The organism is Sphingobium sp. (assembly GCF_003248505.1).
Classification (GTDB): Bacteria; Pseudomonadota; Alphaproteobacteria; order Sphingomonadales; family Sphingomonadaceae; genus Sphingobium.
The window spans coordinates 1-45,591 of sequence record NZ_QFOA01000021.1 but is presented as its reverse complement, the minus strand read 5'-3'; the positions used below and the strand labels follow the sequence as shown (position 1 = coordinate 45,591).

The window sequence follows — 45,591 nt, the reverse complement described above, 5'->3', positions numbered from 1 at the left end:
GAAGCTCATTCGGTATGGCAGGTTCTTTGCGTCGTGACATAGTGGGACTCCTTGTTGCCCATTATGCCCGGCCACACACGGAAATCCTGACAGTCCCCAAGGGAAGGCCTTCCTCGAACGGATCATGCAGGCCGCCCACATTCCGGGCCTTGGCGATGCCATCGCATCCTTGCTGTCCGTGCGCACGGAATTGGTCCAACAGATCAAGGAAATGGACCGCCGCCTGCGGCTCATCGCTAGCCAGTCACAGGCCTGCGAAATCCTGATGACCATACCGGGCGTGGGCGTGCAGACATCTGCTGCCTTCGCCGCTGCAGTCGATGAAGCCGGACGCTTCCGACAATCACGCAATGCCGGGGCCTACTTCGGCCTTGTACCCCGACGCCATCAGTCGGGCGAGCTCGACTGGACAGGCAGGATCACCAAACAGGGTGACGGCGCCGTACGTAAACTGCTGTACGAAGCTGCCAACTCGATCCTCACCCGGAGCCGTGAGACCTTCGCCCTGAAAACATGGGCCATGAAGATCGCCAAGCGTCGCGGCCTGAAGAAGGCTCGCGTCGCCCTTGCCCGTCGCCTCGCAGTCATCATGCATGCCATGCTGCGCGATGGCACTTTGTTCCAGGCGCGAGGTAGGATAGAACCTGTTTGCCAGCGGTGAAGCGTCAAAGCTGATCCGAGGGCGGTGTCCCGCGAGGGAACGCAGGGACGAACGATCTGCGAAGGTAGTCAGATGGGCCGACAAGCCCGCGTCGAGTCAATGCAACGTTCGCCTCTGTGAGACCCGATACAGCACGATCAGCTCCGGCTCGGCCAGTGCGGACAGATCCATGAAACCCTCAAGGGATCAACACCGCCTAGCTCTGCAATTACAGATCCTGAGCCTAGCAAGGACTTACTGCTACAGGCTTCTATCGAACGCGGGAATCTCACTCTGCGATGACCACCAAGGCTGCGCGCTGCTGCACCAGATTTGCACTTCTGGGTCGATACCACCCTTGTCATCCAGTGTGCCGACCTTGACGTAGGCGATTTCAGGCTTGTCCGAAGGTACCGATATGATGGGCGATCCGCAGTCAGGACAGAATTGCCTGTAGATGACCGTTCCGCTCTCTCCGTGGTCCTTGTAAGAGGCCAGGTCTCCAGAAACGGCCAAGCCTGATCGTTGCACTACAAGATTGAGCGAAAAGGCGCTCCCGCTTTGCTTCTGGCAATGCGTGCAGTGACAGATCGCAGTCAACTGCGGCGCCGCAGTGAGTTCGTAGCGTATCTGTCCACAAAGGCAGCCTCCGGCCAATAGCTGTACGGTATCCATTAAAGCCCCCCTCCTTGATCACGGCATAATGCATTCGGATGCTAATCTTCAGGTGCGATCCGCACGACGACGCCATCATGCGAATCCGCGACAATCAACTGACAGGAGAGACGCGAGCAACCGCTACGATGACCGGAGGAATCAAGTAGGTCATTTTCATCCTCGCCCATCGGCGGAAAAGCGTCAGCTGCACTTTCGATCATCACGTGGCACGTTGCGCATGAGCAACAGCCTCCGCAAAGGGCCAGCATTTCATCAATACCAGCATCGCGAATAGCTTCCATGACCGATATGCCGACGGCCCCATCGACATCTTGTCGGTCTCCATCGCGCAAGATGACAGTGATCTTGGGCATTTTCAAATTCTCCCCGACGCCTTAAAGTGCTTCGATGATCATAGCGTTGGCGATGCCACCTGCCTCACACATCGTTTGCAGGCCATAGCGCTTACCGTGGCGTCGAAGGGCGTGGACAAGCGTCGCCATCAGCTTGGTGCCCGAGGAGCCAAGCGGATGACCAAGTGCTATTGAGCCGCCGTGAATGTTCAAGCGGGCAGGATCGGCTTTGATCACGTCCAGCCAGGCGAGCGGAACCGACGCGAAAGCCTCGTTCACCTCGTAGAGATCGATCTCATCGATCGACATACCGGAGCGCTCGAGTAGCTTTTGCGTCGCGGCAAGCGGCTCTTCCAGCATGATGACCGGATCTCCGGCGGTGACTGCCATCGCATGGATGCGCGCGATGGGTGTAAGACCGTGCGCCTTGAGCGCGCGCTCGCTCACCACGAGCAAGGCGGAAGCGCCATCACAAATTTGGCTGGCATTACCCGCGGTAATGACCCCGCCCTCAACCAGTGTCTTCAAAGCTCCGATCTTCTCAAGCGTCGAATCCGCCCTCACGCCCTCGTCGACCAGATGGGCGGAAAAGCCATCGGGAGTCTTGATCGTGACCGGAACGATCTCCTTCTCGAAAGCGCCGGCCTCAATCGCGGCAGCGGCGAGTTGATGGCTGCGCAGCGCAAAGCGATCCAGCGTATCGCGGGAATAGCCATATTTGCGCGCCATCATTTCCGCGCCCTCGAACTGGCTAAACCCGTTGACACCAAACCGCTGACGAATCCTGTCACTGACCGGGCCTGCTCCTCCTGCCTGATTCGAGAACATTGGAACACGGGACATGCTTTCAGCGCCTGCAGCGATCACAATGTCCTGAGTGCCTGACATGACAGCCTGAGCAGCGAACTGGACAGCCTGCTGCGAACTGCCACACTGCCGATCGACCGTTACCGCGGGTACCGACGTAGGCAACGTCGAGGCTAAAACAGCATTGCGTGCGAAGGCGAAGGATTGCTCGCCTACCTGGGTCACGCAACCCAGCACAACATCCTCGATCGCCGCCGGATCTATCCCAGTACGTGCGACAAGGGCGGACAGGACATCGCCAGCAAGATCGGCGGGATGGGTGCCGGAAAGGCGGCCGTTGCGACGCCCGCCGGCGGTACGCACTGCATCAACGATATAGGCTTGTGCCATGTTCATTATCCTTTTGGAATTTGGGCAACTGCGAGAGCTGCCAGTTCTGGGAATGCTGCAGCCCGCTCATGGGCCTGCGCCGACGAAGCCGTCCCCCTGATTGCGCGCCCCTTGATGCCGTGAAAAATAGCCGCGAGGCGGAAGAAGTTGAATGCGAGCGCGAAGCGATAGCCGGGTATGGATTCTCGGCCAGTGCGACGACAGTAAGCGGCCACATAATCGGCTTCGCTCGGAATATTCAGCGCCTCGAGGTCGGCACCCGCCAGCCCTGCCACAATATGCGACGGCATGTGGTACATCATCGCATGATAGGCAAAATCGGCGACCGGATGTCCGAGGGTCGAGAGCTCCCAGTCGAGCACCGCGAGCACCCGAGGCTCTGTTGGGTGAAAGATCATGTTGTCGATGCGGAAATCGCCATGGACGACGCTGCTTTCGTCGCCCTCATCTATGGGAATGTTGGCCGGCAGCCAGTCCACCAGGCGATCCATGTTTGGATCCCGGCCCGCGTCTGTATCGTCGAGATATTGTTGCGACCAGCGCGCAATCTGCCGGGCAAAATAGTTCCCAGGCCGCCCATAGTCACCAAGCCCGATAGCTACGGGGTCAATGCCGTGAAGTTGCGCGATGGTCGCATTCATCGCATCAAAATAAAGTGGGCGTTCTGACGCGCTCACCTCGGGGATCGTCGCGTCCCAGAATATCCGCCCTTCGACCATGGCCATCACATAGAACCAGGTTCCGATGACGCTATCATCCGTGCACAGGCCATGAACCCGCGCTACAGGAAAGCCCGCGTCACCGAGCGCCTGGAGCACCTTTGCTTCCCGCTCGATGGCGTGTGCGCCCTTCAGAAGCTGGCCAGGGGGCTTGCGACGCAGGACATAGGTTCCCGAACTCGACCGGATCTTGTAAGTCGGGTTGGATTGTCCACCCTTGAACTGCTCTATGCTGATCGGTCCGAAGAAGCCCGCAATATTGGCTTCCATCCAATTGGCGAGCGCCTGTTCATCGAAGGCATAGCCCGCGCGCACCGGCGTCGTCCCGATATTGGCATCCTGCCCGGCCGCGCTCATGACTGACCCTTGCTCCATTCGCGCTTGATCGTCTTGGCCAACGACCATTTATGGACTTCAGTTGGGCCGTCATAGATCCGGAAAGCGCGGATTTCACGAAACACCTGCTCGACGATGGTGTCGCTGCTGACCCCGCTGCCGCCCATTATCTGGACGCTCCGGTCCGCTACGCGCATGAGCGCCTCGGAAACTGCCACCTTCGCCATCGAGCTTTCGACCGTACCAAGCGAACCGCCATCGAGAATGTCGGCGCACCACAGGATCATGAGTTCAGCCTGTTGGAGGTCGATCCTGTTTTCAGCGAGCATGAAGCCGACGCCCTCATGATCGATCAACGTTTTGCCGAAGGCCTGGCGGCGACACGCATATTCAGTCGCGATCTCGTGCACGCGGATACACGACCCGAGCCAACGCATGCAGTGCGACAGGCGGGCCGGAGACAGCCGAATTTGCGCATATTTGAAACCCTCGCCTGACTGTCCCAGCATCTGCTCGGACGGAACGCGCAGGTCGTCGATCGCGATTTCGGCATGACCGCCTGGCATGGAGGTATCGATGGTGTTCGGCACACGCTCGATCCGGATCGCAGGATCCGGCAAGTCGACGAGGAACATGCAGGCACCGTCCTCGGATTTCGCCATCACGATCCCGACCGATGCCCCCTGCGCACCCGTGATGAAGCGCTTGCGTCCCCTGATGACCCAGTGATTGCCATCGAGGCGACATGACGTCTTCATCATCGAAGGGTCGGAGCCGGCACCACCGTCCTCCCACGGCTCGGTCATCAGGAATGCCGACCGGGCATTTCCAGCGATCATCGGCGCAAGGAAATGTGCCTTCTGCTCAACCGTTCCAACCCGGCCGATCAGGTACATATTGCCCTCGTCGGGCGCCATCGTGTTGACCGCGAGCGGGCCGAGCGGGGAGAGACCAGACTTGATCAGAACCAACGCGGTCTCGCGTTGCGAAAGATGAGTGCCATCGGGAAGGATATGAGGCGTGAGCACGCCCGCAGCCTTGGCTTTAGCCCGCATTTCGACGACAAGATCGTCGGTCGGCGCCCCATGATGGTCGCGCCGCTGGTCTTTCTCGTAGGGGATGATCTCGGCGCGTACAAACGCCTCTACACGTGCGGCGATCTCGCGCGCCTTATCGATGCCGACGCCGGTCACTTCGGAGCCATCCGGATAGCGCCGTCCAGGCGGATTGTCTCACCGTTCAGCATTGGGTTGGAGAGGATGCTTTCAACCAGCTGGGCATATTCGTCGGGCTGACCGAGCCTGCTGGGGAATGGAACCTGCCCACCTAGAGAGTCCAATGCCTCCTGCGGCAGCGCGGCGAGCAGAGGCGTCCAGAAGATGCCAGGAGCGATCGTCATCACGCGGATACCGTATCGCGCAAACTCACGGGCGACCGGCAGAGTCATACCGACAATGCCGCCCTTCGACGCTGAATAGGCCGCCTGCGCAATCTGGCCGTCAAATGCCGCGACACTTGCAGTGTTAATGATGACGCCGCGCTCTTCGCCGATCGGCTCGACAGCATGTAGACGTTCGGCGAATTTGGAAAGGACGTTGAACGTCCCGATGAGGTTGACGGACACGGTACGTGTGAAGTCGGCCAGCGCCAGCGCCTTGCCCTCGCGGTCGATCACCTTGGCCGGAGTGCCGATGCCAGCGCAGTTCACCAGCACGCGTGCGGTGCCATGGCTCGCTTCCGCTTTAGCCACAGCGTCGCGCACCTGGTCTTCGTCCGCAACATTGACCGGCAGAAACAAGCCACCAATTTTGTTCGCATGCGCTGCGCCAAGTTCGGCATTGAGATCGAAGATTGTGACCTTCGCCCCGGCTTTTGCCAGCCTTGCCGCTGTCGCGCCACCCAGACCCGATGCCCCGCCCGTAACAATTGCAGCTACGCCTGCTAAATCCATAATTATGTGTCCTTTCTTGAGAGGCAGATCAAAGCGTCTGGCCGTCGTCGATAGTGAAAAGGCCGCCGGTGACCGGCGCGCTGGCATCTGAACAGAGGTAAAGGAGCATTGGATCGAGCGCATCGACGCCCATGAGGCGCTGGCGGGCAAATCCCTCGAGAAGCTTGCGCCCCTTCTCGATTTCCCAAAGCGAATTGGTCATGTCGGTCGCCATATAGCCCGGAGCGATCGTGTTGACGTTGATACCCTTACCGGCCCAATCCTTTGCCAGCAGCCGACCCATTTGCGATACTGCGGCCTTGGATGCGCCATAAGCGACGATTCCTGGAAAGCCGTGCTGGCCGGTCACAGAACCGATAAGTACGATCCGCCCCCGACCCGTATCGGTGGTGCCACCAGCTACCATTCGTCGAGCGCCCTCGCGCGCGCTCAAGAATGCACCGCGCAGATTGATCGCCATGGTTGCATCGAAATCGTCGACCGACAGCCCGAGGGCACTTCCCGCCGGACTGACCCCGGCATTTACGACAACCGTATCAACGAGGCCGAATTTCGCCTCAGCCATATCGAAAGCGGCGATCGTCGACTCCTCGTCCCCCACATCCATGACGACGCCTAGAGCCTGACCACCATCTGCATGAATTTCGGCACAAAGTTCGTCCAAGAGAGATACGCGGCGGGCGCCGACAACGACATTCGCGCCTGAGGCGGCGAGAATTCGGGCGAACCGTCGCCCGATACCGGACGACGCTCCAGTCACAAGGGCTGTCCGCCCGGTCAGATTAAATGAAAATTGCTGCATATTAGATCAACCACTTGAGTTCGGCTCAATGTACCGCACTTGCCTTTGCCTGACGGAGCCCCGGATAATTGGCGTTCACCCTGAACGCCCCATCCATAAGGCGGGGGTGCTAACCAGCAGGCGCATTGCGATAGGAAGTGAAAGGCAAAACTCCGCTATTGAATGACCAAGCCACCATCCACGGCGAGAATGGCCCCGTTGATGAAACTCGCGTCATCACTGGCAAGAAAAGTGATCGCACTGGCGACCTCTTCATTCCGGCCATAGCGCTGCATAGGGTTGAGGCCCGAGAATATAGCTTTCGCCTGCCCCTCCTCTACACCAGGCGCCGCCTGACGCTCGATCGACCGCATCATGTCATTGTCAATGGGCGCAGGTGCGACTGCATTAACCCGGATGTTCGAAGCAGCGAGCTCTATCGCAGCAACCTTAACCAGACCCGCTATGCCATGCTTGCTGGCCGTGTAGGCGGCCAACCCCGCGACACCCACCAGCGCGGCGACGGAAGCTGTAGCCACGATGGCCCCGCCTTGCCTCTGCATTGCCAAAGCCGCGAATTTGATGCTGTTGAAAGTACCTGTCAGATTGACGGCTTGCACATCCCCGAACTCCTCCCCCGTCAGGGCGAGCAGCGGCTTCACGACCCCTTCAGTCCCAGCATTGGCTACCAGAATGTCGAGGCCCCCGAAAGCGGTCAGGGTGGTTGCAACAGCCGTCTCCATCTCGGAGGCAATGGCCACATCTGCCTGTATGGGTAGAAGCCGGTCGCCCGCATTGAGGGATCCCGCGACATGCTCCAACCGTTCGCGGCTCCGTCCTATAATTGCAACGCGCGCGCCACGCGCCAGCAAAAGAGCCGCCGTCGCCGTCCCAATGCCGCCCGTACCGCCGGTGACGATCGCAATCTTTCCTTCCATCAGCTCTCTCCAGCAGATTATATTTTGAATGTGACATTGATATCATATTTCTAAATTCGCGCAATCCAGCTTGACGATAAAACTGACGATGATATCACTTTTTCATAACAAACGAATCACGCAGGACAGGAGAGGCTGTCGATGACCGACGAAACCCGCCAGACCAAAGCGCTTGCCCCGACTCGCAAGGGAGCGATGACCCGCGTCAAGCTAATTGATGCCGGGCGGAAGGCCTTTTCAGCTTACGGCTATGAGGCTGCCCGGGTGGCAGATGTCGCTCGAATCGCAGGCGTCAGCCATGGTAATTTCTATCGGCATTTCACCGACAAGGACGATCTGCTCCACGCCGTTCTGGAGGAGCTTCACGAGGGTCTGAGGCGCCCCTCCCCTATAAAACGAGCGGGCTATAATCCCGGACTGTTCGAAGAGATGGTAGAGCGCAACACCGGATTCTTCCACATCTACGCGGCTCACAGGGACATGCTGCGCGTCGCTCGCGAGGCAGCCGCGAAGCCCAGTCCCAATCCTTTCCTCAAGACATGGCTCGAAATGCGCGTGCCTTTCATCGAGAGGAACCGGCGCTGGATGGAACGCCTGCAAAAGGCAGGGTCAATCGATGCAGCGGTTAACGTGTCGCTGATGGCCGAAGCGCTCGGCTCCATGATCGAGCAACTCGCCTATGTCCACATCGGCCTCCCGGAAAAGGTACCCACGAAGGACGAGCTTGACGAATTGGGGCGTACCTGTGGCCTGATCTGGTTTCGCAGCATTTTCGGGGCACAAACCGCAGAGCCCGTCTTGAGCAACGCAGACAGGCAGGGTGCATAATCATGTCGGCCATCGATCTGCTCGACCTCCATCACTATACGTCCAAATCGGACCACCAGATATTCCGGCAGTTGCGTGATCTCGAGCCGGTTCACCGTAATCCCACGCCCGATGGGGACAGCTTCTATGCGCTGACCCGCTATGAGCATGTGACGGAAATCGCGCGCGACAATCTCCGCTTTATCAACAGCAAGGGCACGCAGATACGTGACAAGCGGGCCGAAGGCCATGGCGCGCCGTCCGTCCACAATGCGGACCAGCCACTTCATTCCCGTCTTCGCGGTCCCGGCGTCGAGGCGTTTCGCAAATCGGTGCTGGAACAGAGGGAAGACCGCATCCGTCAGGTCGTTCGCGATCTGATCGACGCAGCCCCGCAAAATCAGCCCTTCGACTTTGTCTCCGCGATCGCCGTCCAGTTGCCGATGATCATTTTCGCGGAGGTTCTGGGCGTCCCGGAATCCCGACAGCATCAACTCGTCGACTGGGCCAACACAATGAGCGACGTTACCTTGACGGACGCCGTCCAAGCCGATGCGCGGCATCATCTTTTCGACTATTTCCGGGACCTTTCGGCGGAAAAGCGCCTGCATCCGGGAAATGACATCGCATCGGCGCTGGTGTCGTCTACGCCGGGGGGAAAGCTCTTTTCAGACGAGGAACTGGACGCCTATTTCATGGTCCTGACCGTCGCGGGCAATGAGACGACGCGCTTCCTGCTGACCGGGGGGCTCGAAGCCCTGATTGAACGGCCCGATCAGCTTGCCCGGCTGCGCGACGACCCTTCGCTCATTCCGTCCGCCATTGAAGAAATGGCGCGCTGGGTGTCGCCCGTCCTTCAGATGCGGCGCACGGCGACCGAGGATTATGATCTGTTCGGAACCCCCATCGCCGCCGGAACCAAGGTGGTGCTGTATTTCGCTTCCGCCAACCGCGATGAAAGAGCCTTCGACGCGGCGAGCGAATTTCACATCGATCGCAAGCCCAACCGGCATGTCGGTTTCGGCGTGGGCGCCCATTTCTGCATGGGCGCCCACCTAGGCAGGCTGGAAACCCGCATCTTTCTGGAAGAGTTCCTACGCGAGATCCGCAAGGTCGACATCGTCGAACCCTCCCGCCGTGCGCCGTCCAACTGGTTCACCGGCTTCACCGACCTCAAACTGAGCTGGTCGCGATGACCGGGCGTCGCCAGCGCCTGCTCGTCACCGGAGCCGCCAGCGGCATCGGGGCGGCCCTGCGCACCCAATTGCTGGAGCAGGGGCATGAAGTCATCGGCTTCGACATCCATCCCGCGGACGGCATCCTGCGATGCGATCTGGCGGATGATGTGAGCATCGTGGCAGCAACCGGACGGGTGCAGGCGCCCCTCGACGGGATCGCGCATGTTGCCGGGCTTCCGGGCACTGCGCCTCCGCGCCGGATCGCGGCGGTCAACCTTCTGGCCGTGCGCCGGCTGACCGGCCTTCTGCTGCCCCTGTGCACGCAAGCGGCCAGCATCTCCATCGTGTCCAGCGTCACGGCCCATCGCTGCCATTGGTCCGACGAGCGATCGGACGCCATTCTGGCCGGCTCCGACCAATCAATCCTCGACCTGTTCGCCGATCTGGAAGGGCCTGAAGCCTATGCCGCTTCGAAGAGGCTGGTCAATCGCTGGGCATCCCTCGCGGCGGCACAGCTTTTGCCCAAGGCCATCCGCGTCAATGCCGTCAGTCCCGGCCCAGTCGAAACGCCCATCCTCAAGGATTTCGAGGAATCCATGGGCGCCAGTCGCATCCAGGCGGCGGCCGGGATCGTCGGGCGACATGGATATCCGGAGGAAATCGCCGCAACGCTCGCCTTCCTGCTGTCGCCGGCGTCATCCTGGGTCAATGGCGTCAATATCGCCTGCGACGGTGGATTTTCCAATGCCCGCGCGATGGCACCGGCGCCGCACGCCCCCTCAGTCCTTACCATTTCTTCGGAGGGCGGCTCATGCAATTGATCCTTGTCCGCCACGGCATTCCCGACAATGCCCATAGCCGCTCCGTCTCCAATCCGGCCCTGTCGGAACAGGGGATGAGCGAGGCGCGTCAGACCTGCGCCCGGCTCGCGTTGGAGCCGATCGACGCCATCTATTCCAGTCCGCTGCTGCGCGCTGTCCAGACCGGGCAACCGCTGGCCGACCATTTGCAGATGCCGATCCATGAACTGGCCGAAATCGGCGAGGTCGACAATGGCGTCGACGTCTATGTTTCGCCCGAGGCGATCAGGGCGGCCGGAGAGTGGGATCAGTTCCTGCGCGACCCCATTCGCTATTATGGCCATGACGAAGGCGAGTTCAAAAGCCGCGTCATGGCAGGGTTCGAGCGGATTCTCAGCGAGGCGTCCGGGCGTCGGATCGCAGTCTTCACCCACGGCTTTCCGATCAACATCCTGCTGTCCCATGTGCTGAAACTGCCCCGCATCACGCACTTCACCCCGCGCAACGGCAGCATCTCGCGCCTCGCGGGCAAGAGCCTGAATGCGTTGCAGATCCTCAGCGTCAACGAAACAAGCCATTTCGAACTGGAGAAGGCCCGATGACCGGACATCCAGGAGCCATAGCCCAACTTACCCCCGATCGCGATGCCATCATCGCACAGGACGGAAGCCGCCTGTCGTACGGGCAGCTCCACCAACGATCGCTCGCGCTTGCACAGCAGCTTCATGCCCATGGGCTGAAGCGGGGCGATGCGGTGGCGCTGCTGATCGGCAACAGGCTGGAATTCTTCATCGCGGCATGGGCGGCGCAGCGGTCGGGTCTCTATTATATTCCCATCGCCACCCGCCTGACCCCGGCTGAACTCAGCTATATCTTCGACGATAGCGGCGCACGGGCGATCATCCTCGATCCCGCGCTTCTGGATCAATGCGTCGCAGCCCTCGCGCGGATGGAACGGGCTGTGCCGCTGGTACTCGCCCTCGACCCCGGTACGGAGTTCGAGGTCGTGGCATCCTCCGTCGATCCCGAACATCCCCTGCCCGAAGCGGTGGAGGGCGGGGACATGCTCTATACCTCCGGCACCACCGGGCGTCCGAAGGCCGTGCGCAGAACACTCGATTTCCAGCCGCTGGGATCGGACATGCGCCGGGCCGCCCGCGCCGCCGATCTTTTCGCGATGGATGGCGACAGCATCTTTCTGTCGCCCGCGCCGCTTTATCATGCCGCGCCGCTCCGCTTCGCGATGGGACAGCTGCGGACCGGTGGCGCGGTGGTGATGATGTTCAAGTTCAACGCCGAAAAGGCCCTTGCCCTGATCGAGCGCGAACGCGTCACCCACAGCCAATGGGTGCCGACGATGTTTTCCCGCCTGCTCGACCTTCCCGAAGATGTGAAGGCAAAGGTCGATCTGTCGAGCCACAAGGTCGCCATACATGCGGGCGCGCCCTGCCCCGTCGATACCAAGGGCCGGATGATCGACTGGTGGGGACCGATCCTGCACGAATATTATTCGGGCACGGAAGGCGTCGGCTTCACCCACAGCAGCAGCGCGGACTGGCTGGCCAGACCGGGCACCGTCGGCAAGCCCTATGGTTGCGCGATCCATATCGTCAGCGAGGATGGGTGGGAATTGCCACCGGGCGAAACCGGCACCGTCTATTTCGAAGGACGCGCGGGTCTCGTCTATCATAACGATCCCGACAAGACCCGCGATGCGCACCATGTGCAGGGCTGGGCCACGTTCGGCGATGTCGGCCATGTCGATGAGGACGGCTTCCTGTTCCTCTCCGACCGGCGATCCTTCACCATCGTCTCGGGCGGCGTGAACATCTATCCGGCTGAAATCGAAAATGCGCTGGCGGCGCATCCCGCCGTACTGGATGCAGCGGTGTTCGGCGTGCCCGATCCCGATTTCGGCGAAGCGGTGCAGGCCGTCATCCAACTCAAGGGCGGCGAACCAAGCCAGTCGCTCGCTGAGGACATCCGTCACTATCTGCGGGAAAGGCTGGCCTCCTTCAAACTCCCCAAATTCATCGCCTTCCGCGACGATCTGCCCCGAACCGAAACCGGCAAACTCCAGAAGCACCGGATTCGCGCCGATTATCAGGATGTCGCCCATCGCGGCCATGACTTCCGGAAACATGCGGGAGCGAGCGAATGACGCGCTTTCGGGTCGATACCCATCTGGTGGCGGGCACGATGCGCGCCAGCACGGCAGAGCCGGTGGTCATGCCCAGTCCGGTCGACCTGTCCGCGCTGACGGCGGTTCGGCTGGCCGATGATGCGATGGCTGACGCCGCGATCGAGGCCGCGCTCGCCGCCCTCGGCCCGGCTGAGGAAACGTCGCGGGACGTTCGTGCGGCGGCATTGCGCGCGCTGGCGGACAAGCTGGACGCGCGGGGGGACGAACTGGCCGAACTCGCCGCCTGGGAAATCGGCTGTCCGATCAGCCAGGCCAGGGCGTTGCAGGTCCAGAGCGCCAGCGGCCTTCTGCGGGCCACCGCAGACCTCGTCCAACGCCATGTGTTCGAGGAAGAGCGCATCGCCGCGCGCGGCGGCCGGGTGCTGGTGCGCAAGACGCCGGTCGGTGTGGCTGTCGGCATCGTCGCTTGGAATGTTCCCTTGTTTCTCGCCTGCGAGAAATTGGGCGCAGCCCTCGCGGCGGGATGTCCGATCATCCTTAAGCCCTCGCCGGAAAATGCCCGGACGATGCAGATATTTGCCGAGTTGATCTCAGAACTCGATCTGCCCAAGGGGATGATATCGCTCCTGATCGGCGGGCGGGAACTTGGCCGCCAGCTAGTATCCGACACCCGCGTGGCCAAAGTCAGCTTCACCGGCAGCACCGACGCAGGCCGGTCGGTGGCCGCCGTCGTCGCCCAGCGCTTTGCCCGCTGCACATTGGAACTGGGTGGAAAGTCAGCGGCCATCCTGCTCGATGACTTCCAGATTGCAAGCCGGCGTCGCGAACTGTTCCTTGCCACGGTCCAGAATAATGGACAGGTCTGTGGCGCACAGTCGCGGGTGCTGGCGCCTCGCTCCGCTCCCGCCCTCGTTGAGGGACTGAAATCGCTTTTCGATAATCTGAAGATCGGTGATCCCCTCGATCCCGAGACCGATATCGGCCCATTAGCGACGGCTGCGCAGGCCGAAAAGGTGCGTCGGATGCACGCCGAAGCCTTGGCTGCAGGCGCTGTGCCCATCGCTGGCTCAATTGCGTCCAAGGAGGGATGTTATGTCGACGCTGCACTGCTGAGGGTAACGCCTTCCGCGCTGCTCGCACATGAGGAAGTTTTCGGCCCGATCATCGCGCTAATCCCCTATGGCGAGGTGGAGGAGGCGATCGCTATCGCCAATGACAGCGCCTTCGGGCTTTCGGGATCGGTTTGGTCGCCCGATATCGCTCGGGCGCTCGACATAGCCCGCCGACTGCGGACTGGAACCGTTGGCCTGAACTCCAAACGCATTCTCGATTTCGCCGCACCCTTCGGCGGACACAAGGCGTCCGGCATCGGGCGGGAACTCGGGCCGGAGGGGATCGACGGCTATCTCGAAACAACGGCAATCCTACTACCCTAGAATTAATAAATTTCGTTCCAACGAATGGACAGGAGAGGGAAAATGAAAAAAGCTGATACGTTCAGCCACGGCTTGGTGCGGGCTGCGCTGTTGGTTACGGTCTCCATGCTGACCGTCACGGCAGCCCATGCGCAAACCTCGACTGCGGATGGCAAACAGGCTCAGGCAGAGCCGATCGGGATCGGCGACATTATCGTCACCGCCCAGCGCCGCGAACAAAATCTGCAGAGCGTCCCTGCCTCCATTTCCGCCATCGGTTCAGAGGAGCTTCAGTCCCGCGGCATCCTGCAAACGCGGGATCTCATGGGATCGATGCCCAATCTTCAGGTCACATCGGCTTATGGCGATACCCAGCCCAATTTCTCCCTGCGCGGCATTTCTGTCGCTAATGAATTCTCCGCTTCAACCGCCTCGCCCATCGGCGTCTATGTGGACGAAGTTTATCAGAGCTTCCGCGCTACCCACGGGCAGCAGCTTTATGACCTGGAGCGCGTCGAAGTGCTGCGCGGGCCGCAGGGCACCCTTTACGGCCGCAATACTACGGGCGGCGCTATCAACTTCATCACCCGCAAGCCCGATCTCCATTCCAACGGCAACGGCTATTTCACCGTCAGCGCGGGGAATTACCAGACCTACAAGGTCGATTTCGCGGGTGAGACGACGTTGGTGAACGATGTATTGGGCATCCGCTTCGCCGGGACCGCAGCACAAGGCCGAGGCTATACCTTTAATCCGACCGATGGCCGCCACTATGCCTCCACAGACAGCATTGCGGGGCGCGTTTCCCTGCGCTGGAAGCCGAGCGCCGATCTCGACGTCAATCTGAAAGCCTATGTCGCGCGCAACAATCCCCGCGGTGACCTCGCCTATGGCATCGGCTATCTGCAGGACAGGACGGACGCGCTGGGATATTCGCGTTTCGTGCCACGCCCCGAACTGGGCGGCCGCACGCTCAAGGAAAATGAAGTCGAAGCGGATACGGGCGGCCATTTCTACACCGCCGACAAGGGTTTCTCGCTCAACGTGAAGGTCAATCTGAACGATGCGCTGACGCTGACCTCCGTCACAGGCTATGATTATGGCCAATATCGTCTGGCACCCTTCGATTGCGACGGATCGCCCAACAATATCTGCGCCATCCGCTATTATTCCGCGAGCAAGAATTTCAATCAGGACGTCCGCCTGAACCTGGAGACGGACCGTTTCCACGGCATCCTCGGCGCTTATTATGGCGTCGACTCCATCAAGACGCACAACCAACCCGATTTCTTCGGCGCACTCCGTCCCCTGCTTCAGGGTGCCGGCCTGCCCGGCGATTACAGCAACATCGCGATTGCAACCGCTTCGTCGCTTCACACCCTGCCCGCCTTCGCGTTAAATCCGTCGCTGACCCCTTCCTCACCCGGCTTCTGTTCGCCGGTGGTGGTCAACCCAAATGGCTTCTTCGACGCCCGTTCGCTGGCCGCTTTCCAATATGATGTGGCGACGACCAACTCGCCGGGCGGCACCGCAGCACAGGCCGCCTGCGCAGCGGCGGGAGCGGCGCCCTTCGCTCCGATCGCGGCCGACCAGAAATTCACGCTGCGCCGTCCGTCCTTCGCCCTCTATGGCGAATTGACGTTCGACGTCACGGACAAGCTGAGCATCACCGGTGGCCTGCGCTATACCTATGACAAGGTGCAATATAAGAACGCCCAGACCGTTCTTTATGGATTGGACGGCACCACCCCCATCGCGACGACGGTTCCCTACAGTTTCCCCTATGATCCCGCCATCGGGACGATGAACCAGCATGACAATAAGGGTGCCGTCTCGGGCCGCGTCGTGGTCAATTACAAGTTCGACCCGGATGTCATGGCCTATGCCAGCTATAGCCGCGGCTATCGTTCCGGCACCTATAACGGCCTTGCCTATCAGGACACCTCGCAGGTCTACTTCCTGAAGCCCGAAACCGTGAACGCCTATGAAGGCGGCATCAAGTCGCGCTTCCTCGACCGGCGCGTCCAATTGAATGTCTCCGGCTTCTACTATGACTATTCGAACCAGCAGATCGCACAAATCATCGGCGCCACATCCTTCCTGCGCAGCGCCAATGGCCGGGTCTGGGGTTTTGAAGGCGAACTGAACGTCCGGCCCACCGAAAATCTGAAACTCAACGCATCGGCCGGCTATCTCAACAGCAAATATACCGGCAATTCGACCGACCCGTTGAACCCGGCCAACACCACCATCAACATCAACGGCAATCCCTTCCCTAATGCGCCCAAGCTGACCTTCAACGCAGGGTTTGAATGGACGGCGGTACGGACCGAGAGCAATGATGGTCGCATCGTGCTGCGCGGGGACGCCAATTATATGGGCAAATATTATTTCGACCCGTTCAAAAACTATGGCCAGCAGCCCTGCGACCAACCTGCCGCCGGTTCCAGTGTCCTTTCCGCCACGCCCGAAATCGCGTGCGGCAATCCTGGCTATTGGCTGTTCAACGGTCGCATTTCCTATGAGACGCCGAGTTACACCATCGCACTGTGGGGCAAGAACCTGACCAACAAATTCTACTATGCCTACGGCCTCAACCTCAATGCCTTCTATCTTGATTATTTCAACCGAGGCGCGCCCCGCACCTATGGGGTCGAGGCTTCATTCAAATTCTAACTGTAACGAGGGGGCCGCAGTGCCCCCTCAACGGAGGTATCATGACTGGGCGGCTTGAAGGGAAAATCGGCTTGATAACCGGAGCTGGATCAGGCCTTGGTGCCGCGATCGCCTCCCGGTTCGTTGCAGAGGGCGCACATGTCCTTGTCACCGACGTGAATGTCGTATCCGCAAATGGCGTTGCCTCATCCCTCGGCTCACAAACCACCGCATTGAAGCTGGATGTCACAGATTTGGAGGACTGGGCTGATGCTATATCCTTTACTGAACGGGAATTTGGAGGACTCCACCTGCTCGTCAACAATGCAGGGATTTGCCTGACGGGGTCGGTGGAGGACGTTTCCATCGAAGATTGGAAGCGGACCCATGCGATTGACCTTGATGGTGTCTTCTACGGCATCCGCTCTTGCCTGCCGCTCATGCGCGCAAGCACGATCGATGCAGGCGGCGCTATCATCAACATATCCTCCATTTCCGGGGTCGTGGCGGCCGCGAACATGGCGGCCTATAACTCGGCCAAGGCCGCAGTCCGCCACCTCACCAAGTCGGTGGCGCTACATTGCGCCAAGTCGGGCGGCACGATCACCTGCAATTCGCTGCATCCCACCTTCATTGACACGCCGCTGCTCGATGGTTTCGCCGCAGGCCGCCCGCGCGAGGAAATGGTCGCCAAGCTGGCCCGGCAAATTCCCCTGGGACGGGTGGGCACAACGGACGATGTGGCGGGAGCCGCCGTCTATTTCTGTTCGGACGAAGCCCGATTCATCACCGGCGCAGAATTAGTCATCGATGGAGGCCTATCGGCCATGTGACCTTCGCCATCATAACAAGATCGGAGAGGAAAAGTGATAGATACGGAACCGCAACTCGCTGCCATGCTGGAGGCGAGGAAAGCGCGCAGAAACCTGCCACCTTACATCCCACAGGAAGACGGTGCCATCCAGGGCTTGCTCGATAGTTTCTTCGCGCGGCATCGCCCCGACGCGGTCGTGAGCGGCATCGCCCGCATGGGCGGCGGCGCGTCGAAAGAGCAGTTCATCTTTACACTGGCCGCCCCTGGAGAGGCAGCCCGGCGCTATGTGCTGCGCATGGACCCACTCGAAGCGATTACGGAAACCAGCCGCGCGCGCGAATATGAAATTCTGAATGCTTTCGAGGGCGTAGTTCCGGTGCCCAAACCTGTCTGGATCGACGCGGAGGGTGAGATATTTCCCCGCCCCGCTATGATCATGGAGTTGGTATCGGGTGTCACCAAGCCGAGCACCATCGACTTGTCTGTGACGGGCCTGGGCACCGTGCTCGGCGACAGGCTTCGCCGGATCATTCGACCGCAATATCTCGACATGCTGGCAAAAGTGCACAATTTCGACTGGCAGTCCGCAAATCTCCGGTCTTTTACCGCACCCACCGCCGATCCGAAACAGCCGACCCGCTGGCTCATCAACTTCTGGAAAGAACTCTTGGAACAGGATGTCGTCGCGCATGAACCCGTGGTTCGTGTCGCTACGCAATGGCTGGAGGAAAATATTCCCGATTGCGACCGCGTCAGCGTCGTGCACGGCGACTTCCGCACCGGAAATTATCTGTTTGACGAAGAAACCGGTCATGTGACCGCTCTCCTAGATTGGGAAATGTGCTATCTGGGCGATTATCACGCCGATTTTGCTTGGCTGCTCCAGCCGGTGTTCGGAACCCATATCGAAGGTGTCTTCCGCGCGAGCGACATCTTCGAAGGCGAAGAGGATTTCATCGCCGCCTATGAAGCAGCAAGCGGAAATTTGGTAAATCGCAAGAAACTGCATTATTTCAAGGTCTTCAACTTCTGGAAAAGCTACATCCTGGTATCGGTTCTGGGAATGCGCGCCGCGATCGAGCAGCATAACCATCAAGATGTGCTTCTCACCTTCTTGGCAGCGACCGGGCCCATGCACATTGCGGCACTGGCCCATCAGCTTTCGATCGGAGACATGCAATGAATCCCTCCATCCCCGAACGCCTCGACAGCGCGGTTCGCGCTCTGACTTATGTCATCCTGCCCGCCCTGCCCAAAGAAGCCAGCCTGGCGCGCGAGCAGTTGCAGCTCGTCGTCGGGCATCTTCAAATAAGCCTGGCCCAATATGCGGTGGCGCCGGATTTCGAAGCCCAGGAGGCTCAGGAATTCGCAGCATTGGCTCGGACCGTTATCGAAATCGCTCGCGGCGGTGCGGCCACACAGAATGCAATCGCCGCCATGAAAGCTACGCTCGATGGGATCGACGTGCATCCCTTTCACGAACAAACTCGCCTTACTCAAAAAGCGATTGATGAAGCTTTACTGGCACTTGCGCTCGATGGCGATCATACGGTCGTCATTGAACTGCGCACCATAATCCTCTCCCATGGAAAGGAGCGATCTACGAGAGACCGGAAGTGGTTTGCCCTTATGGGGTTTGATCCTGAAGCTGCGGGTTGGGATCAGCCTGTATAGCCTGCAGTGGGCATGGCAGCAGCTTGCCAGCTACGGCCGCGGGAGCATACTCTGAGTTAATACCCAGGTGATCATGAGATTGGCGAGTGCCGTGGTGTCGGGTCTGACTAGAAGTGAGGTGGCCCCCCCTTCTTGGACAGGTTTGCGGCTAAGAGGCTGTGTCGGTACGCTAACGCAACGGTGGACGGCCGAGTTTCGATATGATTCCGAGGGTTTGCGACACCAACCTTGGAATGAGGTGGTGCCGCCTTCTTGGACAGTTTGGCGGCTGAGTTAAGCTAACACCGGTTGTCGTTCATGCCGCCTGTTTGATCATCAGATCATGGGGGGCATGCCCCCCATGATCTGATTGCCCGATCCGCCGATAGGCCTCCATCGGGGTTCTCCCGGCAAGGCCCGAATGCGGACGCTGGGTGTTGTAATAGGTGATCCACCGGCCAAGGCCAGCCCGCAACTCCGAGCCGGTCTCGAAGGCAGGGAGATACACGCATTCGTATTTCAGGGAGCGCCAGAGGCGCTCGATGAAGACATTGTCCATCCATCGGCCGCGACGATCCATGCTGATTCGGGCCTCGGCCTCGCGCAGCACGCAGGTGAACGCAAAGCTGGTGAACTGACTGCCCTGGTCAGTATTGAAGATTTCGGGCTTCCCGTAGCGGGCCAGGGCCTCCTCCACCGCCGCGACGCAGAAGTCGGCATCCATCGTGTTCGACAGCCGCCAAGCCAGCACCTTGCGGGTAGCCCAGTCCATGATCGCCACCAGATAGAGGAAAGCCCGGCGCATGGGGATGTATGTCACATCGGCGCACCACACGTGGTTGGGCCGCTCGATCGCCAGCTTACGCAGCAGATACGGGTAGATCCGGTGCTGCGGGTGCGGATCGCTCGTGCGTGGTCGCTGATAGATCGGCATCAGGCCCACCTTCGCCATCAGCCGCCGTGTCCGCCGTCGCCCGACCTGGTGGCCGGCGCGCCGCAAATGCCGCGCCATCTGGCGACTGCCGTAACACGGGCACTCCATGAACGTCTCGTCGATCACCGTCATCAGCGCCAGAGTCTCATCCGTTTCCGGTACCGGTGCGTAGTAATAGGACGAGCGGCTGATCCGTAGCAGGCGGCATTGGGTCGCTATCGACAGGCGGTGAGAAGGTTCGACCATCACCCGCCTCCGATCCACGCTCATCGACCGAAGGCTTTCGCTAAAAAATCCCGCTCCAAGACCAACTGCCCGATCTTGGCGTGCAGCTTTTCCACCTCGCTCTCGCCGGCAGCCCTGATCGCATCACCGGCCCCGGAGAACGTGCCTGCCATCCCGTCGATGGCTTGCCGCTTCCACGCCGCGATCATCGTGTGATGCACGCCATGCTTGGCGGCCAACTCCGCCAGCGTCAGGTCTCCCCGGATCGCCTCCAGCGCGACCTTCGCTTTGAAATCCGCGCTGTAGCGCTTTCTCGTCGTCTTCATTCCAGTACCAATCCATCAGCGCGGGATTAGCTTAGCATCCTGTCCAGATTTCCGGCACCACCTCACACATCGATGCAGAATTGCATGCAATTTGACGGAAGGGAGCGGACAATGCTATTCTCGAGCGCGTCCTTCAATATATTCCGCAAGTTTAACTGGCTGATGTTATTACCTGCATCATAATCTCGATTATCTTGTTCGCGCAACCAATTAGGCAATTGCCGTTTCATTTGACTAGCAATATCAAAAATAGCGACATCTTCTTCATCAGACCTTGCCTTGGTCGAATGACTTACCGTGTTTATTGCTCCCCAACTTCACCCCAGCCTTGTTCGAACGTGTCTGCCATCGTCGCGATGTCAGCAAAACCAGCGAAGAAGATTGGCGCTTCAAAAAAACACGGTCGGCCGCGAAACTTGGCGGTCCTCCAATAGCTAATTGGATGCCATTGCTGTTCCACCATTGTTGCGGCATACTCGGCGTTAGCGGGCAGACCTTCTTGATGAGGGTACGCCATGAAGTCTGATATATCTCAAAATTCTGTGGGTACAGCGCCCGATACAGACCCAGAATCGACTTATGTAAAGGACCGCCGGACAGACCGGCTACTGCGGAAACCTGATGTCACCGCAAAAACCGGGCTGTCCGTTTCGGCTATCTATCGGCTGGAAACCGCCGGCCGTTTCCCTCGTCGCCGTCGAATCGGATTGCGCTCGATCGCCTGGTACGAAAGCGACATTAACGAGTTCATCGCAGATCCTCTAGGCTACCGTTCAGATACCGGCTGACCACCGCATGCGCGGGGTCGAGACTACTAGTGATGAGGTCGGCCCAAACCTGAACGAGTGCCCCCCGCGGCTTGCGGTAACGGGATCGGTTATAGGACCATTCCGACGCGGACACCCCCGGCGGAACATGAGCCAGGACCATATCGATCATCATCCGGTCTCCATCACGGCCTAGCTCGGCCGCCCGCTCATTCATGATGGTCGAGAATGACGATCTCCAGCCGTGGGGCACCATCACATTCTTGTATCGCCCTCGTCCCATGCGTTTGTACATCGTGCTTAGAGCCGCATCGGAAATCGGCTTTCGCCATGATTTCGCATTAGGAAAGAGGAGTGCGAAGCCGCCCGTCAACGGCCGCAGCGCGCGGAGCACTTCAACGGCCTGATGTGGCAGCGGCACATCATGCCCGAAAGCTGGATTGCCTTTGTCCTCGACGTCGAGCTTCATACGGCTCGCAGGGATACGCCAGATGGGTGCATTCGGTATTGCGTCCGGATTATCCCAATCAATGCCTTCAAATTCGCTCCAGAGAGCCGTTCGCAGCACGCCCACCCGGACCAGGGTTAAGGCCAAAAGCCTTGAGGCAAGCTTGACGGTCAGACTCGAGGTGGACCGATCCACTACCTTTTGAAATTCCAGAACGTCAGACACTTCTGTAATCGCTGGCTGTTTCGATCCTCGACGCGCCGGCTTGAGCGCATCCTTTATCTCGTCGATCTCCAGCAGGATCGCATGTTCGACGAGCCCCTCCCCCTTTGCGCGCCGGAAGACACTTTTTATGTAGCCACGGACGCGCTTGGCGGTTTCGATGGAGCCCCTCGCCTCGATCTTCCGGAGCGCGCGCAGAATGGACGCGCTCTCGATCTGGCCGATCGGAAGATTACCGAACAGGGGATAGAGGTCGCGTTCAAATCGGTGGCGAACCCGCTTGGCGTTCGAGACCGACCAGATCGGCTCCTGGTCGGCTAGCCATTCTTCGGCAAGCTTCCTGAAGGTTATCTTCGCGGCCTCAATCCTGGCGATCTTGGCCTTCTGCTTTTCCAGCGCCGGATCCTTGCCTTCAGAGACGAGCTTGCGTGCCTCATGATGGGCCTCCCGTGCCGCGACGAGCCCCATCTCGGGATAGCGGCCAAGGGTGAGCGTCTTTTCCTTGGGGCCGATCCGATATCGGTACCGCCAGAATTTTCCGCCGGCTGAGGTGACGTGGAGAAAAAGCCCTTGAGAATCGGCAAGGCGGTAATCGCTGGCCTGAGGCTTGGCATTCTTAATTTCGACGATGGTAAGCGACATGAGATTATACCCTCAAATCGGCCCGCCATGCCCGCAATTATGCCCACAGAGTCGCTGAACTGTCCTGGTCTGTCCTGACCTGTCCTGAACAGCAAAAACGCTGAAAAACCCCAATATTTCAGAGGTTTATTATAGCATCAGAACTGTCTTGGAAGCAATATTTGGTGGGCCCGGCAGGACTCGAACCCGCAACCTAGCCGTTATGAGCGGCCAGCTCTAACCATTGAGCTACAGGCCCCACCTGAAACGCGGATTAGGCAGCATCAGGCCGCTTTGCAAGTCCGGTTCGCGGCGGAACGGCCGCCAGCAACTCGTCCAGACTTGCTGCCTTCACGCCTCGCATGGCGAGGTGATCGAGTACCTGATCCCACCATCGATAGAAACTCGCCCGGTCGCTCTCATCGCGCACATAGGGCGTATGCCCCGGCTCAAGCGTCGGAGAATGGAAGTTGAAGTTCAATACCGGAACACCCTCTTCCATCAGGGCGTCGATTGCAGCGATAGCCTCTACAGCGGAAATTCCCTCCGGCGTCAGGGGAACGCGGCTCAGCAGTCGAGCCCGAGCCATCACACCTGCCAGCGGTCCCACTGACTGAACGCTTCGATACAACCGCTCGCCCCCACCGCGCAGCAATCCGATGAAGGCGGTGGAAAGGGGCAGTTCCACCAGCTTTCGTCCCGGTCCCGCCCAGTAAGGCGATTGCGGCAACGCGCTGAAATCCGGGCCATGCTGGCCGCTATAATCGAATCGGCTCCTGACAGATGTGTCGAGACGAAAACCCGCTTCCTCCAGCAACCGACCGCTATTGGGACCTACGCCATAACGCCCGGCGCGATAGGCGATGGGGCGATTGCCAAAACGCCCCTCCATGCGGTCGCACAAAGTTTCAAGTTTGGCGCGTTCGACCTCGGCGGGCAGGAAACCGACATAGCTATTGGCGGCGTTTACCGCCTCTACATACGGCGGGTTGACCCAGGGATGCAGGTGCGCGCCCACATCCGCCTCACCGTCCGCGACCCACTGTCCGATGAGCGCAGCAGCCGCGTCATGATCGACGACGGGGTAATCCGCGACATAAACAGGTTTGACAGCCGCCGACGCGAAATAGCCCTGACCACGCGTCATCCCGTTCAAAGCGCTGACACTGTGCCTTTCGCGGCTGAACGGCGCATCCCAGTCAAATTCTTCCTCAGTGTCGATGAAGAGCATGAAACGTGTGCCAAAGGCGCGATCGAGCGTGATACGGTCCTCATCGAGCGGGGGAGCCAACAAGTTGCCGTCATGGTCAGGACCGTTCATGAAGGCAGCACTATCGATCAAATCTTGAGATAGGGTTTCAGGCCTGATCCGCGACTTCGGTGACCGCAGTCGTAGCAGGCACGCTCAGCAGAAAACGATCGACGGCGATATCCAGCCCCCCTCCGCACGCCGACGCAAGACTGCGGATCAGGCGGAGGGAAAAGCCCAGTCCCAGCAAAGGGCCGTCCGGCCACTGCCCATCCTGGTCGTATGATGGATCGAGAAGGTCACCCTCCTCCCTGCCAGCCAGCGAGGCGGGCCTGTCCAATGCCAGCACGATCCTCCCGGTCGGACCGTCGGCCTGATAGCGGCAGTTTCCCCGAACCGCTTCATCTGGTAGCGAGACGGAAACAAGCGTGCGGAACAGGTGCTGGATCATCCGTTCCCCCTGTACCGCCTCTACAAGCATGGGCGGCAATTGCGGAGCGATTTCGATCTCGATCCGACGATCCGCCATATCGCGGAAACGCGCCATAATCTGAGTCAGAAGCAGCGTGGGATCGACCGTTCCCGATCCCCTGTTTCCATCACGCTCCGTGATCTTCGCGGCAAGCTCCAGATCGTCGAATGCCACCAATAGATGTTGCGCGTCCGCCACGATCTTTCCGGCCATATCTTTGTATTGCGCTCCCGCCGGACCGAACATCTCCTGCTCGATGATTTCGGCGAAACCCAGGATGGCATTAAGGGGGGTACGCAATTCGTGAACAAGTTGACGCAGGGAATCGGGCGAGAGCCCCGCCACGGCCATGTCAGCGGCAGGATCGCCATGGGCAACCTCGTGGAGATAGGGTCGACGAGCCTCGCCTCTGAACCCCTCGAAACGACCGCTCTGCCGATCGAAATACGGCGTCGCCGACAGTCGCCACTCGCCCGCCATCGCGCCGCCGATGATTGTAAACCGACCGCTCTGAAACCCGCTCCGACGTCGGAATGCGCCTGCGACATATCCATCGGGTCCGCTGCTATGTCCATAGGACGGGTCCGCCAGCGACAGGCCCACCAAGGCAGCGCGGGGCCCTTTGTCCACCCAACGGATGATGCCGACCGCGTCGGTTTCGAAAGCAAATGTGCCAGGGATGGTGTTGGGAACGTCGAGCGATGCCGAGCGCTCCACCTCCGTCACCTTGCGCTCGCTGGTAAAGCGGGCGATGCGGTCCACAAGATTGCGAATCTGAGACTCGTCCCCGACGGGGCGGCGCAGCGGCGTAACCTTCGCAGCCCCCATACGCGGCCGCGCATCTTGAGGTTCCATGTCCGCCGTTAGCAGCAGATCGGGCACCCCCACCATGTCATCCCGCGCCGTCGTCAGCACCAGATCATGCGCACCGAATGCCTCCAGCGCCTTGCGCGTAGCATGGCCGATATCCCGGCGGCTGCGCAGGACTCCCCGCGCCGTTGGCCCCAGTTCGGGCAGCATGGCAACCCAGGCTGCATCGGGCAACTGCGCCCGCGCTATGGCTGCGGCGGTAACCGATGGCCGATCGTCGCAAAAGAATTTGGTGAGGATTGGCGAACGAAGCCGCCCGCCCAGCTCGACCACCGTGGCAAGCCGCTGGGTTTCGTTCAATTGATTACGCAAACCAGCCAGGCGCTCAATCAGAGCCGCTCGTTCTTCATCCGAAAAATCCGATCGCCCCGTCCTGTCCCGTTGCGCCAGCAGATCGACACATTGGCGCCAAAGCGTCACAGGATTCGGGCCGCCGCCGTCGCCTGCTGCCAACACTGTCTGCATCAGGTCGTTGAAACGCACCAAAATCCCCGTAGTTTTCGATCACGCGGGCCAGTTAGAGCTGTCTGGACGCGTCGCGACAGCATTAGGCGGTTGGCATCCAAAGGGAAAGAGGATGTAAGCCGCTGCGATCTAATGCGAACGTCGCATAGTGGGACAATTGCAATACGGTGAAATTTTATTATGATCGCCGGTATAAACTGGACAGGAAATAATTCGGATAATGGCGGGCCCAAATATCGATGACATCGATCTGCAAATTCTGGGAGAATTGCAGGAAAACGGCAGGATGACCAACGTGGAACTCGCGCGCAAGGTCGGCTTGACCGCGCCGCCATGCCTGCGCCGGGTGCGGGCGTTGGAAGAGGCGGGGGCGATCACGGCATACCATGCCGTGGTAGACCCATCCATGCTGGGCTACACCATCACCGTTTTCGCGATGGTCAGCCTCAAAAGCCAGGCGGAGGCAGACCTGAAGGCGTTTCAGGACCATGTGGCCGGTCTTCCAGAAGTGCGCGAATGCCATATGCTCAATGGCGAGATCGACTTCATCCTGAAGGTCGTTGCGAAAGATCTTCAAGGTTTCCAGCAGTTTCTGACTTCGAAACTGACGCCTGCTCCCAATGTGGTGAGCGTCAAGACGTCGCTCACCATCAGAACGTCGAAGAATCTCCCGGGTGTCCCGCTTCCTATATGAAGCGGGACCGGTCAGCAGGCCGTCACGCGGCCTTCTGATCCTTGTGGTCCACCCACACTGACCAGAAGCCCGCGACCGCCGCCCAACTGCCGCCTACTTGAGCCAATGCAGCGCGCGCTCCGGGCAGATCGCCCGACCGCGCGAGCGCTACGCCAAGACGAGTGTTGACGCGATTGCTGTCGATGCCGCCCTTGGTCAGAGCAGCGCGATATTGCTCGGCGGCCTGCGGATATTGCGCCAGCGAGAAATAGTCGTCCGCAACGGCCAGCGCATCCTTGCCGTTGCTGGAAGCCGCCGCCTTCTTGGCCAAAGCCGGGAGCGCTGCGATTTCCTTGGGCGCCTTGGGCGTTACCGCTTTCAAAATCTGGCTGGTACTCGAATGGGTGGTCGTGAGCTTGCCTGCCGATCGACCGGATTCGATGATTGTCTTCGCTTCGGAAAAATAGCCCGCCTTTTCGGCAGCCTGCGCATATGCCTGATAATCGCGTTCGCTTGCCATCGCACCGTTCGCGGCCTGCAGGCGATAGAGGTCTAGCTGAAGCTGCGGTTCGATCTCGGCCGCGGCCTGATAGTTGACCAGCGCCGTCCGCCATTCTTCCTTGTTGTCGATACGGCTCAGCCTTTCACGATAAAGCTGACCCACTTCCGTCCAATCGCCAGCTTGGTAAGCCATGGAGATGGCCTTATCCAGCCAGGCGACGGGAACTTCCTTACCAGCCGCCTTCTGCGCCATGATCGCCTGCTGAACTAATGGGCGGGCTTCCTTGGGCTTGTTCCGGCGAAGAGCGATGTCGGACCGCAACATCAATGCATCGACGCCGTCATAGCCAAGCGTCTTGGCATAATCGAGCTGCGCGATCGCGTCGTCATAATTGCCAACCTTATACGACAGATAGGCCGCCGCGAACCGGAGGCGCGGTGCATCGGTCTTGGGCACGGAATTGGTTTTGAACATGTCGGTCAGCGCGATGCGCTGGGCCTGCGGGTCGAGCTTTTGCGATGCGAGTTCGAAACGAAGCCCGGCAGCGACATAGGCTTCGAAATCGTTGCTCGGCATAAGCGCGGATATGCTCGACTGCGCGGCTGCTGCATCGCGCGCCCGCAACGCATTTTGTGCAGCCTGCACGGATGCGCGGAAGCTGTCGGACATGAGGATGGGCGGTCCGGCGACCGGAGGGACCTTCTTCTTGGCGAGCGCCGGACTTGCGATCAACGCGGTTGCCACGAGAAACTGAGAAAGGTTGAAAATGACGGAACGTGAACGCATGGCCTGAATGGCCTCCCCCGGAGAACGCAAAAAGATAAGGACCATGCCATGGCCGCCACCCAGCAGGTGACGACCACGGCATGGAAAATGGATCAGGCGCCCTTGGTGCCGAGATAGGCGAGCCAGAGGCCAGCGATCTGCTTGCGTGCGCCGCCCTGAACGGCGCTGAACGCCGCCTTGGCACCGGCAAGGTCGCCGCCCAGCGTCTTGGCGATGCCAAGACGCGTGTTGACCTCATCCGCGTCGACGCCGCCCTTTTGCTTGGCGAGCTCGAACATGGACGCCGCCTTGGCATAATCGCCATAGCCCAGATAGGCGTCGGCGGTCGCCGCTGCGATCTTGCCGTTCGCCGCCTTGCGTGCGTCGGCTTCGGCGGACCCGAGCGAGCTCTTGTCCCCGGCAATCCTTGCTACGGCAGGCTGATAGACATCCGCCCCCTGGCTGGCGTTAAGGACGCCCTTCGAACGCCCTTTGTCGATCACCGACTTCACTTCACCATAGATACCGGTTTTCGACGCCATTTCGGCATATTCGGTAAAGTCGGCAGCGATAACAAGGCCGTCTGACGCCCCCAAAAGGCGCAGCACGTCGAGGTTTTCACGATTGCTGATAGTCGGGTTCGCGCGCTGGAACAGGCGGACCAACGTGCGAAGATTTTCGCCGCTCGGATTGGCCTGATACGCCATCTTCGACCATTCAGTCACATCAGGCAGCTTCGCAGCCTCTGCACGGCTGACGCCGATCTGATACCATTGCGGGGGAACCTGCTGCCCAGCCGCCTTCATGGCATCGGCCGCCGCCTTGAGCGCCGCCAGACCCTTTACCGTATAGCCACGGGCAGGTTCGGCGGAGGTGTTGGTCGTTCCGGCCTTTCCGAAATAAGCCTGCGCCAGCGTGGGGTTCACAGACTCGGGCTTATAACCCGCAGCCAGAGCCGCTTCCGAACGTTGGATGGCGACATCGTAATTCTTGGCTTGAAGCGCTTGATCGGCAGCTACGGCATTGAACTGCCCTGCCTGCTCGGGCGGCGTCAGGCCGCTGTCGAGCATCTGGTTGAGAGCTTCGGTCTGAAGTGCGCTGTCCTTCGACGTGATCGACAGGTTAAGCTTGATCGCGCCGATCTGGTACTTGTCGTCATTCGACTTCGCCTTGCTGTCCGCATCCGCAAGCGCGGCCTTGGCGGCGGCGAAGTCCTGCTTGTCAATGGCTTGCTGCGCCGTCTGCAAGGACTTGATGACGTCAGGCGAGACGTTGAGCTTGGGACCAGCCTTCTTCTCTTCCTTCTTCGCGGCAAAGGCAGGCGCGGAAACCGCGCCGCCCGTCAGCGCCAGAGCCAGTGCAAGCGACACCGGAGTAATAAAACGCATGATCCTCTTCTCCTCTGTACGCCCGCCGGGTAAGCGGGCGTCGAATGGGGTTGGCGCCCGAATAGGGGCGAGCGCGTGAACGGCCTTTGAACAAGCCTATCTCGGCTCGTTTTGCAACAGTTATGCATGGCTTTCGTTCCGCCTGCGAACGGATCGGCGCGGCATACCGCCTTGTCCGCACACGCGGGCGCGCGAGCGCGCGCGAGGGGTGACAGATTTGTTTCGCTCCGCTACTGACGCAACCAAGATCAGTTCCATCCAAAAAAGAGAATCGCATTGACCGACGAGACCGTCCTCGCCGACCCTTCGGATATCAGCCCCATCTCTATCGTCGAGGAGATGAAGGCCAGCTATCTCGATTATGCCATGTCCGTCATCGTGGCCCGCGCCCTCCCGGACGTGCGCGACGGTCTGAAGCCGGTACATCGCCGCATTCTCTTCTCCGCCCAGGAATCGGGCTTCGTCTACAACCGGCCCTACCGCAAGTCCGCCCGCCTTGTCGGCGAGGTGATGGGTAAATATCACCCCCACGGCGACAGTTCGATCTACGACGCATTGGCGCGCATGACCCAGGACTGGTCGATGCGGGTGCCGCTGATTGACGGCCAGGGCAATTTCGGTTCGATGGATCCCGATCCGCCAGCGGCGATGCGCTATACCGAAGCCCGCCTTGCCAAGGTCGCCAATGCGCTGCTGGAGGATCTCGACAAGGACACCGTCGATTTCCAGCCCAACTACGACGCTTCGGAAAACGAGCCGCAGGTGCTCCCTGCCCGCTTCCCGAACCTGCTGGTCAACGGCGCCGGCGGTATCGCCGTCGGCATGGCGACCAACATTCCACCGCACAATCTGGGCGAAGTGTTGCGCGCCTGCCTCGCCTATATCGACAATCCGGGCATCACCACCGACGAGTTGATCCAGATCGTCCCCGGCCCCGATTTTCCGACTGCGCCGCTTATTCTGGGCCAGTCCGGCGCACGTAGCGCCTATCATACCGGACGCGGATCTATAATGATGCGGTCGCGGCATGTTGTGGAAGAGGGACGCGGAGATCGCCAATCCATTGTCCTTACTGCCATCCCGTATCAGGTCGGGAAAAACGGCCTCGTGGAAAAAATCGCCGAGGCCGCCAAGGAAAAGCGGATCGAAGGCATCAGCGATATCCGCGACGAATCGAGCCGTGAGGGCGTGCGCATCGTCATGGACCTCAAGCGCGACGCGACACCCGAGGTCGTGCTCAACCAGCTTTGGCGCAACACGCCCGCCCAATCGAGCTTCCCGGCCAACATGCTCGCCATTCGCGGCGGTCGCCCCGAGTTGCTGGGCCTGCGCGAGATTATCGAGGCGTTCGTCAAGTTCCGCGAGGAAGTCATCACCCGTCGGACGAAATACGAACTGAACAAGGCGCGCGACCGAGCGCATATCTTGCTTGGACTTGTCGTCGCCGTCACCAATCTCGACGAGGTGGTGAAGATCATCCGCGGGTCCGCCAGCCCCGCCGAGGCGCGTGAGGCGCTGCTGGCGCGCAAGTGGCCCATCGGCGAGATCGCGTCTTATCTGCGACTGGTCGAAGCCATCGAAGGCGACATCGAAGGCGACAGCTACACGCTGTCCGACATCCAGGTCCGCGCGATCCTCGACCTGCGCCTGCATCGCCTGACCGCCCTTGGCCGGGACGAGATCGGCAAGGAACTCGCAGAACTGGCCGAAGCCATTGCCGAATATCTCGCCATCCTGGGCGATCGCGTGAAGCTCTATGCCGTCATGCGAGAGGAATTGGAGGCGATCGAAAGCGAATTCGCGACCCCTCGCCTGTCCGAAATCACCGCCGCCGCCGACGGGATCGAAGACGAAGACCTTATCGAGCGCGAGGACATGGTCGTCACCGTGACCGTGCAGGGGTATATCAAACGCACCCCGCTCGACACCTTCCGGGCGCAGGCGCGCGGCGGCAAGGGCCGGTCAGGTATGGCGACCAAGGATGAGGATGCGATCACCGAATTGTTCGTGACCTCCACCCATACGCCGGTGCTGTTCTTCTCGACCGCAGGCAAGGTCTATCGCATGAAAGTGTGGCGTCTGCCCGAAGGCGGGCCGGCCACGCGCGGGCGACCGATGGTCAACCTGCTGCCTCTGGGTCCGGGCGAAACCATCTCGACCGTCCTGCCGCTGCCCGAAGACGAGGCCGAATGGGCCAAACTGCACGTCATGTTCGCAACCGCTAAGGGTTCGGTCCGCCGCAACAGCATGGACGCCTTTGCCAACGTCCCGTCCAACGGCAAGATCGCGATGAAGTTCGAGGGCGAGGATGAGGATGACAGGCTGATCGGTGTCGCGCTGCTGGATGAAAGCGACGATGTGCTGCTCGCCACCCGGATGGGCAAGGCAATCCGGTTCCAGGCGGACGATGTGCGCGAATTCCAGAGCCGCAACTCCACCGGCGTGCGCGGCATGAAGCTGGCCGAAGGCGACGCGGTCATCTCTCTGTCGGTGCTGCACCGCTCGGGCGCGGACCCCGAACAGCGTGAGGAATATCTCCGCTTCGCGCCATGGAAGCCGGAGAAGGACGGTGAGATGCAGGATCGCGCCATGTTCCAGCACATGCAGGATGCCGAGCAATTCATCCTGACCGTTTGCGCCAACGGCTATGGCAAGTTGTCCTCGGCATACGAATATCGCCGCACGGGGCGCGGGGGTCAGGGCATCACGAACATCGACAATATCGGTCGCAACGGTCCCGTCGTCGCCAGCTTCCCGGCGACTCGCGCCGACCAGTTGATGCTGGTGACCGATCAGGCGAAGCTCATCCGCATGGGGCTCGATTCCCTGCGTGTCATCGGACGCAATTCGGCGGGCGTTCGCCTGTTCAACGTTGCCGATGACGAGCATGTCGTGAGCGCCGCCCGCATCGAAGAGAATGACCCGGCGGAGGGCGATCTATCGACCGATGAGGTCTTGGATGCCGAAGGTGCGAACAACGATGTGGACAACTCGAACACGTGAACGAACTTTTCGCCTATAAGGTCCTGACGGCCGAGCAGTTCGACCGGTTCAAGGCCGAGGGCGTGTTCAAAGGCGCGCCGGTTGACCTCGCCGATGGCTATATCCACATGTCGACTCGCGACCAGGCGGCGGAGACGGTCGCCCGGCATTTTGCCGGGCAGGACCGACTCGTCATGGTGATGGTGGACCTTGCGCCGCTGGGCAGCGGGGTGAAGTGGGAGGTGTCGCGCGGCGGTGCGCTCTTCCCGCACCTTTACGGCGACCTGCCGTGGAGCGCAGTGGCCGGCAAGGTCGTGCTGAGGATCGGGGATGATGGCGCGCACCAGTTCCCGGCGGGGTTTTGACGCTTCAGGTAACGATCAGCGTGACCGCGACATGCTCTCCACCCCACCCTGCCGGACGACATAGTTCCACCCTCCCCAACGGATATGGCGGGACGTGGCGGCGCAAAGCTGAACGATGCAATGGGCCCATGTCACGACGAAAGGCAGCGCCGCGTCCCACACAAGCGATCGGTGCGCCTTTGCAGCCTGGGCAGGTTCCAGCACCGTACCGATGATGCGGCTCCGCAGGATCGCCCTGGTCCAAGCGGCGCCATAGCCTGTGGCGACCGCACTCCAGCCGCCCCAACCCAGTGCCCATAGCCAACCCGCCGACTGCATCGCCACGACGCCCGTGGCGATGGCCCACATGCCGATGCTGTTGGTGAAGATATGCCGATATTGCCGGACGCCGAAGCCCAGAAGATCGCCGATCCCGCCCGCCACGGGACTGGCAATGAGCAGATCGCGCACGGGTCGCAGCCGCAGCTTCGCGCGCCATCCGGCAAGACCGATGCTCAGGTCGTCCGACAATTTGCCCGCCAGCGCCGCATCCAAATCCAACCGATCGGCAACAGCCCGGCTCATCGCCATCGCACCGCCCCAGGGCATGGTGGCGTTGGCGGAACGAGGCAGCGTCGCCAACTGCATCTCCACGGCCCCGACCAGTGCAGCCATCCCGGCTACTTCGGGCAGCAGCAAGCGATAGCCGGTGACGATGTCCGCCTTCCCCCGCACCAGCGGAAAGAGCAGCCGCCCGACGAGCCGCGCGGGCGGTTCTATGTCGGCGTCGACGAAGACGAGCCATCGGTCCCCAGGTCGCAGCGCGCGCAGGGCGGCGCGCAGCTTGTGGACCTTTTGCCCTTCGTCGGTCGCGATTCCCGCCGCGACGACCTGCACCCACTCAGGCTCGCTCACCCCCAGCGCTTCGGCCTCCAGGCAATCACCCGACGTTGCGAGCAGCAGGCGAGAAGGCGCGCTCTGTCCCTTCAGCCGCGCAATCAGGTCCGCCCCGCCATCCCAATCGTCGCGCAGGCTGAGGATCGTGACAGCGCCATCCGGAGCCTCTATTCGACGATCGGCCGGGATATGTCGCCAATAGTTGAACACACCGACCACGGTCAGCGCCTGTAGCATAGCCCAAAGCCAGATCATTGCGTGCGCCACACCCTTTACCGTCCTGACGGCTGCTGTATGACGCTCCGGCCATGCTCTCCAACCCCTTTCTCTTCGCGGTGATGCGGCATTTGCCCGCCGGAGCCGCATCCTGGCTCGGCGGATGGCTGTCGGCCCATGTCGCGCGGCGCAATATGAAGCTGCGCGATGCCCGGGCGCGCGCCAATCTCGCGATCCTGCGTCCAGAGCTTTCCCCGGCGGAGCGTGAGGCGATGCTGACGCGGCGCTGGGTCAATATCGGGCGCACGATGGCGGAACTCGCCAATATCGACCGGCTGGTGAACGACGCGCATGTCCGCGTCATCGACAAGGAAGGGTATCAGGCGGTTCTGGACGGCCCCGGACCGATGATCGCCTTTACCTGCCACCTCGGCAACTGGGACCTGCTGGCGGCGCACATCAAATGGTCCACCGACCGCCCCGGCCTTGGCGTCTATGAAGACCCCGACGATCCCCGAATCGCCGCGCAATTGAAGAAAGCGCGGTCCAGCTACATGGGCGAGGCGATCGGCGGCGAAGGCGCGGCGCGCGGCGTGCTCAAGCATTTGACGCAGAAGGACCGCGCGACCCTCTACATCCTTGCCGACGAACGGCGGGACAGGCAGGTCTGGTTTCCGACATTCGGACGCCCCCTGGAACCTTCGGGCAACCTGTCCATCGCGCTCCGACTGGCGCGGAAGGTGGGGGCGAAGTTCCTGCCCTTCTACCTCGTCCGTACCGGGGGACCGCATTTCGCATTGCATTGGCACCCGCCGCTCGACCCGAAAACGATGAGCGATGCCGAGATCGTCGCGGCGCTCGACCGCTATCTCGGCCAGGCGTGCATCGCCCATGCCGACGAATGGCTGGCGCTCCACGACATGGATCTTACCCCATCCAGCCACGATGTGACTTGAGGCGCATTCCCCGCTAGAGCGCCAGGCGATGCCCCGACTCGCGATCAAGATGTGCGGCCTATCGACGCCGGAAACGGTGGGTGCCGCGGTGCGCGGCGGCGCCAGCCATCTGGGCTTTGTCCATTTCCGCAAAAGCCCGCGCCATGTCGAGGGCGACCGCATGAAGGCGCTGGCGTCCGCCGTGCCCTCGCATGTCGAGCGGGTTGCCGTGCTGGTCGACGCCCTGGACGATGAAATCGCAGGTCTGGTCGCGACCGGCGCGCTCACCATCCTGCAACTGCATGGCAAGGAAAGCCCGGAGCGCGTCGCCGCCGTCCGCCAGCGCTTCGGATTGCCGGTGTGGAAAGCGATTTCCGTGAAGACGCGCGCAGATATCGACGCCGCCGGCGACTATATCGGCGCGGCGGACATGCTGCTGTTCGACGCCAAGACGCCCGAAGGCACGCTGCCCGGCGGGATGGGGCTGCGCTTCGACTGGACGCTGTTGCGCGATACCGCTCCGTCGATGCCCTGGGGCCTGTCGGGCGGGCTGTCCGCCGACAATGTCGCAGAAGCGGTCCGCCTGACCGGTGCGCGCCTCATCGATGTCTCTTCGGGTATCGAGGACGTGCCGGGCATCAAGAGTGTGGACAAGATCATGGCCTTCTGCAAAGCGGTTTCCGCATGTTGACGCAGACCCAACCGCACGTGCGCATCGAAGGACGATGGCGCTGATCGCTTCCCTGAACGAAAGCGAACGCCCATCCTCGTCCCCGGAAAGATCGATCCATGACTGACACCATCGCCTTGCCCAACAGCCTTCGCAGCCAGCCTGACGCCAGCGGCCATTTCGGCGCGTTCGGCGGTCGTTACGTTGCCGAAACGTTAATGCCGCTGATCCTGGAACTGGAAAAGGTCTATCTGGCCGCAAAGAACGACCCGACGTTCGACGAGGAATTTGCCGAACTTCTGCGCAGCTATGTCGGGCGGCCCAATCCGCTTTACTACGCAGAGCGTCTGACCGAAACCGTGCGCGCGACGGCGCCTGCGGGCAAGGGCGCGAAAATCTACCTGAAGCGCGAGGAACTGAACCACACCGGCGCGCACAAGATCAACAATTGCATCGGTCAGGCGCTGCTTGCCCGCCGCATGGGCAAAAAGAAGGTCATCGCCGAAACCGGCGCGGGCCAGCATGGCGTCGCCACAGCCACAGTCGCCGCGCTCTTTGGGTTGGAGTGCAAGATCTTCATGGGCGCTAAGGACGTGGAGCGGCAGAAGCCCAACGTCTTTCGCATGAAGCTGCTCGGCGCCGAAGTTGTGCCGGTGCATTCGGGTTCGGCAACGCTCAAGGATTCGATGAATGACGCGCTGCGCCACTGGGTGTCGAATGTGCACGACACTTTCTACATCATCGGCACTGCGGCAGGCCCCCACCCCTATCCCGCGATGGTCCGCGATTTCCAGTCGGTGATCGGCAACGAAACCCGCGCACAGATGCTGGAGGCGGAGGGCCGCCTGCCCGACATGCTGATCGCGCCGGTCGGCGGGGGGTCGAACGCCATCGGGATGTTCCATCCGTTCCTCGACGACCCCGAAGTGGCGATGATCGGCGTGGAAGCGGCAGGCGAAGGGCTGGACAAGAAGCACGCCTCGTCGCTGGCGGGCGGAGCGTCCGGAATCCTGCACGGCAATCGCACCTACCTGCTTCAGGACGAAGACGGCCAGATTACCGAAGCGCACAGTATTTCCGCAGGTCTCGACTATCCCGGCATCGGACCGGAGCATAGCTGGCTGCACGAGATCGGACGCGTGAAATATATGCCGATCAAGGATGACGAGGCGCTGGCGAGTTTCCAGAGTCTTTCCCGCCTCGAAGGGATCATTCCGGCGCTGGAGTCGGCGCACGCCGTCGCCGCCGCCGAACAAATCGCTCCGACGCTGGACAGGGACAGAATTATCGTCGTCAATCTTTCGGGGCGGGGGGACAAGGACATCTTCACCGTCGCCGATGCGCTGGGCGTGGAGATGTGACCATGGCGACCGATACCACCGCAGATCGCCTCTCCCGCCGCTTCGCCGCGTGCAAGACGCAGGGCCGTGCCGCACTCATCACCTTCGTGACGGCGGGCGACCCGGATGTCGCGGCGACGCCCGCCATCCTCGATGCGCTGGTCGAAGGCGGCGCGGATATCGTCGAACTGGGGATGCCCTTCACCGATCCCATGGCGGACGGCCCGGCGATCGAACTCGCCAATCTGCGCAGCCTGGGGTCGGGTACGAAGACGAAGGACGTGTTCGCGCTCGCCGCAGACTTCCGCGCGCGACATCCCGACACGCCGCTCGTCCTCATGGGCTATGCCAATCCCATGCTGGTGCGCGGGGCGGACTGGTTCGCGGACCAGTGCCGCGCCGCAGGCGTCGACGCCGTCATCTGCGTCGATGCGCCGCCGGAAGAGGATGCAGAAATCGGCCCCGCCCTGCGCACGGCGGGCGTTCACCCGGTCCGGCTCGCCACTCCCACAACCGATGCGGCACGGTTGCCGACGGTCCTGAACGGGGCCAGCGGCTTCCTCTACCATGTCGCCGTCGCCGGCGTTACCGGCAAGCAGCAGGCGGCGCAGGCATCCATCGAGATGGCGGTCGCCCGGCTCAAGGCCGCAACCGCCCTGCCCATCGCTGTCGGCTTCGGCGTGCGCACGCCCGAACAGGCCGCCGCGATCGGTCGTGTCGCCGATGGCGTCGTGGTCGGCTCTGCCATCGTGGACATCGTGGGCAGCCATGGCGACGCCGCCGCGCCCTTCGTCCGTTCCTTCGTCGCGTCGCTTTCGGGCGCGCTCGCTCCCCGGACCCAGGAGACCGCCGCATGAGCTGGATCAACCGCGTTCGCAACGCCATCCCTTTCATCCCCAAGAAGGAAACCAGCGCCGAGACGCTATGGCACAAATGCCCGTCCTGCGGCGAAATGGTCTTCATCAAGGAGTGGGAAGAAAATCTTTCCGTCTGCCCGCGATGCGGCCATCATGGCCGGATCGGGCCGATGGATCGGTTCGAACAGACCCTGGACGCGGGATTCGTCCTGCTGCCCACGCCGCAGGTGCAGGAAGATCCGCTCAAGTTCCGCGATACCAAGCGCTACCCCGACCGGATCAAGGCCGCGCGGCAATCGACCGGCGATCAGGACGCGCTTATCAACGCGCGCGGCGCGATCGACGACGTGCCGGTAGTCATGGGCGTCCAGAATTTCGCCTTCATGGGCGGATCGATGGGGATGAGCGTCGGCGCGGCCTTCATCCAAGGCGTGAACGACGCCATCGCGCATAAATGTCCCTATGTGATCTTCACGGCCGCAGGCGGCGCGCGAATGCAGGAGGGCATTCTGTCGCTGATGCAAATGCCACGCGCGACGGTCGCCATTCAGAAGCTGCACGCGGCGGGGCTGCCCTATATCGTCGTGCTGACCGATCCCACCACCGGCGGGGTCACCGCGAGCTATGCGATGCTGGGCGATATCCAGATCGCAGAGCCCAATGCGCTGATCGGTTTTGCCGGCCAGCGGGTCATCGAAAGCACGATCCGCGAGAAGCTGCCGGAAGGTTTCCAGCGCGCCGAATATCTGCTCGACCACGGGATGCTCGACATGGTGGTGCATCGGCATGAGCTGCGCGACACGCTGGCACGGGTCATCGGTTACCTGACCCCGCGCGCCGCCGCCTGACGCAACCGCCGTGGCCGATCACGCCGTTTCGGATGACGCGCAGGTACAGGCGCAACTCGACCGGCTGTGGTCTCTGTCCCCAGGTGCGGACATTCTGGGGCTGGAGCGGATCACGCGGTTGCTCGAACGGCTGAGCGATCCGCATCGCGCACTGCCGCCGGTGTTTCATGTCGCTGGCACCAACGGCAAAGGGTCGACATGCGCATTTCTGCGGGCCGCGCTGGAGGCGGACGGGCGTCAGGTCCACGTCTTCACGTCCCCGCATCTCGTGCGCTTCAACGAGCGTATCCGGGTCGCAGGTCAGCTGATCGGCGACGAGCCGTTGGCGCGCTATCTGGAGCGTGTGCTCGACATCGCGCAGGGGGTCAACGCCAGCTTCTTCGAAGTGACGACAGCCGCAGCCTTCCTGGCCTTCGCCGAGCAGGAGGCCGACGCCTGCATCATAGAGGTCGGGCTTGGCGGACGGCTCGACGCAACCAATGTCGTCACCGATCCGGCGGCCTGCGGCATCGCTCAGCTCGGCATCGATCATCAGGCGTTCCTGGGCGACACCATCGGGCAGATCGCGGCGGAAAAAGCCGGAATCGCCAAGCGTGGCGCACCGCTGGTGACGCTGCGCCACCAGGCGGCGGTCGAGCAGGTCGTGCAACGCGTCGCGGACGAAGCGAGTGCGCGCTGGGTCCCGCAGGGCGAGGCGTGGGACGCCGCCACCTATCGCGAGCGGATATATTATCGCGACGCTTTGGGGCGGCTGGAAACGCCGCTGCCGCGTCTTTCGGGCGCTCATCAAGTGCAGAATGCCGCGCTCGCCTTCGCCATGCTGCGGCATCAGGATGCAATTGACGTGAGCGAAGCGGCTCTGAAGGCCGCGCCGCTGTGGGCGCAATGGCCCGCGCGGCTTCAGCGGCTGGAGACAGGACCACTGATCGCGCCGCTGCCGCAGGGATCGACGGTGTGGCTGGACGGTGGCCATAATGCGAGCGCGGGCGAAGCGATCGCTGCCTATTTCACACAGGACAGACTCGAAGGCGGCAAGCTCCATATCGTCATGGGAATGTTGGCGAACAAGGACGTGGACAGCTTCCTTGCGCCGTTCATGAACAAGGTCGCGCATATTCACGTGCTGCCGGTCCCCGGCCACGACCATCACCCCGCCGAACGCTTCGCCGCCATCGCGGACCGGCACGGTATCGGGCACAGCGCTCATCCCGACCCGCAATCCGCCATCGCCGCCTTGGCCCACATGACTGGCGCATCTCCCAAGATTCTGATCGGCGGGTCGCTCTACCTTGCCGGGCAGGTTCTGCGACTAAACGAGCAATGGCCGAGCTGAATTTTCTTGCGACTCATTCTCATTAGCCTATCCTGTCTCGACAATGAGATGCGGAAGGCGATTCGATGGCGCAAATTGATCCTCTTGACCTCAGCCGACCCATGCCGGCGGGCTATGGCAACCGACTGTTCCTGTTCGTCATGCGGCGTATGGCAAGCGCGGGGGTGAACGACGCACATGCTGCCAATGCAATGCTGGGCGCATTCGGTCGCAGCTATCGCAGACCGCTGATCCTGATGCGGGCGATGATGCTGGAACTGGCGCGCGCGTCGAGCCGCAAGATCCTTGTCGCGCCCTGCTGTTGCGCGCGGATGACCCCCGACGAAGCGCGGATGATGCAGGCCACCGGAGACGCGTTGCGGCATCCCGACAGAGCGTATGGCCATGTCAGCGATCTTCTGGGCAACGATCATGCACTGGGCGCGCTGACCTGCCTCCAGGCAGTGGCGCAGGCGCATGCGGACCTGGGCCGCCCACTCGACATCTATGCGGGTTGATCGCTCTCCTGCGTCGCGGCCGTTCCCACGCTGGCGTCGATCAGACCGGCGCGCATCATCAGCCAGAACAGCAGGATGCCCGGCACCGCCAGCACGGTCGTGAACAGGTAGAAGTCGACATAGCCGAACCGCTCGATCATCGCGCCCGCAGTGGTGCCTGTAAGAAAGCGACCCACGATGCTGGCGGCAGCCGAGATCAGCGCATATTGCGCGGCGGTGAAACGCAGGTCGCACAGCGCCGAGAAATAAGCGACGACGGTGACACCGCCGATGCCGCTTGCGAAATTCTCGAACCCGATGGCGCCCGCCATGCCCCAATTGCTCTTGCCCAGCGCCGCCAGCGCCGCGAAACTGAAGTTCGAAACGCCCATGAGGATCAGGCTGAACAGGACCGACCGCTTCATCCCCATGCGGGCATAGAGGATGCCGCCCACGAAGATGCCGATGAGATAAGCCCAGAAACCGATGCCGACATCGTAGATCGCGATTTCGTCGTTGGTGTAGCCCATGTCGTCGAACAACAGGCGAAAGGTGAGATTGGCAAGCGTGTCGCCGATCTTGTGCAAAAGGATGAAGAGCAGCACTAGGAATGCGCCGCGCCGGCGGAAAAACTCCATCAGGGGGCCGGCAATGGACGCCCACACTTCCGACATGCCGCGCCGGGAAACGGGGTCGCGCCGCCGGTCGGGCTCGCCCATGAAAAGGCCGGTCAGCATCGCGGGCAGGGCGAACATGGCGCAGGCGAGATAGGCCCCCTGCCACCCGATCCGTGCAGCCAGCACGAGAGCCAGTGCGCCCGCGGCCACCGACCCGATCCGCCAGCCATATTGCGACATGCCAGACCCGATGCCGAGTTGCTCGGGCTTGAGCATCTCGATCCGATAGGCGTCGATCACGATGTCATAGGTCGCGCCCGCGATGCCGACGAGCACGGCGGCATAGGCGGTCTGCAACAGGCTGGAGGCAGGATCGACCAGCGCCAGGTTGGCGACGGCCAGGATCACGAGCACGCCCGACAGCAACAGCCACGACACGCGCTGGCCCAGCCGCCCGATCACAGGCAAGCGCACCCCATCGACGACCCAGGCCCATAACCATTTGAGATTGTAGACGAGGAAAGCGAGGGTGAAGGTCGTCACCGCCTTCTTGTCGATGCCGTCCTGTGCGAGACGCGTGGTCAGCGTCGCGCCGATCATCGCATAGGGAAAACCCGAAGACACGCCGAGGAAGAATGCGGCCAGCGGTGCCTTTTCGACATAGGGCCGCACCGCGTCCCGCCAACTGCCGCGTCCCTGAATGGCGTCCGTCATGAAAAAATACGTCCCCGATGACCAATCCCCGATCCGGGCCACCTTATGCCCTCATTGCCTTCACGCAAGCGCCATCGCGTTCGTCAGCGTGCGGGGCCGAATAAAGTGAGCCCATGCGGTATCCTGGGCCGCCGGGTGCCGCGCAGCACCGCGTCGATGACCTTGATCGCGGCGACGAGATCGCGCGAGGTGTAGGGCTTTGCCAGGCATCCGACCGCCATGGCCTGCGCGTCGATGGGGCACCGTCCGGTTACGAAAAGGACCGGAAGCGCCTGCGCTGCGGCATGGCGGGCGACATCCATACCGTTGCGATCGCCATACAGGCCGATATCGGCAATGACGAGATCGACGCCGCCGCCGTCGATCACCCGCTCCGCATGGTCGTAATCGTTCACCGTTGCTGCGATGCGATAACCGGCCTGCTCCAGCGTGTGTTCATTGTCGAAGGCGATCAGCGGCTCATCCTCGACCACGAGCACGGTGCGGATGCTCCTGCGTGGCGCTGCGCCCTCTTCCTGTTTGCGCAACCCTAAAAACATTTGCCAACCCCGCCCTCATTCCGCCATGCAGCCGATGAAACGCCGCGCCCCGCCAGCGGGTTGCCGATCCGGTGCCTGACACCGTTCATATGGGCGCTGGCGCAGCACGATTTAGCCGATACCGCCCTTTCGAACGCAAGGGAAAGAGCCGGTTCGCAACAAGAGGAATTGCCGTGGAACCGCCCAAGAAATCCGGACCGCCCCGCCGGGGCAAGCCAGGGGGGCCATCCCGTCCGGTGCGCCCGGACCATGGCGGCGGCAGGAAGCCGCCTTCCCGCGAAGGCTTTGGGGGATCGAAGGGCGCGCCCGGTGGGCCGCGCAATCGGACGAAGCCGGCGACGCCATCCAATCCCCACCCCGCCCGCGCCGCCGCGACGGCGGGCGGAAAGGATGAGCCGCAGCGAATCGCCAAGCTCCTGGCGCGCGCCGGGGTCGCATCCCGGCGTGAAATCGAACGGATGATCGCGGAGGGACGAATCGCACTCGACGGCGTGGCGGTCGAAACCCCTGCGACCCTGCTCCCGTCCCTGCACGGCGTTACCGTCGATGGGATCGCGGTGGCGGCCCCTGCCCCAACCCGGCTATTCCTGTTTCACAAACCCACCGGATGCCTCACCACCGAGCGCGACCCGGCAGGGCGTCCCACCATCTACGACCGGCTGCCGGAGGGTTTGCCAAGGCTGATGCCGATAGGGCGGCTCGACATGAATACCGAAGGGCTGTTGCTGCTGACCACCGACGGCGGGTTCAAGCGTCAGATGGAATTGCCCTCGACCGGCGTGCCCCGCACCTATCGTGCACGCGCGTTCGGAGAAGTCAGCCAGCAGCAACTGGAGGACCTGTTCGACGGGGTCGAGATCGAAGGCATCCGCTATGGACGGATCGAGGCCAATCTGGAGCGGCGCACCGGGCGAAACCAGTGGATCGAAATGACACTGACCGAGGGCAAGAATCGCGAAGTCCGCCGCGTGCTGGAGCATATGGACCTTAAGGTGAACCGATTGATCCGCACTGCCTACGGCCCCTTCACGCTGGGGGACATGCCGGTCGGCACAGTGGAGGAAGTGCGCCAGCACGATCTGATCGTCTTCCGCAACTCGCTCAAGGACTCCAAGGAATGAGGATCATCGCGGGCGACTGGCGGGGCCGCACGCTGGTCGCGCCCAAGGGGGATGCTACCCGACCGACAGCCGACCGGACGCGCGAGACGCTGTTTTCGATGCTGCTGAGCCGTATCGGGTCGTTCGAGAGTTTGAGCGTCGGCGACTTTTTCGCAGGATCGGGCGCGCTGGGGTTCGAAGCGCTGTCGCGCGGCGCGGATTCCTGCCTGTTCGTGGAGCAGGATCGCGCTGCGCTCGACGCCATCCGGCGTAACGGCGAAACGCTTGGCATCCGGGCCGATGTGCGGGCTACCAGTGTGCTGTCGCTGGGCAGCGCGACGAAGCCGCTCGACATTCTGTTCATGGACCCCCCCTATGGAACCGGCGCGGGACAGGTGGCGCTCGACAAGATGGCGCGGCTGGGTTGGACCAGCCCTGTCAGTTGGATCAGCATCGAAACCGATCGAGGAGAGGATGTGGCGGTCAAGGGCTTCGTCGCGGACACGGTGCGCGACGTGGGCAAGGCGCGGCTGACGCTATTGCGTGCGGAAAGCTGAACCGGGACATGAACAAGCCGCCCGGCATAAAACCGGACGGCCTGTTTCATAACCCACCTCCCTTGCGAAAAGGCTGGGCTTGGGGGCGCTTCAGCGGCGCTTGCGCATCTTACCCGCGTCGCCGCGATTGATGCAGCTGTCCTGCACTGTCTTCGAGCAGACGGGGTAATTCTTCGTTTCTGTGGGAGTCGGGGCCATGTTTCCCCCGCTCATCCCCGGACTGGCGGACGATCCCATCGGCGCGGCGGGATCATTCGGTGCGCCGGCAGGCGCAGATGCCATGCCCGGATCGGTGGGCGCTGTGCCAGTCGACTGACCGGCATTGGGATCGGCGGGCGGCGGCGGCGCTGCGGGATCCGTCGCGGGAGCGGCCATACCACCGGCAGGAGGCTGCGCAGCGGGCGCGCCCATATCCTGAGCGATCGCGACGCCGGAAACGGCGGAAAAGCTCAGCAATGCGGCACCGGCCAGAAAAATCTTATTCATCGGGATCATCCTTCCTATGTTCTTCGCCCCGCAAGCCCGCTCGGGCAGGGGGAGAACCGAGGGCGCTCGCCACCGTTCCTTACGGCGACGATCAAATGGCCTTCATCCGCGTCGAACCGAATATGCATGGGGAATTATCCCGGATAACGGTCGAACAGGGGCAACCGATCGAGGTTGGTCCACCATGACGGCGCGTCTGCCATCTGGATGTGCGCTTGCGGCGGCAGCGCTTCGATATCGTCCAGGGTGCCGGTCTGGATATCGATGCTACCGGGGAAGATGGTGTCGTTGGTATAGAACAGGCCGGTGCCGCATGTGCCGCAAAAGTGACGGGTCGCATGCTGCGACGATCGGTAACGTACCGATGTTCCCCTGATCGTCACCGCGTCCTGAGGAAACAGCGCCCATCCCACCATCGGCGCACCGGCGCTGGCGCGGCAGTCGGCACAATGACAAATCGCGCTATGCGCCGGTTCGCCCTCCGCCTCGTACCGTATTGCCCGACATTGGCATCCGCCTGTGACCATTTCTCTACTCCCTTGCATGATTCCCCTTTTGTTCTCATAATCGGAGGACCGCTGCAAGGGACGAACCCTTGCTCATCCTTCACGCTCACCTTAGTTGTCCTCCATGACGCTTCCTGCTTCTTCCCCCAACGATCCGCCCTATCTTCATGGCCTCAATCCGCCGCAGCGGGAAGCGGTGCTCACCACCGAAGGACCGGTGCTGGTCCTTGCCGGTGCCGGAACGGGCAAGACCGCTGCGCTGACGGCGCGGCTGGCCCATTTGATCGCGACGCGGCGTGCGTGGCCGTCCGAAATCCTGGCCGTCACCTTCACTAACAAGGCGGCAAGAGAGATGCGCGCGCGGGTCGGCGCGATGATCGGCGACGCGGTGGAGGGGATGCCGTGGCTCGGCACGTTTCACGCGATCGCGGCCAGGATGCTCCGCCGTCACGCCGAACTGGTGGGATTGCAATCCAACTTCACCATTCTCGACACCGACGACCAGTTGCGCTTGATGAAGCAATTGATCCAGGCCGAAGGGATCGACGAGAAGCGCTGGCCCGCGCGGCAGCTTGCCGGGCTTATCGACCAGTGGAAGAACAAGGGCCTGACACCGGCGGAAGTCGGGGCCGGAGAAGCGGAAGCCTATGCCCATGGCAGGGGCCAGGCGCTTTATGCCGCCTATCAAGCGCGGTTGCGTGACGTCAATGCGTGCGATTTCGGGGACTTGCTGCTGCATGTTCTGACGATTTTGAAAACGCATCGCGATGTGCTGGAGCAATATCAGCAGAAATTCCGCTACATCATGGTGGACGAATATCAGGATACCAATTCCAGCCAGTATCTTTGGCTGCGATTGCTGGCGCAGAACCGCAAGAATATCTGCTGTGTCGGCGACGACGACCAGTCGATCTATTCATGGCGCGGCGCAGAGGTCGCCAATATCCTGCGGTTCGAAAAGGATTTTCCAGGCGCGGCTACCATTCGGCTGGAACAGAATTACCGGTCGACGCCCCATATCCTCGGGGCGGCGTCCGGCGTGATAACGGAAAATGGCAACCGGCTCGGCAAGACGCTGTGGACCGACATCGATGTCGGTGAAAAAGTGCGCGTGGTCGGCGTGTGGGACGGGCCGGAAGAAGCGCGGCGCGTCGGTGAGGAGATCGAGGGGATCGAACGCAGCGGTGCGTCGCTGGAACAGGTCGCGATC

44 protein-coding genes and 1 tRNA gene are annotated in these 45,591 nt (G+C 61.6%); 25 read left to right on the top strand and 20 right to left on the bottom strand.

The window, feature by feature from the left end; all coding sequences use genetic code 11:
- Window positions 1-124: 124 nt before the first annotated feature.
- Window positions 125-661, top strand: coding sequence for an IS110 family transposase (locus DI606_RS09505; RefSeq protein ID WP_293982045.1), 537 nt, complete (start codon window positions 125-127; stop codon window positions 659-661).
- Between the two features lie 240 nt (window positions 662-901).
- Here DI606_RS09505 and DI606_RS09500 read toward each other — a convergent pair whose 3' ends face one another.
- From DI606_RS09500 to DI606_RS09465, 8 genes are all read right to left on the bottom strand, one after another.
- Window positions 902-1,315, bottom strand: a complete 414-nt coding sequence (locus DI606_RS09500; RefSeq protein ID WP_293982042.1) for a GFA family protein — start codon at window positions 1,313-1,315, stop codon at window positions 902-904.
- A gap of 41 nt (window positions 1,316-1,356) precedes the next feature.
- Window positions 1,357-1,671, bottom strand: a complete 315-nt coding sequence (locus tag DI606_RS09495) for a 2Fe-2S iron-sulfur cluster-binding protein (protein WP_293982039.1) — start codon at window positions 1,669-1,671, stop codon at window positions 1,357-1,359.
- 21 nt (window positions 1,672-1,692) lie between these two features.
- Entirely contained in the window at window positions 1,693-2,847 is a 1,155-nt protein-coding gene (locus tag DI606_RS09490; protein WP_293982036.1) for an acetyl-CoA C-acetyltransferase, read from the bottom strand.
- A 5-nt stretch (window positions 2,848-2,852) separates the two neighbouring features.
- Window positions 2,853-3,923 carry a phosphotransferase gene (locus DI606_RS09485; RefSeq protein WP_293982034.1) on the bottom strand — a complete coding sequence of 357 codons (1,071 nt, stop codon included), beginning with the start codon at window positions 3,921-3,923 and terminating at the stop codon, window positions 2,853-2,855.
- Window positions 3,920-5,095 carry an acyl-CoA dehydrogenase family protein gene (locus tag DI606_RS09480; protein WP_293982032.1) on the bottom strand — a complete coding sequence of 392 codons (1,176 nt, stop codon included), beginning with the start codon at window positions 5,093-5,095 and terminating at the stop codon, window positions 3,920-3,922. Before DI606_RS09480 ends, DI606_RS09485 begins: the two co-directional genes overlap by 4 nt.
- Window positions 5,092-5,853: an SDR family NAD(P)-dependent oxidoreductase gene (locus DI606_RS09475; protein ID WP_293982053.1), complete on the bottom strand. Its 762-nt coding sequence runs from the start codon at window positions 5,851-5,853 to the stop codon at window positions 5,092-5,094. Before DI606_RS09475 ends, DI606_RS09480 begins: the two co-directional genes overlap by 4 nt.
- A gap of 28 nt (window positions 5,854-5,881) precedes the next feature.
- Complete coding sequence (locus tag DI606_RS09470; RefSeq protein WP_293982030.1) at window positions 5,882-6,655, bottom strand: SDR family NAD(P)-dependent oxidoreductase; 774 nt, start codon at window positions 6,653-6,655, stop codon at window positions 5,882-5,884.
- A gap of 155 nt (window positions 6,656-6,810) precedes the next feature.
- Window positions 6,811-7,572 carry an SDR family NAD(P)-dependent oxidoreductase gene (locus DI606_RS09465; protein ID WP_293982028.1) on the bottom strand — a complete coding sequence of 254 codons (762 nt, stop codon included), beginning with the start codon at window positions 7,570-7,572 and terminating at the stop codon, window positions 6,811-6,813.
- Window positions 7,573-7,713: 141 nt separating this feature from the next.
- On the opposite strand from DI606_RS09465, the gene DI606_RS09460 reads away from it, so the two are divergent.
- From DI606_RS09460 to DI606_RS09415, 10 genes are all read left to right on the top strand, one after another.
- Entirely contained in the window at window positions 7,714-8,400 is a 687-nt protein-coding gene (locus DI606_RS09460; protein ID WP_293982025.1) for a TetR/AcrR family transcriptional regulator, read from the top strand.
- Window positions 8,401-8,402: 2 nt separating this feature from the next.
- Entirely contained in the window at window positions 8,403-9,575 is a 1,173-nt protein-coding gene (locus DI606_RS09455) for a cytochrome P450 (RefSeq protein ID WP_293982022.1), read from the top strand.
- The gene (locus tag DI606_RS09450) at window positions 9,572-10,378 is read left to right on the top strand and encodes an SDR family oxidoreductase (protein WP_293982020.1); all 807 of its coding nucleotides are present in this window, start codon (window positions 9,572-9,574) and stop codon (window positions 10,376-10,378) included. Before DI606_RS09455 ends, DI606_RS09450 begins: the two co-directional genes overlap by 4 nt.
- On the top strand, window positions 10,369-10,959 hold the full coding sequence (locus DI606_RS09445) for a histidine phosphatase family protein (protein ID WP_293982018.1): 591 nt from the start codon (window positions 10,369-10,371) through the stop codon (window positions 10,957-10,959). Before DI606_RS09450 ends, DI606_RS09445 begins: the two co-directional genes overlap by 10 nt.
- Window positions 10,956-12,518 carry an AMP-binding protein gene (locus tag DI606_RS09440; protein ID WP_293982016.1) on the top strand — a complete coding sequence of 521 codons (1,563 nt, stop codon included), beginning with the start codon at window positions 10,956-10,958 and terminating at the stop codon, window positions 12,516-12,518. Before DI606_RS09445 ends, DI606_RS09440 begins: the two co-directional genes overlap by 4 nt.
- Window positions 12,515-13,936, top strand: coding sequence for an aldehyde dehydrogenase family protein (locus DI606_RS09435; RefSeq protein ID WP_293982012.1), 1,422 nt, complete (start codon window positions 12,515-12,517; stop codon window positions 13,934-13,936). Before DI606_RS09440 ends, DI606_RS09435 begins: the two co-directional genes overlap by 4 nt.
- A 42-nt stretch (window positions 13,937-13,978) precedes the next feature.
- A complete protein-coding gene (locus tag DI606_RS09430) occupies window positions 13,979-16,591 on the top strand; it encodes a TonB-dependent receptor (protein WP_293982010.1) in 2,613 nt (870 codons plus the stop codon).
- 41 nt (window positions 16,592-16,632) lie between these two features.
- Complete coding sequence (locus DI606_RS09425) at window positions 16,633-17,403, top strand: glucose 1-dehydrogenase (protein ID WP_293982008.1); 771 nt, start codon at window positions 16,633-16,635, stop codon at window positions 17,401-17,403.
- Window positions 17,404-17,598: 195 nt separating this feature from the next.
- Entirely contained in the window at window positions 17,599-18,567 is a 969-nt protein-coding gene (locus tag DI606_RS09420) for a phosphotransferase family protein (RefSeq protein ID WP_293982006.1), read from the top strand.
- Window positions 18,564-19,058 carry a hypothetical protein gene (locus DI606_RS09415; RefSeq protein ID WP_293982003.1) on the top strand — a complete coding sequence of 165 codons (495 nt, stop codon included), beginning with the start codon at window positions 18,564-18,566 and terminating at the stop codon, window positions 19,056-19,058. The genes DI606_RS09420 and DI606_RS09415 overlap by 4 nt, the downstream gene beginning before the upstream one ends.
- 295 nt (window positions 19,059-19,353) lie before the next feature.
- Here the strand turns inward: DI606_RS09415 and DI606_RS09410 are convergent.
- A protein-coding gene (locus DI606_RS09410) for an IS3 family transposase (protein ID WP_293982000.1) occupies window positions 19,354-20,522 on the bottom strand; the annotation gives its coding sequence in 2 pieces (ribosomal slippage) (window positions 19,354-20,258 and window positions 20,258-20,522; 1,170 coding nt in all).
- A 515-nt stretch (window positions 20,523-21,037) separates the two neighbouring features.
- Here DI606_RS09410 and DI606_RS09405 point away from each other — a divergent pair.
- Window positions 21,038-21,310 (top strand): AlpA family transcriptional regulator, encoded by a 273-nt coding sequence (locus DI606_RS09405; RefSeq protein WP_293981997.1) that lies wholly within the window; start codon window positions 21,038-21,040, stop codon window positions 21,308-21,310.
- Here the strand turns inward: DI606_RS09405 and DI606_RS09400 are convergent.
- The 4 genes from DI606_RS09400 to DI606_RS09385 all read right to left on the bottom strand — a co-directional run bounded on the left by DI606_RS09400 (window position 21,270) and on the right by DI606_RS09385 (window position 25,636).
- Window positions 21,270-22,601, bottom strand: coding sequence for an integrase arm-type DNA-binding domain-containing protein (locus DI606_RS09400; RefSeq protein WP_293981994.1), 1,332 nt, complete (start codon window positions 22,599-22,601; stop codon window positions 21,270-21,272). The genes DI606_RS09405 and DI606_RS09400 overlap by 41 nt on opposite strands.
- Window positions 22,602-22,763: 162 nt before the next feature.
- Window positions 22,764-22,839: transfer RNA gene (locus tag DI606_RS09395), tRNA-Ile, on the bottom strand.
- A gap of 15 nt (window positions 22,840-22,854) precedes the next feature.
- Complete coding sequence (locus tag DI606_RS09390; protein WP_293981991.1) at window positions 22,855-23,901, bottom strand: polysaccharide deacetylase family protein; 1,047 nt, start codon at window positions 23,899-23,901, stop codon at window positions 22,855-22,857.
- 37 nt (window positions 23,902-23,938) lie between these two features.
- Complete coding sequence (locus DI606_RS09385) at window positions 23,939-25,636, bottom strand: histidine kinase dimerization/phospho-acceptor domain-containing protein (RefSeq protein ID WP_293982051.1); 1,698 nt, start codon at window positions 25,634-25,636, stop codon at window positions 23,939-23,941.
- A gap of 220 nt (window positions 25,637-25,856) precedes the next feature.
- Here DI606_RS09385 and DI606_RS09380 point away from each other — a divergent pair, with 220 nt between their 5' ends.
- On the top strand, window positions 25,857-26,330 hold the full coding sequence (locus DI606_RS09380) for an Lrp/AsnC family transcriptional regulator (protein WP_293981989.1): 474 nt from the start codon (window positions 25,857-25,859) through the stop codon (window positions 26,328-26,330).
- Window positions 26,331-26,352: 22 nt separating this feature from the next.
- On the opposite strand, the gene DI606_RS09375 is transcribed toward DI606_RS09380, so the two are convergent.
- Together DI606_RS09375 and DI606_RS09370 are read right to left on the bottom strand one after the other, a co-directional pair.
- Complete coding sequence (locus tag DI606_RS09375) at window positions 26,353-27,597, bottom strand: tetratricopeptide repeat protein (RefSeq protein ID WP_293981986.1); 1,245 nt, start codon at window positions 27,595-27,597, stop codon at window positions 26,353-26,355.
- Window positions 27,598-27,689: 92 nt separating this feature from the next.
- Window positions 27,690-28,964, bottom strand: coding sequence for a hypothetical protein (locus tag DI606_RS09370; RefSeq protein WP_293981983.1), 1,275 nt, complete (start codon window positions 28,962-28,964; stop codon window positions 27,690-27,692).
- A 276-nt stretch (window positions 28,965-29,240) separates the two neighbouring features.
- On the opposite strand from DI606_RS09370, the gene gyrA reads away from it, so the two are divergent.
- Together gyrA and DI606_RS09360 are read left to right on the top strand one after the other, a co-directional pair.
- Window positions 29,241-31,967, top strand: a complete 2,727-nt coding sequence (gyrA, locus tag DI606_RS09365; RefSeq protein ID WP_293981980.1) for a DNA gyrase subunit A — start codon at window positions 29,241-29,243, stop codon at window positions 31,965-31,967.
- Window positions 31,964-32,311, top strand: a complete 348-nt coding sequence (locus tag DI606_RS09360) for a DUF952 domain-containing protein (RefSeq protein WP_293981978.1) — start codon at window positions 31,964-31,966, stop codon at window positions 32,309-32,311. Before gyrA ends, DI606_RS09360 begins: the two co-directional genes overlap by 4 nt.
- A gap of 15 nt (window positions 32,312-32,326) precedes the next feature.
- Here DI606_RS09360 and DI606_RS09355 read toward each other — a convergent pair whose 3' ends face one another.
- Window positions 32,327-33,442: a glycosyltransferase gene (locus tag DI606_RS09355; protein ID WP_293981976.1), complete on the bottom strand. Its 1,116-nt coding sequence runs from the start codon at window positions 33,440-33,442 to the stop codon at window positions 32,327-32,329.
- Between the two features lie 53 nt (window positions 33,443-33,495).
- Between DI606_RS09355 and DI606_RS09350 the strand changes: the two genes are divergently transcribed.
- From DI606_RS09350 to DI606_RS09320, 7 genes are all read left to right on the top strand, one after another.
- A complete protein-coding gene (locus DI606_RS09350; protein ID WP_293981973.1) occupies window positions 33,496-34,359 on the top strand; it encodes a lauroyl acyltransferase in 864 nt (287 codons plus the stop codon).
- Window positions 34,360-34,387: 28 nt separating this feature from the next.
- Window positions 34,388-35,029, top strand: a complete 642-nt coding sequence (locus tag DI606_RS09345) for a phosphoribosylanthranilate isomerase (protein WP_293981970.1) — start codon at window positions 34,388-34,390, stop codon at window positions 35,027-35,029.
- Window positions 35,030-35,127: 98 nt separating this feature from the next.
- Window positions 35,128-36,369 carry a tryptophan synthase subunit beta gene (gene trpB, locus DI606_RS09340; protein ID WP_293981967.1) on the top strand — a complete coding sequence of 414 codons (1,242 nt, stop codon included), beginning with the start codon at window positions 35,128-35,130 and terminating at the stop codon, window positions 36,367-36,369.
- A gap of 2 nt (window positions 36,370-36,371) precedes the next feature.
- A complete protein-coding gene (trpA, locus tag DI606_RS09335) occupies window positions 36,372-37,205 on the top strand; it encodes a tryptophan synthase subunit alpha (protein ID WP_293981964.1) in 834 nt (277 codons plus the stop codon).
- Window positions 37,202-38,053 carry an acetyl-CoA carboxylase, carboxyltransferase subunit beta gene (gene accD, locus DI606_RS09330; RefSeq protein WP_293981961.1) on the top strand — a complete coding sequence of 284 codons (852 nt, stop codon included), beginning with the start codon at window positions 37,202-37,204 and terminating at the stop codon, window positions 38,051-38,053. The genes trpA and accD overlap by 4 nt, the downstream gene beginning before the upstream one ends.
- A gap of 10 nt (window positions 38,054-38,063) precedes the next feature.
- Window positions 38,064-39,386, top strand: coding sequence for a folylpolyglutamate synthase/dihydrofolate synthase family protein (locus tag DI606_RS09325; protein ID WP_293981958.1), 1,323 nt, complete (start codon window positions 38,064-38,066; stop codon window positions 39,384-39,386).
- A 65-nt stretch (window positions 39,387-39,451) separates the two neighbouring features.
- Entirely contained in the window at window positions 39,452-39,883 is a 432-nt protein-coding gene (locus DI606_RS09320) for a DUF6628 family protein (protein ID WP_293981955.1), read from the top strand.
- Here the strand turns inward: DI606_RS09320 and DI606_RS09315 are convergent.
- The gene (locus DI606_RS09315; protein ID WP_293981953.1) at window positions 39,871-41,193 is read right to left on the bottom strand and encodes an MFS transporter; all 1,323 of its coding nucleotides are present in this window, start codon (window positions 41,191-41,193) and stop codon (window positions 39,871-39,873) included. The genes DI606_RS09320 and DI606_RS09315 overlap by 13 nt on opposite strands.
- 83 nt (window positions 41,194-41,276) lie before the next feature.
- Window positions 41,277-41,732 (bottom strand): response regulator, encoded by a 456-nt coding sequence (locus tag DI606_RS09310; protein ID WP_293981951.1) that lies wholly within the window; start codon window positions 41,730-41,732, stop codon window positions 41,277-41,279.
- Between the two features lie 173 nt (window positions 41,733-41,905).
- On the opposite strand from DI606_RS09310, the gene DI606_RS09305 reads away from it, so the two are divergent.
- Together DI606_RS09305 and rsmD are read left to right on the top strand one after the other, a co-directional pair.
- The gene (locus DI606_RS09305; protein ID WP_293981949.1) at window positions 41,906-42,853 is read left to right on the top strand and encodes a pseudouridine synthase; all 948 of its coding nucleotides are present in this window, start codon (window positions 41,906-41,908) and stop codon (window positions 42,851-42,853) included.
- Entirely contained in the window at window positions 42,850-43,389 is a 540-nt protein-coding gene (gene rsmD, locus DI606_RS09300) for a 16S rRNA (guanine(966)-N(2))-methyltransferase RsmD (protein WP_293981946.1), read from the top strand. The genes DI606_RS09305 and rsmD overlap by 4 nt, the downstream gene beginning before the upstream one ends.
- A 90-nt stretch (window positions 43,390-43,479) precedes the next feature.
- On the opposite strand, the gene DI606_RS09295 is transcribed toward rsmD, so the two are convergent.
- Window positions 43,480-43,875 (bottom strand): Fe-S oxidoreductase, encoded by a 396-nt coding sequence (locus DI606_RS09295; protein WP_293981943.1) that lies wholly within the window; start codon window positions 43,873-43,875, stop codon window positions 43,480-43,482.
- Between the two features lie 134 nt (window positions 43,876-44,009).
- Window positions 44,010-44,402, bottom strand: coding sequence for a GFA family protein (locus DI606_RS09290; RefSeq protein ID WP_293982048.1), 393 nt, complete (start codon window positions 44,400-44,402; stop codon window positions 44,010-44,012).
- A gap of 103 nt (window positions 44,403-44,505) precedes the next feature.
- Here DI606_RS09290 and DI606_RS09285 point away from each other — a divergent pair.
- The coding region (locus tag DI606_RS09285; protein WP_293981940.1) for an ATP-dependent helicase at window positions 44,506-45,591 on the top strand (1,086 nt) is incomplete at its 3' end.

Bases quoted from the DNA above. Each gene is read 5' to 3' on its own strand.
- DI606_RS09315 (WP_293981953.1), bottom strand. From the start codon at position 41,193: ATGACGGACGCCATTCAGGGACGCGGCAGTTGGCGGGACGCGGTGCGG.
- rsmD (WP_293981946.1), top strand. From the start codon at position 42,850: ATGAGGATCATCGCGGGCGACTGGCGGGGCCGCACGCTGGTCGCGCCC.
- DI606_RS09455 (WP_293982022.1), top strand. From the start codon at position 8,403: ATGTCGGCCATCGATCTGCTCGACCTCCATCACTATACGTCCAAATCG.
- DI606_RS09390 (WP_293981991.1), bottom strand. From the start codon at position 23,901: ATGAACGGTCCTGACCATGACGGCAACTTGTTGGCTCCCCCGCTCGAT.
- DI606_RS09470 (WP_293982030.1), bottom strand. From the start codon at position 6,655: ATGCAGCAATTTTCATTTAATCTGACCGGGCGGACAGCCCTTGTGACT.
- DI606_RS09385 (WP_293982051.1), bottom strand. From the start codon at position 25,636: ATGCAGACAGTGTTGGCAGCAGGCGACGGCGGCGGCCCGAATCCTGTG.
- DI606_RS09475 (WP_293982053.1), bottom strand. From the start codon at position 5,853: ATGGATTTAGCAGGCGTAGCTGCAATTGTTACGGGCGGGGCATCGGGT.
- DI606_RS09355 (WP_293981976.1), bottom strand. From the start codon at position 33,442: ATGATCTGGCTTTGGGCTATGCTACAGGCGCTGACCGTGGTCGGTGTG.
- DI606_RS09505 (WP_293982045.1), top strand. From the start codon at position 125: ATGCAGGCCGCCCACATTCCGGGCCTTGGCGATGCCATCGCATCCTTG.
- DI606_RS09295 (WP_293981943.1), bottom strand. From the start codon at position 43,875: ATGAATAAGATTTTTCTGGCCGGTGCCGCATTGCTGAGCTTTTCCGCC.
- DI606_RS09465 (WP_293982028.1), bottom strand. From the start codon at position 7,572: ATGGAAGGAAAGATTGCGATCGTCACCGGCGGTACGGGCGGCATTGGG.
- DI606_RS09310 (WP_293981951.1), bottom strand. From the start codon at position 41,732: ATGTTTTTAGGGTTGCGCAAACAGGAAGAGGGCGCAGCGCCACGCAGG.
- DI606_RS09430 (WP_293982010.1), top strand. From the start codon at position 13,979: ATGAAAAAAGCTGATACGTTCAGCCACGGCTTGGTGCGGGCTGCGCTG.
- DI606_RS09490 (WP_293982036.1), bottom strand. From the start codon at position 2,847: ATGGCACAAGCCTATATCGTTGATGCAGTGCGTACCGCCGGCGGGCGT.
- DI606_RS09415 (WP_293982003.1), top strand. From the start codon at position 18,564: ATGAATCCCTCCATCCCCGAACGCCTCGACAGCGCGGTTCGCGCTCTG.
- DI606_RS09500 (WP_293982042.1), bottom strand. From the start codon at position 1,315: ATGGATACCGTACAGCTATTGGCCGGAGGCTGCCTTTGTGGACAGATA.
- DI606_RS09345 (WP_293981970.1), top strand. From the start codon at position 34,388: ATGCCCCGACTCGCGATCAAGATGTGCGGCCTATCGACGCCGGAAACG.
- DI606_RS09435 (WP_293982012.1), top strand. From the start codon at position 12,515: ATGACGCGCTTTCGGGTCGATACCCATCTGGTGGCGGGCACGATGCGC.
- DI606_RS09450 (WP_293982020.1), top strand. From the start codon at position 9,572: ATGACCGGGCGTCGCCAGCGCCTGCTCGTCACCGGAGCCGCCAGCGGC.
- trpA (WP_293981964.1), top strand. From the start codon at position 36,372: ATGGCGACCGATACCACCGCAGATCGCCTCTCCCGCCGCTTCGCCGCG.
- DI606_RS09420 (WP_293982006.1), top strand. From the start codon at position 17,599: ATGGGCGGCGGCGCGTCGAAAGAGCAGTTCATCTTTACACTGGCCGCC.
- DI606_RS09460 (WP_293982025.1), top strand. From the start codon at position 7,714: ATGACCGACGAAACCCGCCAGACCAAAGCGCTTGCCCCGACTCGCAAG.
- trpB (WP_293981967.1), top strand. From the start codon at position 35,128: ATGACTGACACCATCGCCTTGCCCAACAGCCTTCGCAGCCAGCCTGAC.
- DI606_RS09400 (WP_293981994.1), bottom strand. From the start codon at position 22,601: ATGTCGCTTACCATCGTCGAAATTAAGAATGCCAAGCCTCAGGCCAGC.
- DI606_RS09425 (WP_293982008.1), top strand. From the start codon at position 16,633: ATGACTGGGCGGCTTGAAGGGAAAATCGGCTTGATAACCGGAGCTGGA.
- DI606_RS09380 (WP_293981989.1), top strand. From the start codon at position 25,857: ATGGCGGGCCCAAATATCGATGACATCGATCTGCAAATTCTGGGAGAA.
- DI606_RS09495 (WP_293982039.1), bottom strand. From the start codon at position 1,671: ATGCCCAAGATCACTGTCATCTTGCGCGATGGAGACCGACAAGATGTC.
- DI606_RS09440 (WP_293982016.1), top strand. From the start codon at position 10,956: ATGACCGGACATCCAGGAGCCATAGCCCAACTTACCCCCGATCGCGAT.
- DI606_RS09320 (WP_293981955.1), top strand. From the start codon at position 39,452: ATGGCGCAAATTGATCCTCTTGACCTCAGCCGACCCATGCCGGCGGGC.
- DI606_RS09405 (WP_293981997.1), top strand. From the start codon at position 21,038: ATGAAGTCTGATATATCTCAAAATTCTGTGGGTACAGCGCCCGATACA.
- accD (WP_293981961.1), top strand. From the start codon at position 37,202: ATGAGCTGGATCAACCGCGTTCGCAACGCCATCCCTTTCATCCCCAAG.
- DI606_RS09445 (WP_293982018.1), top strand. From the start codon at position 10,369: ATGCAATTGATCCTTGTCCGCCACGGCATTCCCGACAATGCCCATAGC.
- DI606_RS09350 (WP_293981973.1), top strand. From the start codon at position 33,496: ATGCTCTCCAACCCCTTTCTCTTCGCGGTGATGCGGCATTTGCCCGCC.
- DI606_RS09375 (WP_293981986.1), bottom strand. From the start codon at position 27,597: ATGCGTTCACGTTCCGTCATTTTCAACCTTTCTCAGTTTCTCGTGGCA.
- DI606_RS09485 (WP_293982034.1), bottom strand. From the start codon at position 3,923: ATGAGCGCGGCCGGGCAGGATGCCAATATCGGGACGACGCCGGTGCGC.
- DI606_RS09370 (WP_293981983.1), bottom strand. From the start codon at position 28,964: ATGCGTTTTATTACTCCGGTGTCGCTTGCACTGGCTCTGGCGCTGACG.
- DI606_RS09290 (WP_293982048.1), bottom strand. From the start codon at position 44,402: ATGGTCACAGGCGGATGCCAATGTCGGGCAATACGGTACGAGGCGGAG.